This is a genomic window from Mesorhizobium sp. M2E.F.Ca.ET.209.01.1.1 (genome assembly GCF_004010375.2).
Classification (GTDB): domain Bacteria; phylum Pseudomonadota; class Alphaproteobacteria; order Rhizobiales; family Rhizobiaceae; genus Mesorhizobium.
Genome location: NZ_SADP02000019.1, coordinates 1 through 54,612 on the forward strand (window position 1 = coordinate 1; position 54,612 = coordinate 54,612).

Genomic DNA, 54,612 nt, shown 5'->3' on the forward strand with positions numbered 1-54,612 from the left:
TCTCGACGCAGCGGCGTTAGACGGGCATTCTTGTGGATGTTCATTCGGTCCTCCGGGAATCACTGAAGCTTCGACAACCTCAGCTTTCTCGGTCGGGGCCGAATGGACAACCTCCTGAAAGCTCACAGCTAGGTCAGGATGACCATTCGACCAAAAATATCCTGATCCAGGATCAGGGTTTTCTGGCGCCCAGATTGGGAAACATCTGCATGACGCCCCCAATGCAGGCGAGATAGAGGCCGGTGATCGTGATGCCGATCTTGGTGAAGTCGCTGACCTGTTCTCCCAGCACGCCGATCTTGTCGTAGAAGGCGGCAAGCGCTGCCTGCGCCAGCGCCAGCGCGCCGAAGGCGCACCACAAGAGCGTCATGCCGAGATTGACCGGCCGCAGCCGCACGACGCGCACCGGATGGATGAAGTTGATCGGCAGGAAGGTCAAAATGCCGGCAACCACCACCACGGCGAACGATACCCATTGCCCCGGCTCGATGACGAAGAGCGTGAACACCACCATGTTCCAGACGACCGGGAATCCTTTGAAGAAGTTCTCCTTCGTCTTCATGCCGGTGTCGGCATAGTAGATCGCGCTGGAAACGACGATGATGGCCGCCGACAGGAAAGAGAGATTCTCGCCCATGAAGCCGCGCTGATAGAGTGCGAAGGCCGGGATGAGCACGTAGGTGACATAGTCGATGATGTTGTCGAGGAGTTCTCCCGACCATGTCGGCAGGATTTCCTTGACCTCGAGCTTGCGGGCGATCGGCCCGTCGATGCCGTCGACGAACAGTGCCAACCCGAGCCACCAGAACATTGCCGTCCAGCGTTCCTCGCTGGCCGCCACCAGCGACAGAAAGGCCAGGAACGATCCCGACGCGGTGAGCAAGTGCACGGAGAACGCGCGCGCCTGCGGCCACGTCACCTTCTTCTTCGGCAACGGGATCCGCTGCGCGATCTTCTTCGCCGCTTTCCTGGCCGTTGTGTTTTTGCTCACGGTCCCCGCCAGTCCAGCTTGCAGATTTCGGCCGAGCGGCCGGCAAAATTCCAGTTGCGGCCGAAGGCGCGCATCTTGCTCTTGTCGGACTTCGCCACGATGATTTCCGGCGCGATCCAATATTCGGAATTGGTGATCACCGTGTCCTTCTCGCGGTCCTTGCCGGGGATCGGCGTCACCGCGCCATCGATAATCCGCGGTATCTGGAAGACGCGCGTCCTGTCGCGCGTCTCGTAGGTGATCGGCACCTGCTCGACGCCGAGGAATTTTCCGACAAGGATCGACAGCAGCGAGGTGGTGCCGCCCGCCTTGCCGGTGAATATCTTGGTCAGCGCCTTGACCGCATAGACCGACGCCCGATTGTCGATGAACAGGCCGGCGGTCCAGTTGCCGCGGCTCATATAGCCGGGGATTTCCATGATCAGGCCGAGATTGAGACCCGAAAGGTCGACTTCGCCGAAATGGCCCGCATCGATGCGGAAGCCGGCCCAGGTCTGGCAGTAACCCTCGGTTGGCGGATGGCTGCCGAGCGACAGCACGCAGGGACAGAAAACCGTGCAATTGCAGGAGAGTACCAGCTCCCCTTTCATCGCCCAGCTTTGGTCGGTCATCGAATTCTCCCCTTACGCCGAAACTAATAGCAGGGCTACCGCCCACACAAGCAGTATCGTACCGGCAACCCGGCTGGCCACCCTGCCGGCGGTCTGTTTTTCGATCAGGGTGAACAGGCCGATCAGCGCCATCCAGAAGACGTTCGTCGCGCCGACGGCGAACATCACCAGCATCAGCGCCCAGCAGCAGCCGAGGCACCAGACGCCCTGCTCCAGTCCAAGCCGGAAGATTCGGCTTGGTTTCGCGCTCCAATTGGCGAACAGGATCGAGAACGGGTTGCGGCATTTTTCGAGGCACGCCTGTTTGAGGCCGCTGAATTGATAAAGGCCTGCAACAAGCAGCGCCGCGGCGCCGGCAATACCGACTGCGGGATCGAGGATCCGGCCGGAACCGGCAAAAGCGTAGACTGCGAGCGTCAGCGCGGCGAAAGCCACGGACGCGCCAAGCCATGTGGTGAGGTATCCGGCAACGAGCGCCAGCGGATGAACAACCGGCTCGCCCTTGATCCTCGCCGTGTCGGCAATTTCGCAATAGGTGCGGATCAGCGGCGCGGCCGAAGGCAGCATCGTGGCCACCGCCATCAGGAACCACATCAGCACAAGCGCCGGCGCTTGCAGGCCGGCCGGGCCGGCAAGCTGCGCTGGCGCAAGGCAGAGAGCGAAGAACCGCTCGAGAAAGTCCGGCAAAGGCAGGCTCGGGAGATTCTTCAGCAGCATATCGCCGGGCCTGCCGGCAAGGCTGCCTTCAGCGCCGCGGATCGCCATCGCCCCGAGAAGCAACCATGCAAGGACAATGGCGACGCCCACCATGAGCGTGACCACAAAGCGCGGACTGCGCGCCACGCCCGCCGTCGCGCGGCCGGCGCGGTCGAGATGGCTGAAATCGTGCTGCTCGCCGCTCATGGCAGTCGAATGGGCTGAATCGCCGCGTTGATCAAGCCGGCTGGTCTGACCTATATCCTAGATTAAGGCCCGACGGGTCGCCTCTCATCGTGGAAGCCTAACGTGGAGCATAACGACAAGGCCCGCATTCTGGTTGCCGGCAGCGGTCCGGCCGGCTTGATCGCGGCGCTCGGCTTTGCCCAGGCTGGCTTTGAGGTGACGCTGGTCGGTCCCGAGGCCAACACCACCGATGGCCGCACCACGGCGCTCATGAATCCGGCCCTGAAAGTGCTCGATCGGCTGGGGGTACTTGCCGAACTCAAGCCTCAGGCGGCAGCGCTCAAGGTGATGCGCATCGTCGACGCCACAAGGCGACTGATCCGCAGCCCAACCGTGACCTTCCGCGCCAGCGAGATTGGCGAGGAACAGTTCGGCCTCAATCTGCCGAACAATGCCCTTGTTCCGGTCCTCGCCAAGGCGGCTTCGGCTCATGACGGCATTCATTGGCTGAAATCCACGGTCGAATCCTGGAGCCTCGACGCCGACCATGCCCATGCGAGGCTGGCCGACGGCACCGGGGTGTCGGCATCCCTGGCGGTCGCCGCCGACGGGCGCCTGTCTCCCGCGCGGGAAGCCGCCGGCATTCGCGCTTTCGCGCGGCCTTATCCGCAATCGGCGCTTGTCCTCAATTTCGGCCACCGCAGCGACCACGGCTTCGTTTCGACCGAATTCCATACCGAAACAGGCCCATTCACCCAGGTGCCGCTGCCCGGCAGGCGCTCGAGCCTTGTCTGGGTCGTGAAGCCGGAGAAGGCGCAAGAGCTTGCCGCGCTTGATGATGCAACCCTGTCGGAGCGTATCGAGCAGCAGATGCAATCGATGCTTGGCCGGGTCTCGGTCGAGCCGGGTCGCCAAATCTATCCTTTGTCGGCGGCTTCGCCCGCCCGGTTCGCGCAAAATCGCGTCGCGCTCGTCGGCGAGGCGGCGCATGTGTTTCCGCCAATCGGCGCCCAAGGGCTCAACCTCGGCATCAGGGACATCGACGATCTGATTGGAATCGCCAGTGAAAACCGCGACTATCCGGGGGCGAGCAGGAGTCTTGCCGCCTATGACACCAGGCGCCGGCCCGACATATGGGCGCGCAGCGGCGCGGTGAACCTGCTCAACATGTCGCTGCTGTCCGACATGCTGCCCGCACAGCTGGCGCGCAGTGCCGGCCTCAATGCGCTGGGCAGCTTCGCGCCGCTGCGGGCTTTCTTCATGCGCGAGGGATTGCGGCCGGGCAGCGGCTTTCGCGCCATTGCCGGCGGCCTGCGCAAACCGGCCGGGCGTTAGAGGCTACTTGCCGCGTTTTTCGACGCCGCCCGCGAAACCTTACGCGCAGCCCATCCGTGGCTTGCAGCACGGACCGCGGCTATTGAATTGCGGCAGCGCCTGCGCCAAATAGGCCCAAGCCGAAAGTCGGGGTCGATTTTTGGCTTCGTGACGTGTAAATTCAAGGTCTTAGGCGCCCTGTGCGCGGCCACGAAAGGCGCCTCGGAACCTGAGTGGTGAGTGCGATGAAAACGGCCAAATTCTCGATCGGGCAAGTGGTTCGCCACAGGATGTTTCCGTTCCGCGGCGTGATCTTCGACGTCGACCCCGAATTCGCCAACACCGATGAATGGTACGAGGCCATTCCGGCCGACGTGCGTCCGCGCAAGGACCAGCCTTTCTACCATCTTCTGGCGGAAAATTCGGAGACCGAGTACATCGCCTATGTGTCCGAGCAGAACCTGCTCGAGGACCGGTCGGGCGAGCCGGTGCGGCATCCGCAGATCGGCGAGATGTTCGACAAGCTGCCGGACGGCCGCTACGAGCCGAAGCGCCATTCGAAGCATTGAATGCAGTGGCCTTGAGTTAACAAAAAAGCGGGGCGAATGCCCCGCTTTTTTGTCCGAGAAACACGATTGCGCGATCAGTTCGCGGTCTTGGCCTTGTCCTGCTCGTCCTTGAGCTTCTTGGCGAAATCCTGGTTGTTCTTGGCAACGAAGTCCTGCAGCTTCTTCTGCCGGTCCTCGATATCCGACTGCTGCAGCGGCGGGCCGTCATAAGCGCCGCTGAAGCCGGTGAGCGCGATCTTGATCGGGTTCGGCTGGTTCTGGAAGTTGATCGAGGTCAGCGAGATCGCCTGACCCTTCTTGAAAGACGCCACGAGTTGGTCCGTCAGCGGCACTTCGGCGACGCAACGATCCGGGAAGCAGATCACATAGTCAAGCTTCTGCGCTTTGCCGCCATCGATCTGCAGGCCGATGCCGGGAGGCACGAGGCGGCCGGTCGGGACCGTGACCTGGAAGACCTTGCGGTTCACCTTGCCCTTGAGCTCGATCAGGCTGACGCCGGTGACGAGCTGGCCGTTGCCGGCGGTGACGATGTTCTGCACATTGCAGATGTCGACGTCTTCCTGCTTGGTGCAGGCCTTGAACCAGCCCTGCGGGATCTGCGGCTGTTGTTGAGCCGAGGCGGTGAAAAGCCCGGCGCCCAGAACGCCGACCACGCCTGCGGCCAGCACCGAAAGGCGGTACGCGTTGATCGTCATATGGTGCACTTTCCTCTCAAATGATCCCGGGGACCGGCTTCTTCGTGCCGTGTGGTCCAGCTACCTGTTGCCCAAATGAGGCAACAGGATGACTTCGGAGCGCGTGTTACACTGCCAGCGGCGTCGAATCCAGCCCGGTTTCCGCGATTTCTTCGTGGTTCCTTGTCCCCAGGAGCGGGCATCGATCGGCGGTGGAGCGGCTGAACCCGCCTCCAGTTGGCGCGCCGATTCAATCGGATGGCGAAATGCTCTACGGTGCATGGCGAATCACAAAGCCGCCCGGCAAGGAGACGGTCATGGACCGCGTTCTCGTCCAATTGATCGCCGCGACCTCGTTTCTGGCTCTTTTGCTCCTTCCGGCGCAGTCGGAGCCGAAGCACGGCATAGCCATGCAGGGCGAGCCGGCGCTGCCGCCCGACTACCAGCATTTCGACTACGTCAACCCGGACGCGCCGAAAGGCGGAAGCGTCACCTATTGCGTCGTCGGCTCCTTCGACAACCTCAACCCCTTCATCCTGAAAAGCCTGCGCACTACCGCGCGCGGCATGATCGATACGGTGTATGGCAATCTCGTCTTCGAGCCGCTGATGCAGCGCAACTATGACGAGCCTTTCAGCCTCTACGGCCTGCTTGCCGACAGCGCCGACATGGATCCGGACCGCAAGTCGATCGAGTTCCATCTCAACCCGAAAGCAAAATGGTCGGACGGTCAGCCGGTGACGCCGGAGGACGTGCTGTTCACCTATGACGTTTTCAAGGACAAGGGCCGCCCGCCCTACAGCGACCGCATGAGCATGATCGCCAAGCTGGAGAAGACCGGCGAGCACAGCGTGAAATTCACCTTCAACGACAAGGCCAATCGCGAATTCCCGCTGATCGTGGCGCTGACGCCCATCGTCCCCAAGCACGCCTTCGACAAGGAGACGTTCGACAAGACCACGCTGAAGCCGCTGATCGGCAGCGGACCCTACACCGTGGACAAGGTGCTGCCGGGGCAGCGCATCGTCTTCAAGCGCAATCCTGATTACTGGGGCAAGGACGTCCCGTCCAAGCGCGGCTTCGACAATTTCGACCAGGTCACCATCGAGTATTTTCTCAACGCCAATGCCAAGACGGAGGCGTTCAAGAAAGGCATCTGCGCCCTCGATGACGAGACGGATCCGGTCAAGCGCGAGCGCGACATCGACTTTCCGGCCTTCCGAAGGGGCGATGTGAAGGAGGAATATTTCAACACCGGCATTCCCCCGGTGGTGACGGGCTTCCTGTTCAACACCCGGCTGCCGAAATTCGCCAATCCGATCGTGCGGCGCGCGCTCGGCATGCTTTACGACTTCGAATGGGCGAACAAGAACCTGTTCGGCGGCAAGTTCAACCGCACCATGAGCTATTGGCAGAACTCCGAGCTGTCCGCGCTCGGCCACCCGGCCGACGATCGCGAAAAGGCGCTGCTTGCGCCCTACCCCGGCCGGGTGCCTGCCGATGTCATGGACGGCACCTGGCGCCCGCCCGTGACGGATGGTTCAGGCCAGGACCGCAAGGTGCTCAAGGCGGCCTTCGAATTGCTGAAAGGCGCCGGCTTCCGCGTGCAGGACGGCAGGATGGTCGACCCGCAGAGAAACCCTTTTGGCTTCGAGATCCTGACCTCATCGCAGGACGAAGAGCGGCTGGCGGCCATCTACCAGCGCACGCTGGAGAAGATCGGCATCGACGTCGGCATCCGCACGCTCGACGGCGACCAGATCCAGTCGCGCAAGCAGCGTTACGACTTCGAGGTGCTGATCGGCACAAGCGGCTTCAGCAACTCCCTGTCGCCCGGCAGCGAGCAGCTCGGCCGCTGGGGATCGGTCGCTGCGAAGACCGAAGGGTCCTTCAATCTCGCCGGCGTCGCCGATCCCGCAATCGACGCCGCGATCGATGCCATGCTGAATGCCCGTACCAAGGAAGACTACGTCGCTGCTGTCCGTGTCCTCGACCGGCTGCTGATCTCAGGCAACTATATCGTGCCGATGCAATACAACACCCAGCAATGGCTTGCTTACTGGAGCTATCTGGAACATCCGCAAAAGACCCCCATATTCGGCTATCAGCTGCCGACCTGGTGGCGAAAGCCCAACTGATGCAAGCCCAGCCCCAATCGAGACCAAACAGGAGACGAGCATGAGCGCCGAGAACTCCATCACCGTCGATGTTGTCTCCGACGTCGTCTGCCCCTGGTGCTTCATCGGCCAGAAGCGCCTGGATAAGGCCATTGCCACGGCGGACGTCGACGTGCATGTCCGCTGGCGGCCGTTCCAGCTCGATCCGACCATCCCGCCTGGAGGCATGGATCGCCGCCAATACATGCTCGACAAGTTCGGCAGCGAGGAACGCATTCAACAGATCCACGCGCGCATAGAACCGCTTGGCGAAGCCGAGGGGATCCATTTCGCATTTGGCGCCATCAAGGTCGCGGCCAGCACGCTGGACGCTCATCGCGTCATCCGCTGGGCGGGCGCCGCGGGCGAGGATGTGCAGAACCGGCTGGTGCGCCGCCTCTTCCAGCTGAATTTCGAGGAAGGCGTCAACATCGGCGACCATGCCGTGCTGGTGAAGGCTGCCGGCGACGCCGGCATGGATGCATCAGTGGTCGAGACGCTGCTGCCGACCGACGCCGACGTCGAGGCCGTCCGCAACGAGATCGCCACCGCTTCGCGCATGGGCATCACTGGCGTGCCCTGCTTCCTGCTCGAAGGCAAATATGCCGTCATGGGCGCGCAGGATGCCGACACGCTTGCCGACGCGATCCGCCAGGTCGCCCAGCTCAAGGCCCGGGCCGAGTTGGAAACTGCCGCGGGTTGAGCGTTCCTTGTGCGCGGTTCCGCTTGGAATTACGCCCCTACTTCGCGGATACCTTGGCCTTGCTCAGGAAGAATCCGTGGCCATTGCTGCCCGTGCAGCTCAGTCCCTTCGTCGACGACTGGCAGGAAAACGGCCCCTGGCTCCAGCTGTTGCCGTAGCCGAGCTTGGTCACATCGCTGCAACAACCCTGCTCGCCGGGATTCTTGATCAGTGTCGCCGGCCCTTTGGGTCCCAAAATCACCGTGACGTAGCTCGGCTCGACGCGTGAACAGGAAAGCTCCGGGCCGCCATCCTGCGGCTGGTAGGTGCCGGTTCCCCCCTTCGGCGTGTAGATGCAACCGATATTGCCGGATGGCGTGTTGAACTCGACCTGGCCTTCGGCGCTGGCCGGAATGCTCTGGCTGCCGGCATGCGCCACCGACAGACAGGTGAAAATGCCGAGCAGCGCGACAGCAACTCTCCGTGCAGGCATGTCATCCCCCTTCGACATAAACCGTCGCGGACAGGTTCGACCCGGGAGGGCGCCGTTGTCAAATCCTGTCCCGCCGCCGAACACGTTCTGGTGAATCGCCTTGCACGCCGCCCTGAGCTAGAACCGCCAAGGGTTCAGCTGATTTGAAGGGGCACCGAATGGCGGTCAGGCGTCGCGCATTGCTGCTGTTGTGCTTGCCTCTCGCCCTTGGGCTTCCGCTGACATTACAGCGCGTGTCCGCCGAGGAAGCCGTCATGTCGGCGACCTTCGAAGGCAAGCCCTGGACGGCGTCCTTCACCTTGGCCCAGACGATGCAGATGGGCGGCAAGCCGATGCTGAACTTGTCGGGTACAGAACAGGGGTCGCCGACCATGACCTTCAATTCGATGCTCGAGCTGAAGGATCCGAACGACCTTGCCGGCGGCTATCCGCTCAAGACGGGCTCCCCCGCCAACAGCGCCAACTTCAACATCCTCGATTCCGGCGCCATGGTCGGCCATGTCCGGTTTGTCACCGGTGAGATCGTGATCGAGAAGTACGACGCAGCCGCAAAGACTATCTCCGGTCATTTCAGCGCCTCGGGGAAAGACGAATCGGGCAAGCCCGAAGAGCTCACCGACGGTAAATTTTCGGGCATTCCGGTCATCGCACAGTAGCCATTGCGGCTGATCGGCACCTCTTTTTCGATCACAAACCCGTGTTTTTTGCTTCCCTAAGGGAAGCTTTCCGTCCGTTGGCTCAATTGCACTTAACGCACTGGGATAAAAGCCGAAATCAGCGCGATGAATGATCTTGCGGCATTGGCTTTCTGTTGCCTTCGCGCCACGGCGGGTAACCCTGTTCACATTCCCCGGCAGAAAATTAATGGAAAATGATCAATTGGTGTTACCCTGTGTAACAAAACTAGAAAGGTTTGGGCGGGATCGTGACTGGGGTCGGTAGACCGCGACGTACAGTACCGGAGCAAACATCCAGCGAGGCAAAGACCTCGTCCCTGACGCCGGTATCGTCGATGCGTACATTCTGGGGGCTGATGCGAGCCTACTGGTTCTCCGACCGGTGGAAGGAAGCCTGGACACTCACCCTCGTCATCGCGGCCCTGACAACACTGCTCAGCAAGACCGGCGTTTGGCTGGCCCTGATGCTGGGTGAGTTGACCAATTCGGTCAATTTCTACCATGACGCCGCCAACACCGCGCCGCTCAAGACGCTGCTGACCAATGCAGGTCTGGTGATGGTGCTCTTCGTGCTCAAGGATGCCGGCATCGCAGGTGCGAGAAGTCTGGTGTCGGCGACCTTGCATCGCAAATGGCGCGGTTGGTTGAACAGCCAGTTCAACGAAGCGCTGCTCGATGGCAACCACACGCACTTCCACGCGCAGCACGGGTCGCCGAGCACCGGTACCGCAGCGCCAGACAATATCGACCAGCGTATCCAGGAATCGATGAAGGCCATGACCGGCGGCGCGATCGGCCTTGCAATGGGCGTGCTCGGCGTCGCCACGTCGCTTTATTTTATCGGCGAGAACCTTATCCAAAGTTCGGTAGAGGTCACCGGATTGGAGTTCCTGGGTGGCTACGGCACAGCCGTTCTTTCGCTCTTGGCTATCGCCACCTACGTGCCAATCAACACCTGGATCGCCGTAAAGCTCGGAAAGGCGCTGGAGAGATTGAATGTGCGGCTGCAACAGGCCGAGGGCAGCTATCGCGGTGAATTGACCACCTTTCTGCGCCGCAGTTTCCATGTCGCGGCTTCGCGCGGAGAAGATGTGCAGAAGACCATGCACAACCGGCTCTACAGCGACATCGATCGGACCTGGGCGCGGTTCAATATCGTCACGGTCTGTTACGCTTCCTTCGAGGCGATCCACAATTTCATGGGTTTTCGCATCATCGCCTATGCGCCGGGTCTGGTCTCCTTCATTCACAACAAGCTTGACCTGAAGGGCTATGTGACGGGTGCCGAGATGCTCAATCAATTGATTGGCCAGTGTTCGTGGCTCATTCGTGTGATGCCGGACATCGCCACCTTGCGGGCCAATGCTCAGCGCGTGACCGAGCTGGCCAATGCCATCGAGAGCGTGCAGCAGCCGCAGGAATTCTACCAGCAGACCGGCCGCTCCGACTTCAGCTACGCAACCCAGAATCCGGTGTTCGGTCTCACCATCCAGAAGCTGGAGCTGGCCCATCAGGGCGAGGACGCCACACCTTTCCTCAGCGCTGCGAACCTCCGTTTCCGCCGCGGCGAATGGACCTTCCTCAAGGGCGAGTCCGGCTGCGGCAAGACTTCTCTCATCAAGGCGATCAATGGCCTGTGGCCTTATGGCCGCGGCACCATCGTCTTCCCGGAAGGCGTGACGAATTTCTATGCTGCCCAGGAGGTCAAGCTGCAGCAGGTTTCGCTGAAGCAACTCGTCTGCCTGCCGGGATCAGAGAACGACCATGGCGACACGCAGGTAGCATCCGCCCTGCACAAGGCCGGTCTCGGCGACTTCATCGAGCATCTCGCCGACGAGAGCCGCGAAGGCAAGATCTGGGATCAGGTGCTGTCCGGCGGCCAGAAGCAGAAGCTGGTGGTCGCGCGCATCATCCTGCAGCAGCCCGGACTTCTCTTCCTCGACGAGGCGACCGGCGCGCTCGACCCCGACGGTAAGATCGCCTTCCACCAGGCGATCAAGGACAATTGTCCGAACGTCACCGTCATCAGCGTCATGCACGAAGCGGTGCCACCGCGCTCGCTTGCCGGCGAGGAATTCTATCATAGCGTGGTTGCGATCGCCGACGGCGTCGCCACCAAGAAGCCGCTCGTTCCCAGCCTGCCGCGCGAGCTCACCACCATCCTCGCCCAGCCGCCGCGACCGACTGAGGACAAATGGCTGCGCTTCCGCCGGCTGAAGCAGAAATAGCAGTCATACCAAGCCTTTGGCCGGCGGCCGTGGCCCGGCTTGAGTTGTCCTCGATCACAGTCTCGCGATCCGGCCTCTCGCATCCATTTTCAGCGCCCTTCGCGATTGACTCGGCAAAAACCGCTCCTATGTTGCGCCCGCTCGCCAAACTCAAACTCGAACCCCGCGAGCAGAAAGGTCAACCCGCCATGCCTGGCGACAGTCACAGTCGAACGCAACCGCCGTCCGCCTTGACGTGACCTGATTGGCTCGCGTCCTGCCGGACGGCAAGGAGTGAGCCAATGAACGAATTCGCACCCGTACTGGACGACGAAGCAGTCGCCGTCGCCCGTGTTCTTGCCAACGATCACGTCGCCGACGTCGTCGAAGCCCTCAATCGCGAACCCCGCGAGACGGCCATCGAGCTGCTCTGCGCGGTTCCATTCGAGCGGCTGGTCGAGATTTTCGATCAGCCGGAACTCGAAAGCGCTCCGGAACTCGCGGAAGCCCTGCCACGCGCCAAGGCGAGCAAGCTTTTGACCGCCATGTCCGTCGACCGCGCGGCCGACATTCTGCGCGAGCTGGATGAACCGGCCCGCTCGGAGCTGCTCGGCGCGCTTGCCCCGCCGCTGCGCGCGACGCTGCTGTCCATCCTCGGTTATCCGGAAGGCAGCGCCGCATCGATCATGACGACGGAATTCGTCAGCGTGCCTTCGGATTGGACCGTCGGCCGCACGCTCGACTACATCCGCAAGGTAGAGCGCACGCGCGAAACCATCTACGCTATCTACATCGTCGATCCGCAGACGCAGCTCCTTTTGCGTTCGACCGGGTTGCGCCGGTTGATCACGGGCAACCCGGAGGATTCGATCCTGTCGGTGGCGCCTGATCGTATGCCGGTGACGGTGACGCCGCTCACCGATCGCGAGAACCTGGCGCAGACCATCTCCAAATACGACCTGCTCGCCTTGCCGGTGGTGGACCACGGCAGGATCCTCGGCATCGTCACCGTCGACGACATCATCGACACGATGATCGAGGAGACGACCGAGGACGTGCATCGTTTCGGCGGCATGGAGGCGTTGGACGAGCCCTATATGAAGATGGGCTTCCTCGCCATGATCCAGAAGCGCGCCGGCTGGCTCTGCGCGCTGTTCCTCAGCGAGATGCTGACGGCCAACGCCATGCAGGGCTACGAGGGCGAGCTGGAGAAGGCGATCGTGCTGACGCTGTTCATCCCTCTGATCATGAGCTCCGGCGGCAATTCCGGCTCGCAGGCGACCTCGCTCGTCATCCGCGCGCTGGCGCTGCGCGAGATCGGCCTGCGCGACTGGTGGCGGGTGGCGCTACGCGAGCTGCCGACCGGCGTCGTCCTCGGCTCGATCCTCGGCCTCGTCGGCATCTGCCGCATCGCGCTGTGGCAGTATTTCGGCTTCTACGACTACGGTCCGCACTGGATGCTGATCGCCGCGACGGTGGGCGCGGCGCTGATCGGCATCGTCACCTTCGGCTCGCTGTCGGGATCGATGCTGCCCTTCGCGCTGAAGCGTATCGGCTTCGACCCGGCGAGCGCCTCTGCACCCTTCGTCGCCACGCTGGTCGACGTCACCGGGCTGGTGATCTACTTCTCGGTGGCGCTGGTGATCCTGCGCGGCACGCTGCTTTAGAGCAATTTCAGGAAAGGTGTGAGCGGTTTTCCGCCTGGAAATTGCGACAAAACAAAGAGGTAGATCGTTTCACCGTTTCCGGGAAACGGTGAAACGATCTAGCGCCATGCTGGCAGGGGCTGGCATCGCCGGCGGCTGCCCACGCGGCGATCAGACCCGTTCGCCGTTCCTCACACGATAGCTCGGCTTGTACATCGTCACCAGCTCCTCGGCCGCGGTCGGATGTACGGCCATGGTGCGGTCGAAATCGTCCTTGGTAAGCCCCGCCTTCAGCGGGATGCCGAGAAGCTGCGCCATCTCGCCGGCATCCGGCCCGAGGATATGGGCGCCGAGCACCTTCCTTGTCGATCCGTCAACCACCAGCTTCATCAGCATCTTCTCGTCGCGCCCCGACAACGTGTGCCGCATCGGACGGAAGGACGCGCGATAGATCTCGACGTCGGGGAAGCGCTTGATCGCGTCGTCTTCCGAAAGGCCGACCGTGCCGATCTCCGGCTGGGAGAACACAGCAGTCGGAATGGTGTCGTGGTCCGGCGAGGTCGGATTGCCCTTGAAGGCGGTCTCGATGAAGCACATCGCCTCGTGGATCGCGACCGGCGTCAGTTGCACGCGATGGGTGACGTCGCCGATCGCCCAGATGTTGTCGAGGTTGGTGCGCGAATATTTGTCGACGACGATCGCGCCCGTCTTGCTGAGTTCGACGCCAACGCCTTCCAGGCCCATATTCTCGGTGTTGGGAATACGCCCGATCGCCAGCATAACCTGGTCGACCGTCAGGGTCTGGCCGGAAGACAGCAGCACATCCAGCCTGCCCTCAGGCGTTTTGCGCACCCATTCCGACACCGCGGGGCAGACGATCTTGATCCCCTTCTTCTCCATGGTCTCATGCAGCGAGCGGCGCAGATCCATGTCGAAGCGGCTGAGGATTTCCTGACCGCGATACACAAGCGTGGTTTCCACGCCCAAGCCATGGAAAATGTTGGCGAACTCGACGGCGATGTAGCCGCCGCCCTCGATCATGATCGCCTTTGGCAGTTCCTTGAGATCGAAGGCCTCGTTGGAGAAGATGCAGTATTCGTGGCCCGACAGCGCCGGATGCGGCGCCGGCCTGCCGCCGGTGGCGATCAGGATCTGGTCAGCGCTGACGGTGCGGTCCTCGGCTTGCAGATAGACGCTGTGCGGATCGACCAGCACGGCGCGCGAGTGAAAGGTCTCGCCGCCCGCGCCCTCGACGTTCTGCTTGTAGATCGCCTCGAGCCGTGAGATCTCCTTGTCCTTGTTGGCGACCAGCGTCGGCCAGTCGAAGCTTGCCTCGGGCACCGTCCAGCCATAGCCGGCGGCATCGGCAAAATGTTCGGGAAATTGCGAGGCGTAGACGTAGAGCTTCTTCGGCACGCAGCCGCGGATGACGCAGGTGCCGCCATATCGGTATTCCTCGGCGATGGCGACGCGCTTGCCGAGAGCCGCCGCCACCCGGGCCGCCCTGACCCCACCGGAGCCGCCGCCGATGACGAACAGATCATAGTCATAACCGGCCATCGCGATGGGCTCCTGGGGATGAGAAAGACGGGTCACAGGTAGGCTGCAAAACGGCAAAAGAAAAGCCCGGGCAAACCCGGGCTTTGTGGTCCAGCGGCGATCGGCCGATCCGAGGCCGATCAGTTCGCGGAATTGTCGGCCGGCGCCGATCCGTCGGCCGGAGCCGAATTGTCGGCGGGCGCGGTGGCGTCCGGAGCAGGCGCTGCCGGCGCCGCGGCCTTGGCGGCGGCGGCAAGCGTCTCGCCGACCTGCTGGGCGAGATCGCGGGCAACGCCGTTCTGCCAGATGTCGGCGGCCTTCACGAGGTCGCGCGTCACGGCGGGGCCGCTGTCCAGCAGCTTCTTGCCGGCATCGGAACTGTAGAAGGTGGCGATATCGTTGAGGTCCTTCTCGGAGAACACCTTGGCGTAGGCAAGCGCTGCCTCCTTTTCGAGGTCGGCGCGCCTTGAGGCCAAGCCGAGCGCCTTCTCGGTCACGGTCTTGCCGATCAGCTCCTGCATGTCGGGGTTCTTCTGGATGAGCTGCGACTCCAGCGCGGCAGCCGCCTGCGGCAGGATGTTGTCGAACGAGTCCGTGGCATGGATCGCGGCGACGGCCGCGCGCGCGGCCTTCAGGTGCGATTCGCTGACATCCTGCGCGAACACCGGCGCGGACAGAGCAAGGACGGCCGAGGCCGCCAGAAGCATCGAAAGGCGGCGAACTCGTTTATGCAACATCATGGTCGATAGAACTCCCTGGTTTTCGGGCGGCATGGACGGTTTGGATACCGTCGCCGCCGGCGATGATGGCCGTTGACGCCAGCCCGATGAAAAGACCGTGCTCGACGACGCCTGGAATGGCGAAGAGAGCATTCGAAAGCGCTCTTGTATCCGGAATGCGGCCAAAAGATGCATCGAGGATAAAGTGGCCGCCGTCTGTAACAAATGGCTGGTCCCCCGTCATCCTCAATGTCACCGGGCCGGAAAGGCCGAGGCCGGCAGCGGCCGCGCCAATCGCGATCTCGGTGGCGCGCAGGCCGAATTTGTTGACCTCGATCGGCAGCGGGAAGCGGCCGAGAGTTTCGACCATCTTGGACTTGTCGGCGATGACGATCATGCGCTGGGAAGCCGCGGCGACGATCTTTTCGCGCAGCAGCGCGCCGCCGCCGCCCTTGATCAGCGTCAGGTCGGGATCGACCTCGTCGGCGCCGTCGATGGTGAGGTCGAGTTCGGGCGTCTCGTCGAGCGTCGACAGCGGCACGCCGAGCTCGCGGCAAAGCGCGGCGGTGCGTTCCGAGGTCGGCACGCCGATGACCTTCAGGCCGGTGGCGACCTTCTCGGCCAGCAGCCGCACGAACTCTTCCGCGGTGGTGCCGGTGCCGATGCCAAGCCGCATGCCGCTGTCGACATGGGCGAGCGCTGCCCGCGCGGCCTCGACCTTCAACTGCCTTGCATCCATGCGGAGCCTCGATTTCGCCGGTTTCGCGCGCCTCCTAGCACTTTTGCCTGTCCCGTCAAAGGCTCCCTCATCAAAGGCTCTGTGGACCGATCGAGGCTCCTTGCTTGAACTCAGGCCAGCCTGTATCGGCTGCAGCAACGAGAATTTCGCAGGACCGCCCATGACCCGCCCGATCATTGTCTTCGACCTCGACGGTACGTTGGTCGACACGGCGCCGGACCTGCTCGACAGCCTCAATCACAGCCTGGCGGCAAGCGATCTGGCCGCTGTCGATGAAGCCGGTTTCAGGCGCTTCGTCGGCCATGGCGGCCGCGTCATGATCGAACGCGCGCATGCCGCGCAGAACAAGGCGCTGGTGGCCGAAGAGCACGACCGGCTGCTGAAGCTCTTCCTCGACCACTACACGCTCAACATTCCCGGCAAGTCACGCCCCTACCCCGGCGTGATCGCGGCGCTCGACCATTTTCAGGCCGCCGGCTACCTGATGGCGGTCTGCACCAACAAATATGAAGCCAATTCCGTGGCGCTGATCGGCGCGCTTGGCATGTCGGACTATTTCGGCGCGATCTGCGGCCAGGACACGTTTGCCTTTCGCAAGCCCGACCCGCGCCACCTCACCGAGACGATCCGGCTGGCAGGCGGCGATCCGAACAACGCCCTGATGGTCGGCGATTCGCAGACCGACATCGACACCGCCAAGGCGGCCGGCATTCCGGTAGTGGCGGTCGATTTCGGCTACACCGACCGCCATGTGCGCGAATTCGAGCCGACGCTGGTGATCTCGCATTTCGACACGCTGACGCCGGAGCTGGCCGAGCGCCTGATCGCCGCGGCTCGCTGAGCCGGCCCCAAATCGCGCCGACAGAAAATCAGGGAAATCAAACCGCGGAATAACCTCGGCACATCGCCTTGACTTCGCGCACCCGCCTCCCTTATATCGCGGCTCGCTTCGGCCTTCGGGCCACAGGCGGGCGATTAGCTCAGCGGGAGAGCACACCCTTCACACGGGTGGGGTCGCAGGTTCAATCCCTGCATCGCCCACCATCTAACCTCCCGAAATGGTTAGATGATTTAGCTTCCAGGTAATCCTTGAGAACTGCCGTCGTAATGGCGCGCCGGCCGTCAAACTTGCGGCCGAACACGAATGCCGCAGGCGCCTAAATCAACCCTCTCCTCACATTCATGCGCGTCACGGCCGTCACCAAGACGGCGCCGGTCATGAAATACAGCGTGGCGACGATATGGCCTTGGTGGAAGTGCAGCCCGGCAAACAGCAGGGCCATGACCACGGCAAGGAAGGCGATGACGCGAGAGAAGGCATCGGGCATGGGGCGACCTTGTGCAATGTGTTGACTGGCCGCCCTCATTCAGCCGCTCGCTCCATAGAGCGGTTTTCGATTTTTCGCAATCGGCTCGGTGCGCGCATCTGTGACCACCTTCACATACGTCAGCCAGGGTTTGCGCGCAGATATGGCAACGGAGGCACCAAGGACCTGACTGACTTACGAGGTCCAAAGGCTGTTTCCGGAATCTATGCGGTTTCGCAGGAAGGAATTTTGATCACCTAGCCATTTTCAGATTTGCTGTCTGCGCGCTGGGTACCTCCCACCCAAGCGCGCGGACGGCGTTCTCGAAGGATCGGTCCGTAACCGCCAGTGCGCCCGGTCTCCTTGCAGTTTGCCGGCTTATCCGGTTCGACGTGTCGGGCATGACATTCGAATGTCTGTCAGCCACCCGCCGAATGCGGAGAGCCACCGTAGAAGGAGACGACGCTTTGATCGAGCACGCACTTATCCTACAATTTCCGTCTAACGAGAGACGGAATCGTATCATGGCCACAAACGGCGCGGACGACAGCAACCTGCCGCGCCTGGCGCGCATTGATCCGCGCCAGTTCGATCTGTTGTTCAGCGGCTGTAAGCTCGAGCGCTACGCCGCCGGCCAGCACCTGTTCGTCCAGGAGGATGCGTCCGACCGCATCTATGGTGTTATGAGCGGCACGGTCGAGATTTCGATCTATTCGCCGGGTGGGCAGAAGCTGGTGGCCAATATCGAGCTGTCGCGCAGTCTTGTCGGCGAGATCGGGGCACTGGACGGACGCCCGCGCACGGCCACCGCCAGCTGTCTCACGGCATGCGAGCTGGTTTCGCTGAGCCGGACACAACTCTTTGACCGCATTGAGAAAAACCCGTCTCTCGCACGAGCGATGATCGAATTGCTGTGCACGCGGCTGCGCTGGGTCAGCGGCGAGTTGGGCGACCAGGCCTTTTTCGGCATCGAGGCACGGCTGGCGAAGCGGCTGGTGTTCCTGAGCAGCGTCATGGCCGACTCCACGGGTTGGATTCCGATTTCACAATCCGAGCTCGGCGAATTCCTCGGCGCGACCCGCGAGTCCGTCAACAAGACCCTCAACGACTGGCGCAACCGGCAGATGATCGCCATCAAGCGCGGCGGCTTGCGCATCACCAACGCCGCCGCGCTGCACCAGATCGCCGAGTCGCAGGACGACGACTGAGCGAGACGGCCTGCGGCCTCGCCGCAGTTCTCCGTCAGCTGCATCCGGGAGACGACGACCCGGCTAAGCGCCCCGATCACAACCGCGAGATCAGGTAGCGCAGCGCCGAGCGGCTCGGCATGAAGAAATAGCCGCCGCCTTTCGTGGTGACGAACTGAGGCACATCCTTGAGCACGGTGACCTTTTCCCAGGATGGAATCGAGAACCGGCCGCCGCCGCCCCGTGCCCCGATCGTCGGATCCGTCTCCCCGACAAGCCCCTGGAACGAATTCGACGAGACCCAGGTCTGCTGGATGAACTCGTACTGGCGCTCGATATCGGCGTTGAGGCACATGAAGAGCAGTCCCTTCTCGGTCTTCCCGCCTTTGCCCTTCTTCTCATAGGTGCGACCGACGCGCAGGATGCGATGGCGCTTGCCGATCCTGATCTGCGTCTCGCGGTCCTCGCCGAGCGAATCGCGCGGGTTGGAACGGCGTATGTGGGAGCCGAGCGGGCAAGCGTGCCCCTGCGGATCCTCGGCGCCGAGCGCGAAATCATTGTCGACGCCGCGGCCCGGCCGTCCGTTCGGATTGCGCACCAGCGAGCTGCCGTCCTGCCAACGGCCGAGCATCTTTGCCGCCACCCAGAGCGGCGTGATGGCCGCATCGCCCGTCTCGCCGGCGGCCTGCAGGGCAGCCCGCCTGCAATAATCGTCGAACAATTCGACATGCTGCTCGAACTGGCGCATGACGAGGAACGTGCCGTTGCGGCCAAAATCACGCGGCGGAGGCGGCTGCCCGGGTATCTGGCGGTTGCGTCGCACCTGCGACAGGATGCCGGCGCGATCCAGCGCTGCTTCGACTGAGGGCGAAGACGGGTAGAAGCCATGCTCGTCGCGGTAACCGAACAGGAATTCGCCCGGCGCGATGAGATGCATGGGCGCGGCTCCCTTGGCGGCGCGCGCCGTACCCCGAACGATCGGTTGCGAGATGCCATCGGCGAAGCCGAAATGCTCGACAGCCCGCTTGCCTTCGCGCCGCACCTTCAGCGGCAGTTCGGCGGTCACCGACATCCCGGCGCCTGCCGTCTGTCGCTTCATGGCCGTGATCTCTGCCTTCAGCAAGGCCGGCGTCTCGGCATAGCAGATGATGGCGGCATCGACGGGCTTGGCGGACGACCCCCACTGCCATTTGTCGGGCGCGTCTGGGCCAGTGTCGTTAAGGATGCGGCTGCGCTCGGGCGTACCCATGCCTTCCCGGAAGGCGACCGGGAACGTGTCCAGCGGTTCGTCGTCGACGCCGCCTTCGAGCCCCAGCCGGCGCAGTCCGTTGGGGCCGAACGCCACGGTCATGGCGCGGCCCGTGGGCACCCCGTCGCCGAAGCTGGTTTTGCCTATGACGAAGTCGAGCCACGCCTTGCGCTTCGCCGCCGGCAGGCCGTCCGGCACCTGGATCGCAAGCATATGCGCGTCGCCGAGCGCGCCGAACGGCCCGAAGAAGATCGACTGGATCTCCCCGGATTCCAGCTCTTCGAGGGGCGAGAACGGAGGCTCCGGCAGGCTCCTGGCATCAGCCGGCTGCGCTTGCGGACGCGGCAGGGAACCGAAAAGGCTCAGCCAGTCGCGCGCCTCGTTGCCGGTAGCCGAGGCGATGCCGCGCCTGATCCTGGAGTTGATGCGGATACGCGTGGTGTTGAGGTGCGGATAGGCGGTGTACCAGAACAGCGTCGGCACCTGCTGGCGCCGCGCCCAGCGCTTGAAGCGATCACCGTCGCGCGCGCCGTCCAGGAACAGCCAGCGCGTGCGCGGATAGCCGTCGGTGTTGCTCCACACACCGGTCAGCCCGGCCGAGGCCTTGGCGATGAAGTCCTCGAGATAGCTTTCCCAACTGCCTCCATAATTGGAGAAGAACACCAGCCTGTTGGTGCCGGGCAACAGCACCCAGCGGGCGAAATGAATGGTGTTGATGGTGGCGAGGAAGCCTGGCCTGAACACCTTCTGCGCCGATATCGAAATCAGGTAGAAGGAGAGCCGCAGCGCCAGCCGCCGCAAGATGCCCGCCTTCATCGTCGAGATCGCCGTCAGATTGTTCTGCGCGGTGTGGTCCTCATGGGCGAGGATCTTTTCAAGCGCGCCGATCTCGACAGGGGTACTCGCCGGCTGGTCCTTGTCCTCAAGCCGCCGCAACGCCAGGAAGCAAAGCCCGACGAACAGGGCGAAAATGGCCAGCAGGCCGAGGACCGAAAGCAGAAGCGAGGTGCCCGCAATCGCGATGTTGGTGAAGGTAACCCCATGCGGGTTTCCGAATACGAGCACATAAGTCATGCGCCAGAAGGCCAGAACGACGATCGCGACGGTGGCGAACATGGCCGGCGTCAGCAGCGTCGTCGTCAGGGCGCGCGACCAGTGGCCGGGCGGCCTTTCCAGCAGGCTTTCAGCGGGCTCGAACGCCCAGCCGAATTGCCCGAGGCAGCGGACATGGCGGCGCGCCTCGCCAAGCACATCCATCGCATTGCCGCTGCCTGCGCGCGGCTTTTCGACGATCTCGCGCACGCTGTCGGCGAGCCGTGCCTCGGCCAGGATACGGCGCACGGAATGCCCCGGCGTGCCGGAGAAAACCAGCCCGGCGGCGCTGCCGAAGGATGGCGATATCTCGATGTGCTTCCTCTTCAGGAAGTCTTCCAGCGAACCACCATCCGGAAGGCCGCAGACATCCCTGAAGATTGGCCGCAGCCGGTGACCGATCGCGTGTGCCATGGCGGCAACGACATCGTCGGTGCTGCCGTCGCCGGAGATTTCCAACACCAGCGCGCCGGTCTCGGCCCCCGTTTTCTCGTCCTTCCCCGTCGGAGCGACGGCCAGGCTGGTGAAATGGATGGTGCCGACCTTGTCGAGCGCGGCGCTGAGCTCGCCGATCGCCGGATTGCCGAGATCCGCGACCTTGTCGCGCACCGCATCGAGCGGCATTGGTCGGGTGATCGGGCAGACCACCGTCACCATCGACTGCTCGGCGGTGCGGCAAAGCGGCGAGCGCTCGAAATCGACCTTGAGGCTTGCCGGGTAGGCGCCGACATTGACCATCTTGCCGGCTCTGCCCCGGGCGCGGGTCAGCTTCGGCTTGCTGAACAGGGCGCGGATGCATTCACCGATCTGAATGCGGGCGATTTCGGCGCCGATGCACAAATGGATGCCGTAACCGAACACCATGTAGTCGCGATGCGGACGCGAGGTATCGAACTCGTTCGGCCGTTGCACGATCTCCGGATCGAACATCGCCGAAAGCGTCGCCGGCATGACGACCGTTCCGGCTTTGACCACGCGCTCGCGGCGGGTGCCCTTGCCGATGACCGCGTCACGCCTAGTGTAGCGCCAGGGTCCGATCCAGATCGGCTTGAAGCGCATGGCTTCCATGATCGCCCGGTCGAGCTTGCCGGTATCGCCGGCGCCGAGAGCTTCATCCACGGCGTGCCGCGCGTCGGCTCGCGACAGGATCACATCCAGGCAATTGCTGCCGGCGAGCACATTGGTCGGCACGAAGCCGGCGACCATGCCGAGCATGATGGAATGAATATCGGCCAGCGACAGGCGCCCCTGGTCCATCAGCGCGACGAGGCGAGCCAGCGGCCTGTCATCCTTGCCCGTCCTTTCCCTGACCGCGGCGATCGAGCGGTCGATAACCTTGATCAGGCGATCGCCGCCGACCACGGCAAGCTGGCGCGTGGCGGGATTTGCCGTCGGATCGGAAAAGAACAGCGCGCTGAGCGCGATCGACCAGTCGGCGAATTCGGTCTCATCGTCGATCTGAAGGCCGAAATAGTCTCGGCAGATGCGCACCGGCACGATCTTCATCAACCCTGCGACGGCGTCGAAGCCGGGGCTGGCGCGGGTCATGATGTCGCGCGAATGGCGCTCGGCAATCGGCCTGACGGTGGCTTCGACCTCGGCCGGCGGGAACGCGCTCAGCACGGCCGATTTCATCTGCCGGTACGCGGCGCCGTCCTGCATGCCGAGGATGAAATTCGAGCCCCTCGCCAGCTCGGCCATTTCCGGCCCGTAAGGCGTCTCGAACTCGTCGCCGCGCTCCAATATGTCGCGCACATCCGCGCCCTTGGTGACGAGTAGGAAATTGCCGAAGCCGAGATTCGGCCAGAAGCGGCGCAGCAGCGCCAGCAGCCAGCGCGGATCGCCGAGCAGAAAGGCGGCGATGCGCGAGGCAATGCCGCCCTTGGAACGCAGTCGATAGATGTCGAAGGGCGGCATCTCGGCGACGGGACGCTGGCTCTTCTGGGCGGCCCGGACAGCGGCGAAGTACTTCAATGTGATCATGCGCGTTCAAGCCCCCCGGCCGTCCACGTCAATGCGATGCCGTCACCGTCTGGCCTAGGTTTGCATCGGTCCGGCGTATGTGAATTCGTTCACAGTGGTCTGTTGTCGGCCCGGCAATCATGCGGCTGCCTTGGCCCGATCGAAATTGGCAATCAGGAAATTGTTCCGGGACGGGTCCACGAACGGTATCCAGCGTATCCTCTGCTCGGAAAAATCAGGATGCCTGGTCATGAAAATCGCAAGCTCGCGCTCTGCCTCGTCATGCCTGCCGCTTCTCGTCAGGGCGCCTATCTTCAGGAACCGGGCGTAGAAGTAACCTGGCGACAGGTTGAGCGAACGCTCGGCTGTGGCGATCGCGGCCGGCCAGTCCTCGACGAAGCAATAAGCGGCGGCAAGTTCGCCCAGATTGTGGAAGCGATAGAGGTCGAACGGGCTCAACCGCTCGGTATCGAGGAAGAACGGGATCGCGCCGGCCGCGTCGCCAAGCAAAAGATGCGCGCTGCCCATGGCCGAGCGGGCGAAGGCGAAGCTCGGATTGATGTGGATCGCCTCGGCAAGGTGCTCGGCCGCCAATGCCGGCAGGCCGCGCATGATGTCGGCCGCGCCGAGATAGGCATGCGGACGCGCGTCGAGGCTGTCCATCAGCAGCGCCTTGCGCGCAAGCGTCTCGACTTTCTCGAGATCGTCGCTGTCGCCGAAACGCAGCCATGCCCGCCAGAAATACCACCATGCGAGCTCGTTCAGCACGGCACTCGAGTTCGGATCGTCCCGGTAGGCTCTGTCGAAGAAATCCAGCGCTATGTCGGTATCACGGCGCGTGCGCCTGTTCATGTGCCAACGGCCGCGCCTGACCAGCTGCCAGGTTTCGAGGCTTTCCCAAGGAACCTGGAACGTACGCGCCTGCTCGGCGCGATCGACCTCCTTGTCGAGGATGGAAACGATCTCGCTGCCGATCTGATCGCGCAGGCTGAAGATGTCCACCAGGTCGCGGTCGAAGCGTTGCGACCAGACCAGGCGCCCGTTCGACGTGTCGCTGAGCGATGCGTTGAGGCGGATATGCCTGTCGTAGCGCGCCAACGTGCCGCTGACGATGTAGCGGGCCCCAAGCGCATTGCCGATGAGCCTTGTGCCCAGGCTGTCGTCACGAAACTGGAAGCTGGATCCCTTGGCGATGACCGAAAGCCAGCGCGTGTTGGAAAGGCCGTATATGATGTCCTCGGCGATACCGTCGGCCATATAGCCGACATCGGGTTCGCTTCCGTTGCCCTGGAACGGCAGCACGGCGATTGCAGGGGGGCCCTTGGCGGTCGGCCTGTAATGGCCGGACGCGGTGGGGATGGAAGTGAAGGAGGCCGGCGTGGCAGGCCCGTTGCCGCCGCGGCCCGCGATCAGCACCCGCACCGGCAGGGCGATGTTCTTCAGGCTGAACTCGCCGAGATCGGTGAAGACCGCCGCTGTCTTGTCCTTCACATGGTGCCAGGTCGTGGCCGAGATGGCGACACCGTCATGCGGCGCGAATTCCTGGAGCCGGGCGGCGATGTTCACGTCGTCGCCGTAAAGACGGCCTTCGCGGACAATCACGTCGCCGGTGTTGATTCCGGCGCGAAACGGCATGCGCATGTTCTCGGCAACTGCCGCGTTCAGCGCCGCGATCCGCGCTTGGAAATCGAAGGCCGCCCGCAAGGCTTCGATCGGGTTGCCGAATTCGGCCATGATGCTGTCGCCGGCATCGCCGAACGTGCGCCCGCCAAATGCGCCGCAGCTGCCGGCGATGATGTCGCGCCTCTCCTCGAACGCGGCGACGGCGAGCTCATCGTCGATGCCCATCAGCCTCGAGAATCCAACGGCGTCGATTGAAATGATTGTCGCAAGCTGACGGGTGTAATTCCGTTCAGCCATGATCGAGCCCCCAGTCCCCGCTTGCAGTCCAGAACGGGCGACCTCCGCTCAAAAGAAACGCGTCAACGTCTGCCGATGGATATCCCCCGGCAGGTCCGGCGCGCCATTGCCACCCTGTTATGACCAGAATTCTATCAGGGTCTTGCCGAAAGCTCTACCACGAACAGCTAATGTGGCGAGCCGGCGCATGGTTAGTCATTCACTATGTCGGAAGACACATCCGCATCGTGCCGTTACCCGTTGAAATCACACCTTCTTTTTTCGTCACACAATGCCGAATTTGGCTGCTGCCAGCCGAACATCGCCACGTCGAGCCAGACGCTTCACAAGGCGTTATTTTCACGCTACGGAACCAAGGTGCCTGCGTGCTGGTTTCTGACGGCACCCAGGCGCATATGAAACCTGGCCAAATACGCGATTTGAGGGCTCTCATGCGCACTGTTGTTTTAGCAACCGGTATCGCGGCCTTCCTTGCCGGCGGATCGGCCCTTGCGGCGGACGACCAGCCACTGCCCCCGCAAAATGCCAAGAAACTCTCGGAGATCGTCGCCAAGGTCGAGCAGCGCACCGACTTCCGCTATGTGAAGGAGGTCGACTGGGATAGCGACGGCTACACCATCACCTACTACACCACCGACAAGGCCAAGGTCCAAATCACCTACGACCCGGTGACCGGCGAGCCCAAATAGGCCGCGGTCGCTTGCCCCTCTGCCATTCCGCGGGGCCTGCATTCGGCATAGAGTCGATCGTCGAAACAAGCGGCCTGAGGAGAACATGCGGCTTCACACCTGCGCGAGCGCCCTACTTGTGACCGCTTCGATCGTAGGGACGTCCGGCTTGGCGCGGGCGGACGGCCCGTCCTTCGATTGCCGAAAGGCGCGGTTGCCCGCCGAAAGGGCGATCTGCGCCGACCCGCAAATGTCAGCCATCGACGCCTTGGTCACCAAGGCCTACGCCGGTTTTGAGCCGGCCTTCGGCGGCGACAAGCGCAAGATCGCCAGGGGGTTGGTCGCCGACCGGAATGCCTGCAAGACGGATGCCGCCTGCATCGTCAGCGCCCAGAACAATGCGTTGCAGACATATGGCAGCGCGCCGTCATGGGTACAGGGACTACAACATCGCGCTGATCGGCAAGAAGGCGCTCGACTTTGCTGCAAGGACGCCGAAGCCGACCGACCAGCCCCTGCCCGCGTCGATCGGAAATTGCGGCTTCACCCAAATCAAGACGCTGACGACAAGGCTGGGCGACGACCCGCTGGAAACCGCCAGTCCGGATGCCGGCAGCGCCGCGACGTTCACCAATGGCGGCACGGCGGTCTCCTATGACCGCGAACCGGGACTGGCGAGTTCCAAGGTCGGCGATCCGGTCGTCATGTGCCTGATCGCCATCCCGCGCGACTGTCCGAAAGACGATCTGCGCGGCAGGGTTTACTACGCCGTCGACCTCGCCGCCAAAGGCGCATGGGCTCTGCCGGACTCGCAGCACCTGTGCGGTGGCGCCTGAGGACCCCGGCACCGCGCCGTGGAGTCCGGCGCGGCGGGCCGGCCTTGCATCGTCACAACTTTGGTGGCTGACTGCCCTCCTGATTGCGGGCACGGGGGTGCATGGCAGTGATCGGCTACGTCCTGAAGCGCATCCTGATGGTGCTCGCCGGCTATCTGGTCGCGGTGCTTGCTGGCTTGATCGCGGTGGTGGTGATCTACGCGATATTGAGTTCGCTGCCCAACGCGCCGGGCTATTTCGGACTTATGGAATTCACCCCCGTCGCCGTCCTGGTCGTGCCGCCGCTCGGCATGTTCGTCTATTTCCTGACGATTATCCTGACGGGGATGCAGACGCTGGTCTTCGCATTGATCGCCGAGTTCTTTTCGCTGCGCAGCTTCTGGCTGCACATGCTGTTCGGCGCCGCCGCTGCGGCGGCCGGCTTCATGCTGATATGGCCTGACGCCGCCGATGACCCGGAACGCTGGGCCGACATCGGCATCATCGCGGGCGGCGGCCTCGTGGCCGGCCTGATCTACTGGCTGATCGCCGGGCGCGACGCCGGCTTCCGCCCGCCGCTCATCAAAGCAATTCCAGGAAAAGTGTGAAGCGGTCAGGCTCGGCGGCATCGCCGTAGCCTTCCGTCCGGAATTGCTTGACGTTAACAGCGCTCAGCTTGAAGGCGTACGCACCGCTTCGGTCGCGTCCAGCGCCTGCATCAGCTTGGAATCGCGGCCATAGACGTCGTCGAAATACTCGACCTTGCCGGACATGTCGGGCCAGGCGGTGAAATAGGCGACATAGACCGGGATGACGCGTGTGACATTCTCGGTCGAATGCCCGTGCTTCAGCTTCTCGGCGATATCGTCGACAGAGGTGCCAAGCACCGCCGCCGCCATGCCCCGCGGATCCTGCAGGCGGATGCAGCCATGGCTGAGCGCCCGCATGTCACGCGCGAAGAACGACTTCTGCGGTGTGTCGTGCATGTAGATGGCGTGCTTGTTGGGGAAGAGTATCTTCAACTCGCCGAGCGCGTTGGCCTCGCTTGGCTGCTGACGCACACTAAATGGGATCTTGGAGCCGTAGGCGCCCCAGTCCACCTCCGACGACGGGATTTGCCTGCCGCGCGAATCCGTCACCTCATAGCCGGCCCGGTCGAGATAGCCCGGATCGCTGCGCAGTCTGGGCAGCATCTCATTGACGATGATCGACTGCGGCACGCCCCAATAGGGGTGGAAGTCAACCTGCTTGATCTGGTTGTAGAAGAAGGCGGTCTGGTTGGTGACCCGGCCGATCACCGCGCGGGTCTTCAGCTTCTCCTCGCCATTGTCGATATAGCTGGCGGTGAAGGCCGGCTGGTTGATGAAGACGCGCGGACTGCCGAGATCCGACGGCAGCCAACGCAGTTCCTCGAGCGCCACCTTGACCTTCTCGATCCTGTCGGCTTTCGAAGCCCCGGCCAGCAAGGCCACTGTGCGCGGGCCGATGACGCCGTCGCCCTTCATGCCTTCCCGCTGCTGCACCGCCTTGATCACCGGTACCAGTTCGGGTTCGTAGACTTCGCTCTTGCCCAACCTAGCAAGAACCTCGCCGTAGCTGCCGCCCATGTCGTCATCGAGATTGCGGGCAATCAGCGTCAGCAACTTCGGCAGTTCCGGGCTGCTCTCACCGGGCTTGAGCAACAGCTTGGGATCGACGACGATCTCGTTTTCCTCGCTGGCTTCAAGCGCCTCCAGCTCGACGCGCAGCGCCTGGTACTCGGCGTTCTGCGGATGCCGCGATTCGAGATAGGTACGCACTTCCTGGGTATGGGCCAGCGTCTTCAACGCGCCTTCCAGATCGAACGGCTTGGCCGGGAAATCGTAATAGCCGGTCATCCGGTTGGGATCGACGCGGCCGCTCTGGGCATCATGGGCATAACGCAGCACGCGCGCCGACAGCGCCATCTCGAAGCGGACCAGTTCCCTGGTTCGCTCTTCCGGCGTGGCGGAAGTCGCGGCCGCGGGGATATCGACGGAATAGTCAGCCGGCGTCAGACCATAACTCGCCGCCTCGCCCAGCACGCGCACGGCATCCTGCGCCCTGCTGTTGGGCGCGTTGTCGCTCACCCAGATGAAATCCGGATTGGCCGAGTAATAGGCAATCAGCGCCTTGGCGATGTCAGGCTCGGCGAACAGCTCATAGTCGCTCAGGCCGGCAACTGCATCGCGGAATGCGGAGCTCGTCACCGACGGGACAAAGGCGGCATCCTGCGCCGTTGCGGGCGGTGTTGCAGGTACCAGCGACTTGAAGTCGACGCGCACGACCTTGTCGGCCCGGTAGGTGTTGTAGGTCGGGCTGCTGATTCGGACGCTGCCGCCATCCTCTCCTGGCGGCCGTATCTTGCGTGGCTTCGGCGGCGGCGGAAATTCGCCCTGCGGATCGTGCCGGATGCCGCCGCCGAACAGCATGTCGAACAGCCCTTGCGCGCTTGCCGGCTGGTGCCCGAGGGTAAGCGCCGCCGCGATCGCGATCGGCAGCACCGCCTTTTTGTTCCCGAGGAATTTCATGAATCACTCGCTCCGGTTGTCACCGGTTCCCGTTCCGCGCCGCTAAACGATCTCGCCCACCGCATGGCGGATGTAAGGCGCAACTATACTGATTCATACCGATTTCGTTAAGCTTCCATAAATTTCCATGGCCATGTTGCAGAACGGTTTCACATCCGTGTGAGACCCGTGCGGCCAGCCTCGGTTCCCGCGATGCTTGCGCCATTGCGCCAGACATTGGCGGAACCGGCTTGGACGTGACAAACCCCGGCCGTTATGCTCGAAATCCTGGTCGCTTGAGCCGTGGCCTGGAGGATGCGCAGTGAAGAAGGGATATCGCCAGCTTCTCGACGAGGCGAATGCCGAGATCGAGGTCGTGTCGCCGGAGGAGGCAGCGGGGCTGCTGGAGGATGACGCCACGATCTTCGTCGACCTGCGCGACCCGCGCGAGGTCGAGCGCGACGGCAAGATCCCCGGCGCCAAGCATGTGACGCGCGGCATGCTGGAATTCTGGATCGATCCCGAAAGCCCCTACCACAAGCCGTTCTTCGCCTCAGGCAAGACCTTCGTCTTCTTCTGCGCCGGCGGCTGGCGCTCGGCTTTAGCCGCCAAGACGGCGCAGGACATGGGCCTGACCCCGGTCAAGCATATCCTCGGTGGCTACACCGCCTGGAAGGCGGCCGGCCTGCCGGTCGAGCCGGGGCAGAAAAAGAAGGCGGACTAACAGGCTGATTGGTGCAGGATCGATTCGCCCTGCCCGGTCACGAAACCCACCGCTCGCGCAACGACATCCCTGTCGGCGAGGATCCGGCGGTGGCCGAGCCCATCGGCCCAATGCAGATGGACATGCTCGCCGGCGCCCGCGTAACGCCTGGCATGGTTGGCATGGACCTCGCGATCGTCCGGCGCGTGGATGATCAGCGTCGGCACCGGTGCCGTGGCAAGCTGGCGGTCGCCAGTGAACTCGCTCAGCGGCCGGCCCGACAGATGTTTCACCCGATCCGCCATGGCGACGCGGGAACGCGGCCCAACATTCATCATGTCGCTGAAGTCGTCGAAGATTGCCGGCAGCGAGCTCGGCGCCGCGATCAGCACCAGCTTTTGCGCCTTGAGCGGCGGTATGCCCTTGACCGAGGCCGCAACCGCATTGGCGGCAATCGCGCCGCCGAAGGAGTGGCCGACGACGGCGGCAAAGGGGCCGAACCATTCGCCCGCGACCCGCGCCGCATCCACCGCATTCACCATGTTGAGACGGTGGCCGAGCGAATGGCCATGCCCAGGCAAATCGAGCGAGACGACCTTGTAGCCGGCGCCGCGGAACCCTTCGATCAAGGCGCGCATATATTCGGTGCGCGAGCGCCAGCCATGAATGATGAGCACCGTGCCGCGCGATTCGGTGCCCGGCTCCGGCCGGAATTCATGCACGGCGATGCAATCCGTCCTTGTCTTCAGCCGGTGATGGCGGGCCTCGGCCATGAAGGCGGAGGCACGCTCGACTGCACGGCGCTCGCCGTCGCTCAGCGATTTGGCACTGGGTGTGCGGCAAAACAATTCGAACGCGGCGCGGCCGCCAAGACGCGGTGCAACATGCTCGGCTGCGCCGAAAACGCCCCGGATGACCTTCATTCCAAATGATGCCATATTGGCAGTCCATCCATTCGTTCAAGCATGAACATAATAGTTCAAACATGAACATTAAGCAAGAGCTGCCCTGGGATAACCCGCGCTTCCGCAACTGGGTGGCGGTGGCGCGCGCCTGCCATGTGCTGGAGCGCACGCTGGCCGTGAAGCTGGCGCCGCTCGACCTCAAGCCGGCGCAGCTCGACGTGCTGATGAACCTCTACCGTCATCCAGGCATGTCGCAGCACGACCTTGCCCGCAAGCTGCTGGTCGGCCGCTCCAACATCACGATGCTGTTGCCGCAGTTGGAAGCCCGCGGCCTGCTGCGCCGCGAAAGCGACGAGAAGGACAAGCGCGTGCTGCGGCTGAACCTCACCGAGGCCGGCGAAGCCCTGCTGATGAAGGCGCTGAAGGTTCACATGGCGCTGATCGAGAAGGCGATGAGCCAGTCGACTCCGGAACAATGCGACATGATCGGCGAGCAGATGCGCAAGATCGCCGACGTTCTGAAGGAAGCCTGAGCCGGCTTCCAATCACCACATGGTTTTCTTCGCCCGCTCCGGCCATTCCTGGTCGTACTTCTGGCCGTCGATGTTCTTGCGGCTAGTGACCTCGAGGATCTGGCCGGGCGTCGGCAGCGACTTCGGGTCGACATGCCTGGCCGGATTCCAGAGTTCCGAGCGCACGATGGCGCGGGCGCATTGGAAATAGACCGTGTCGACATCGATGACGGTGACCGAGCGAGCCGGCTTGCCGTCGACCATGAAGGACGCGCAAAGCCCGGCATCGGTCGTGATATGCGCGCGGCCGTTGATGCGCAGCGTGGTGCCCGAGCCCGGCACAAGAAACAGCAGCCCGACGCGCGGATCGCGAATGATGTTCTTCAGCGAATCGGCGCGGTTGTTGCCGCGCCTGTCCGGCATCATCAGCGTCTTCTGGTCGACGAGACGCACGGAGCCCGCGAGATCGCCGCGCGGTGAGCAATCCAGCCCTTCCGGCCCGCTGGTCGCCAGCGCTACGAAGGGCGAGGCCTCGATGAAGGCGGCGTATTCGGGAATCACATGGTCGAGCTCCTTGACGATCGAAGCTTCGCCCGGCAGCCCGTAAAGCGCCTCGAGCTGTTCGACGGATGTGATGCGCGACATCTTCTTTGCCTCCTGACCTTTTGCCGGCGCTACCCCATGACCATGACGCCTTGACGACAGCCGGCTGTCGACATTGGATTGCCACCCGCCAGGCTAACGGTCCCGGCTCAGCCCCTTCTCGGCCAGCTCCGCCAGATAAGCGTTCCAGCGCTGGTCCTTCTCATGGCCGAGCGTATGCAGATAGTTCCAGGTGAAGATGCCGGTGTCGTGGAAATCGTCGAAGGTGATGCGCACCGCGTAGTTCCCCACCGGCTCGATCTTGAGGATCGCGACATCGCGCTTGCCGGGGACCGTCACCCGCTGCTCCGGCGAATGGCCCTGCACTTCCGCCGACGGCGAAGCCACGCGCAGGAACTCCGCCGGCAATTCGAACGGCTGATGCCCCGGAAAGGTCACGGTCAAGAGCTTGCGGTCCTTCGAGACCCTGAGTTCCTTTGGCGCGGTCATGATTGGTCCTGTCTAGAGCCGGATGATTTCAGGTCGAATCGACCTGAAATCTGAATCCGTCTCTAAGTCAAAGAGATAGAGCATGATGTCGTCCGAAAAACCGCTTCACACTTTTCGGCATCATGCTCTGAGTTGCGCCCTTCCCTACGCCGCTTCGAGCGATGCGGAAAGCCACTTGAGGTCAGCCGACACGCGATGTCGGTCGGGGAATGTTACCAAAGATCAAGACCTTCTATCTTGAATGCGGCATCGGATCGTATCACATAGCCATATATAACGACGCCGCTAAAGGCCACGGGAAACGCTTGCCAATGGACATGATCGACCCCTTCGGTCGCACGATCAGCTACCTGCGCGTGTCGGTCACCGACCGCTGCGATTTCCGTTGCACCTATTGCATGGCCGAGGACATGACCTTCCTGCCGAAGAAGGATCTGCTGTCGCTCGAAGAACTCGACCGGCTCTGCACCGTCTTCATCGAGAAGGGCGTGAAGAAGCTGAGGCTCACCGGCGGTGAGCCGCTGGTGCGCAAGAACATCATGCACCTGGTGCGCCAGCTGTCGCGTCATCTGGACAGCGGCGCGCTGGAAGAGCTGACGCTGACCACCAACGGCTCGCAGCTGTCGCGCTTCGCCGCAGAGCTCGCCGATTGCGGCGTCAAGCGCATCAATGTCTCGCTGGATACGCTCGATGCCGAAAAATTCCACCAGATCACGCGCTGGGGCAATCTCGGCAAGGTGATGGAAGGCATCGATGCCGCGCAGAAGGCAGGCTTGAAGATCAAGCTCAACGCGGTCGCGCTGCGCGACTTCAACGATGCCGAGATCCCCGAACTGATGCGCTGGGCGCATGGCCGCGGCATGGACCTCACCCTCATCGAGACGATGCCGATGGGCGAGATCGAGGCCGACCGCACCGACCAGTATCTGCCGCTGTCGCTGCTGCGCGCATCGCTGGAGCGCCAGTTCACGCTCGCCGATATCCCCTACAAGACCGGCGGCCCTGCCCGCTATGTCCATGTCACGGAGACCGGCGGCCGGCTCGGCTTCATCACACCGATGACGCATAATTTCTGCGAGAGCTGCAACCGCGTGCGACTGACCTGCACCGGCACACTCTACATGTGCCTCGGCCAGGAGGACGCTGCCGACCTCAGGGCGCCGTTGCGTGCCTCCGAGGGCAACGAACTGCTCGACGCGGCGATCGACGAGGCCATCGGCCGCAAACCCAAGGGCCATGATTTCATCATCGACCGCCGCACCAGCCGTCCTTCGGTCTCGCGGCATATGAGCGTCACCGGCGGCTGATTTTTTTCGCGGCTTGATGCATGATCGTCTTTGGTTGTTGGCCAAAGGGGGGAACATGCAGAATCGTCGGCGCATCGGCTGCCCGTCACCGGCGGCTATCCTTTTCCTGTCGGCAATCATCACGACAACGGCAACCGCGAAGCCGTTCACCTACGTGAATGCGCGGTTCGGCCAGTCATGCACATTTCCCGACGATATCTTCGACAAGCCGATGCCCGAACCGGAAAATGGCGATGGGCAGCAATGGCTTAGCGCCGACGGCGCCAGCCTGACCTGTTCCGGCATCTACAATGTCGATAACGACACCCCGAAGGGTTTCGTTGCCCAAGAGAAAGCCAGCACCGAACCGGGCTACAAGGTCACCTACAGCAAGACCGGCAAGAACTGGGCGGTGCTCTCTGGAAGCAAGGACGGCAAGGTCTTCTACGAACGGCGCCTGTTCGGAAAGGACGACGTCATCCGCACCGTCTGGATCGAATATCCCGCCGCGCTCAAGGCGAAATACGACCCTCTGGCCGGCGCGATCGCCAAGAGCCTCAGCGGCCCTTGAGGCGGACCGGCTCCCCTGAAAATAATGCGCTCGCACCCACCTTCCGCCCGATTTACCGCCGGCCTTTTCCGGCCTAGCCTTCGGGCGCGATTTTCGCTCTCAGGGGGAGTGCCATGCGCACATTCATACTTTCACTTGCAATGCTTGGGATTGCTTCCATACCGGCCGCCGCTCAGTCGATCGGCGGCACCTATACCGTCGCCGGCACCAACTTCGACGGCTCGAAATATGATGGCGAAGCCACCATCACGCTGACCAGCGACACCACCTGCACGATCCACTGGGAAACCGGCGGCTCGACCTCGGACGGTATCTGCATGCGTAACGACAATGCGTTTTCTGCCGGCTATGCGATGGGCAAGGAAGTCGGTCTCGTCGTCTACAAGATCGAGAAGGACGGCTCCCTGCATGGGCTGTGGACCATCGCCGGCCAGAACGGCAACGGCACCGAAGTGCTGACGCCGAAATAAGTCTTCCGAACCTTGGCAAATCGATCTCGTGGGCCACGCAGAACTTCGTGGCCCATTTCTTTGCCGTTGCTGTTTTCCGGTCGCCTGCTACGGCTTGATCTAGAAAAAGAATCCGGAAACGCCTTTGCCTCTTTCACCAAACCTGCGCGGCGCGCTGTTCATGATCGTGGCCATGGTCGGCTTCACCTTGAACGATGCGATCACCAAATTTTCTTCCGAATCGATGAACATGGCGCAGGTCATGCTGGTGCGCGGCGCCTTCGCGTCTCTCTTCGTCGGCCTGCTTGCCTGGCGGCGCGGCGCGCTCGTCAATCCGGCCGCCATGCTGCAGCCGATGGTGGCCATGCGCGTGGCCGGCGAAGCCGGCGCCACGGTGTCGTTCCTGATCGCGCTTGCGCATCTGCCGATCGGCAATGTCTCCGCCGTCATGCAGGCATTGCCGCTGGCGGTCACCATGGGCGCGGCGCTGGTGTTCGGCGAAAGCGTCGGCTGGCGACGCTGGACCGCCATTGCCGCCGGCTTCGTCGGCGTGCTGATCATCGTGCGGCCGGGATTCGACGGTTTCAGCGTCTATTCGCTGGTGGCGTTGGCCAGCGTCGCCTGCTGCGCGGTGCGTGACCTTTCCACCAAGCGCATCCCGCAAGCGATCCCGACGATGCTGGTGTCGACAGCGACCGCGCTCGCCATGACCGTGCTGGGCGCGCTGCTTTTGTCGCCGATGGGCGGCTGGACGCCGATGAGCGGCCGGTCGACCATGCTTCTGGCGCTCGCGGCGGTGCTGGTGCTCATCGGCTATCAGTTCATCATCATGGCGATGCGCTCGGGCGACATCTCCTTCATCGCGCCGTTCCGCTACACCGCCCTGCTCTGGTCGATCCTGCTCGGCCTCGTCATTTTCGGCGATGTTCCCGACCTGCCCATGATCGTCGGCGCCGCCATTATCATCGGCTCCGGCCTCTATGCGCTCTACCGCGAGCGCGTCGTCGGCAGGCAGCAGCCTGCCGCTGAAAGCGCTGGACCCGACATGGCGCCGGACGGCATATAGGCCGATGGACCGAAATGTTGCGGGGATCATTCTGGCGGGAGGCCAGTCGCGCCGAATGGGCGGCGGCGACAAGCCGCTGCTTTCATTGGGCAAAGCCAGGCTGATCGACCATGTCGCCGCGCGATTGAAGCCGCAGGTCGCGACGCTCGGGCTCAACGCGAACGGCGATCCGGCGCGATTTGCCGGCACGGGCCTGCCGGTGATCGAGGACACGGTGCCGGGCCATGCCGGACCGCTGGCAGGCATCCTCGCCGGCCTTGAATGGGCGGCGAAGCAAACAACCTGCCGGTGGCTGATGAGCGCCGCCGGCGACACGCCATTCTTCCCCGACACCCTCGTCGAGCGCCTCGCCGCCGCAATCCGCGAGCGGCCAGGCGCGATTGCCGTCGCCAGTTCGGGCGGCAGGTGGCATCCAACCTTCGCGCTCTGGCCGCTCGGCCTGCGCGACACCCTGCGCCATTTCCTCGTAGACGAAGACAACCGGCGGGTTTCGGCCTTCATGGAGCGCCAGGGCTATGTCGAGGTCGAATTCCCGATGATCGAGGCCGGCAGCCAGAAGATCGATCCGTTCTTCAACGTCAACACGCCGGACGATCTTGCGGCAGCGGAGCGTCTGTTGCAAAGCCTTCGGCCATGAGACGTATATTCGGCATCACCGGCTGGAAAAATTCCGGCAAGACAACCCTGACGGAAAAGCTGGTCGCCGAGCTGGTGGCGCGCGGCTGGACGGTTTCGACGGTGAAGCATGCCCACCATGACTTCGACATCGACAAGCCGGGTACCGACTCCTTTCGCCATCGGCAGGCGGGCGCCACCGAGGTCGCGATCGTTTCCGGCCGGCGCTGGGCGCTGATGCACGAATTGCGGGGCGAGGACGAGCCGACGCTCGACAATATTCTGGCGCGCCTAGCGCCCTCGGACATCGTGCTGGTCGAAGGCTACAAGCGCGAAGCGCACAAGAAGATCGAGGCAAGGCGGCTCGAGGCCAAGGACCGGACGCCGCTTTCAGCCAACGATCCCAACATAGTCGCGGTCGCCGCCGACTTTCCGGTCGAAGGCGAAGGCCTGCCGGTTTTCGACCTCAACGACACCAAATCGATAGCCGACTTCGTCGAGCGCAGCACAGGTCTCGTCGCTGAAACCGAGTAACGCAGCGGCAGATTGGGATTGTCGTTTGCCGTTGATTTGCAGTTGCTTTTTTCTCGCAAAGAGTGGGAGTATCCGCCTCAGCGGGCGGTAACGAAGCTCCGCCCACAAGAGCCGCACGGGACAGCGGCCATGACAATATGAGAGGATTATCATGCGTATTGCACTGCGTATCGCGCTTGCCGCTTCGGCCGCGCTGCTGACACTTGGCGTCGCCCAGGCTCAGGAAAAGACCCTGAGGATCGGCACCGAAGGCGCGTACCCGCCCTTCAACAACCTGACCTCGGACGGCCAGCTGGTCGGCTTCGACATCGATATCGCCAAGGCGCTTTGCGACGAGATGAAGGTGAAGTGCACCTTCGTCGCGCAGGATTGGGACGGCATCATCCCGGCGCTCCAGGCCGGCAAGTTCGACGCCATCGTCGCCTCGATGTCGATCACGCCAGAGCGCCAGGAGAAGGTCGACTTCACCCACAAATACTACAACACCCCCTCGGCCATCGCCGTGCCGAAGGATTCGCCGCTCAAGGGCGTGACCAAGGAAGACCTCGCCGGCAAGAGCATTGGGGTCGCCACCACGACCACGCATTACAACTACGCTTCCAAGACCTACACCGACAGCACCATCAAGGGCTATCCGAGCAGCCCCGAGGAGCAGGCCGACCTCGCCAATGGCCGTCTCGACGCGATCGAGGACGACATCGTCGTGTTGCAGCAATGGCTGGATACGCCAGACGGCGCCTGCTGCAAGATCCTCGGCCAACCCTCCCCGCAGCCGGTCGAGATCTTCGGGCCGGGTGCCGGCATTGCCGTGCGCAAGGGCGAGACCGATCTGGTCAACAAGCTGAACGAAGCGATCGATACCATCCGCAAGAACGGAAAGTACAAGGAAATCAACGACAAGTACTTCAAGTTCGACGTCTACGGCGCCGAATCCTGATCGTAACGCCAAGGGCGGTGAGGCACTCCTCGCCGCCCTTCTCTTCTCCCGGGATCGCCACGGAGACACGACCCGTCAATGCCGGCCCAAAGCATTTGGACACTTCTCAGCTGGGGACCGGATGGCTGGAGTGACGACATTGCGTCTGGCGTTCTGGTTACCATCGTGCTGGCGCTCGCCACACTGCCGATCGGCCTGACGATCGGATTTTTTGTCGCCTTCGCCAAGCAGCATGAAGAGCCCTCGCTGCGGCTCGCCGCCAACATCTACACCACTGTCTTCCGCGGCCTGCCGGAGCTGGTCACGCTGTTCCTGTTCTTCTTCGGCATGCCGCTTCTGCTGCAATACATAGTGCGGCTGTTCAATCCGAATGCCACGATCGACGTCAACAGCTTCATCGCCGGCATGATCGTGCTGTCGCTGATCTTTTCATCCTATGCCAGCGAGGTCTTCCTCTCCGCGTTTCGCGCCATTCCGAAAGGCCAGTATGAGGGCGGCTACGCCATCGGCCTGGCGAAATGGCAGACGATGCGGCTGATCATCCTGCCGCAGCTGATACGCATTGCCTTTCCCGGCCTTGAGAATTGCTGGCTGAGCCTGCTCAAGGACACCTCGCTGGTCTCGGTGGTCAATCTCGCTGAGACCTTGCGCCAGTCCGGCGTCGCGGCGCGCGTCACCAAACATGCCTTCCTCTTCTATAGCGTGGCGGCGCTGATCTTCCTGGCTCTCGCCATCCTGTCGTCGATCGCGACCGGCCAGATTCTGCGTCATCTCGGGCGGAGAGCGGTGCGATGAGCGTCAGCCAGGCCATCGCCGTCGACAAGCCGCCCCCTCTGGCCCGCGGCTGGCCGCGCGCCCGCATCGTCGGCTACGCGCTGGTCGGCGTGTGGATCCTCTTCGGTCTCGGCATCGTCGCCTATCTCGTCTACGCTTGGAATCCAGAGTTTTTCGCCCGTTACGCGCCGGCCTATCTGCAGGGCCTGGGAACGACCCTGTCGCTGGTGTCCATTTCGATGGTGCTGGGAGCGATCTTCTCGCTGCCGGTTGCCTACGGCCGCATGTCCAAGAACTGGCTCCTTTCGGGGCTAGCCTATTGCTACGTCTATTTCTTCCGCGGCACGCCGCTGCTCGTGCAGACCTATCTCGTCTATTACGGCGTCGGCTCCTTTCGGCCGGAGCTGGAAACGGTCGGATTGTGGTGGTTCTTCCGTGAGGCCTTCTATTGCGGTGTCTTTGCCTTCTCGCTCAACACCGCCGCCTACCAGGCCGAAATCCTGCGCGGCGCCATCGAAAGCGTGCCGCGCGGACAATGGGAAGGTGCTGCCTCGCTTGGCCTGCACAAATTGCAGACGCTGCGCAAAGTCATCCTGCCGCAGGCAATCATTGTCGCGCTCAGGCCCTATGGCAACGAGCTCATCCTGATGATCAAGGCTTCCGCAATCGTTGCCATCATCACCGTGTACGACCTGATGGGTAACGCCAAGCTCGCCTACGCCAAATCCTTCGACATCCAGGCTTATATCTGGGTGGCGATCGTCTATCTGGTGATGGTCGAGATCCTGCGCCACGGCATCGAATGGATCGAGCGCCGCATCACCGTCCACCTGCATCGATAGATTGAACCCTGCAGGTCTGTGCCAGTCGATGCGGCTTGCCGCGCCTTGACGAATTCGCTGCATGGCCTAGACGTTCCGGCACTGAAATCTCTGTTTTGTTGGAAGGCAGGTCTATGGCATCGGTTGCATTTCTCGGTCTTGGCGTCATGGGCTATCCGATGGCCGGGCACCTCAGGAACAAGGGCGGCCATGACGTCACCGTCTACAACCGCACCAAGGCGAAGGCCGAGCAGTGGGTAGCCCAGCATGGCGGCAAGCTGGCGCTGACGCCGGCCGAAGCAGCCGAAGGCAAAGACTTCGTCTTCTCCTGCGTCGGCAATGATGATGATCTGCGCTCGGTCACCACCGGCGCGAACGGCGCCTTCGCCGCGATGAAGAAGGGTTCCGTGTTCATCGACAACACCACCGCTTCGGCCGAGGTGGCGCGCGAACTGGACGAAGCCGCGCGCAAAGCCGGCTTCTCCTTCCTCGACGCGCCCGTATCCGGCGGCCAGGCTGGCGCCGAGAACGGCGTGCTGACCGTCATGGTCGGCGGCGATGAGGCCGCCTTCGACAAGGCGAGGCCCGTCATCGACGCCTACGCCCGCATGGTCGGGCTGATGGGCCCGGCCGGTGCCGGCCAACTGACGAAAATGATCAACCAGATCGCCATTGCCGGCCTCGTCCAGGGGCTGGCCGAGGGCATCCATTTCGGCAAGAAGGCCGGCCTCGACATCGAAAAGGTGGTCGAGGTGATCTCGAAGGGCGCCGCCGGCTCCTGGCAGATGGAAAACCGCCACAAGACGATGAATGCCGGCAAATATGATTTCGGCTTCGCCGTCGACTGGATGCGCAAGGATCTCGGCATCTGCCTGGCCGAGGCCAACCGCAACGGCGCCAAGCTGCCGGTCACGGCGCTTATCGACCAGTTCTACAAGGATGTGCAGGACATGGGCGGCAAGCGCTGGGACACGTCCTCGCTGCTCGCGCGCCTGGAAAAATAGGCGACGATGGGCCTGCCCGATCCGAGCTGGAGCGCCGACGACATCGTCGCGCACCTGCGTGCGATCGGCACGGAGGCGAACTTGGCAGGCATGGCGCGCTTCGGCATCAATACGGCGAGCGCGCTTGGCATCGGCAACTCCGATTTGCGACCGCTGGCGCGCAAGCTCAAGAAGAACCACGAACGATCGCTTCTGCTGTGGGACAGCGGCATTCGAGAGGCGCGGCTGATGGCGGCCTTCACCGGCGAGCCGAAGAAGGTCGACATCGATCAATGCCGGCGCTGGGCCGCGGATTTCGACAGCTGGGAGATCGTCGACACTGTCGCCGACCTGTTTGCCGAGACGCCATTCTGGCGCGACCTGATCGACGAATTCGCCGAGGACGAACGCGAATTCGTCCGTCGCACCGCCTTTGCCATGCTGGCCTGGAGCGCGGTGCATTTGAAGAAAGAGCCGGACGCGACCTTCCTTGCCTATCTGCCGCTGATCAAGAAACATGCCCGTGATCCGCGCAATTTCGTCCGCAAGGCGGTCAATTGGGCGCTGCGGCAGGTCGGCAAACGCTCGATGAGCTTGCACGCCCCTGCCCTTGCGCTGGCGGAAAGACTGGCGGCATCGTCGGACAGGACGGCGCGCTGGATCGGCAAGGATGCGGTGAAGGAACTGACGGATGCCAAGCAGCTCGCAAGGCTCGCAGCCGCAAAAGCCTGACCTTGCCGGCATCCGCTTTGTCGAGGTGACGCAAGAAACGCGGGACCGTTTCGAAGACCTGTTCGAGCAGCCGGGCGCGCCGAAATATTGCTGGTGCATGGCCTGGCGCCATTCCAGCCGCGAGCACATTGGGAACGACGAGAAGAAGCGCATGATGATGGCGCTGATCGATGCCGGCACTCCCGTGGGCATCCTCGCCGAGTTGAACGGCAGACCGATCGGCTGGTGCTCGGTCGCGCCGCGCGAGACCTACCGGAAGCTGTCAAAGCAGCAGGACGATAGCGAGACCGGCATATGGTCGATCGTCTGTTTCTATGTGCCGAGGGCTTTGCGCGGCGACGGGCTGGCCTCCGCCCTGCTCGACGCCGCGATCGACCACGCCTTCGGCAAAGGCGCGTGTGTGATCGAAGCCTATCCCGTCGACGAGGCCGCGCCCAGCTATCGCTTCATGGGCTTTCGCGACATGTTCGTCGCGCGGGGCTTCCACGATATCGGCACCGCCGGCACGCGCCGGCATGTGATGCGGCTTGGCCGTTGAGCCCGGATCGGTCACGACGCTTTTACTCGATTCCGCAAATCGGCTGGCGGAGGATGGAGCGATGATGAACATGCGTTTCAAATCATGCGCGGCGTTGGCGACAGCGCTCTTGTTCGCGGCCACTGGAGCCGATGCCGCGGCCGAGGTCGCGCATATCTTCTGGAAGGATCTGCGCCCTGCAACGCAGGCGATCGCCGAGGACGCGAACCTGCCGATGATTGCGGCAAAGCTGCCCGATCACGGTGAGACCTTGTCGCTCAATCTCCAGGACAAGATGATACAGTTGGCCGGCTATGCATTGCCGGTCGATCGCGACGGCGACCTCGTTTATCAGTTCCTGCTCGTGCCGTGGACCGGCGCCTGCAGCCACATGCCGACGCCGCCGCCGAACCAGATCGTTTTGGTGACGCCGGCGCTTCCCTACACGATGAAAGAGGCCTACGAACCGGTCGCTGTCACCGGCGTGCTCAAGCCCGGCATGGAAAAGAGCCAGCTCTTCATCCTCGACGGCGTGTCGATCGTCCAGTCGGGCTATACGGTGCGTAAGGCGGAGGTAGCGAGGGTCGACACGGTGCCGGATACGGTCACCCTGCCGATCAACTCGCCGTGGAATTTCCTCAACAAGAAGAAGAACTAAAGCTGACCGGCGTGACCGTTGTCACGCCGCGTTCGCGCCCGATTCCTTATCAAGCACCATGTAGTCGAGCGGAATCTCCGTCGTGTATTTGATCTGCTCCATGGCGAATGACGAGGACACGTCGCGAATCTCGATCTTGGCGATCAGCCGCTTGTAGAAGGCGTCGTAGGCGGCGATGTCCGGAACCACCACGCGCAACAGGTAATCGACGTCGCCGCTCATGCGGTAGAACTCGACCACCTCGGGGAATTCCTGGATGACCTCGGAGAACCGCCGCAGCCATTCATGGCTGTGCGAATTGGTTCGGATCGACACGAAGACGGTGACGCGCACATTGACCTTCTCATGGTCGAGGATGGCGACGCGCCGCTTGATGACGCCCTCTTCCTCGAGCTTCTGGATACGTCGCCAGCACGGCGTGGTCGACAGGCCGACTTTCTTGGCAACATCGGCCACCGCAAGCGTGGCGTCCTCCTGCAGGAGGCGTAGAATTTTTCTGTCGAGGCGATCCATGGGGAGGCTCCAGGGGAATAGTTTGGCTATAATCCCTTTTATCGGAGCCTTTCACAAGAAAGAAATTCTGCCGAAGGCGGCAAAACCGAGTGATATCTTGCGGAATGCCTAACCAATGCGATAGCGGATTTCCGATCTCAGGAACGGCAGCAAATCAATTTCAAACCAGGGATTCTTCTTCAGCCAGCCGGTGTTTCGCCACGACGGATGCGGCAGAGGCAACACTTTTGGACTGGCCGGCGCATCCCAGATGGCGCGCCAATTCCTCACCGTATCCGTCAAGGACGCCGCGCGGGTCGTGCCCATATGCCAGGCCTGCGCATAGCTGCCGATGGTCAGCACCAGGTCGATCTGCGGCATCAGCGCCATCAGCTGAGCGCGCCAGGCCGGCGCGCATTCGCGGCGCGGCGGCAGGTCGCCGCCCTTTGCATCCTGGCCGGGAAAGCAGAAGCCCATCGGCACGATGGCGAATTTTTCCGTGTCGTAGAACTCTTCGCTGCTGACGCCGAGCCAGCTTCTGAGACGATCTCCGGAAGCGTCTGTGAAGGGCATGCCCGAGATGTGAACCTTGGTGCCCGGCGCCTGGCTGGCGAGCAGGATGCGCGCGCTCGCGGACGGTCTCAGCACCGGCCGCGGCTCGTGCGGCAAGGGCCGGCCAAGCGGCTGGTCGACGCAGATGCGGCAGGCCCGCACCCTCGCGGTGAGGCGCTCCAATGCTTCGATCATATCGGGCGGACTATCCAATAGCGTCGCTCAGGCCTTCGCGCTCGGCCGGCTCGTCAGCGCCGCGTACCAGCGCAGCACGTTCGTGCATTCCTCAGGCACCTTGATGCGGGCCGGCTTCATGAAATCGATGGCGATCATTCCGGTAATGTCAGCTACCGAATAGGCATCGCCGGCGGCGAACTCGCGCTGCGCCAGTTCCTTGTCGAAGAGGCGCAGGAATTCGATCACCTTCGGTTTGTTGGCCTCGCCCCATTCCGGGATCTGCGGCACCTCCCACTCCTTCATCGCCGGATGGATGTGCCGGAACGCGGCCGCGACACTGGCCATGAGGTTCAGTTCAAGTCGCCTTTGCCACATCTCGACTTTTGCCTTGCCGAGCGCTCCCTTGCCGAAAAGCGACGGCTCGGGGTGCAACTCCTCGAAATAGCGGCAGATCGCGATCGATTCGGTGATGATGGTGCCGTCGTCGAGCTCGAGCACCGGCAGGCGCCGCAGCGGATTGCGCTGCGCCACCTGCTCGCCGCGATGCTCCAGCGCGCCCATGTCGACGGGCACAAGCGGCACCGTCAGCCCCTTCTCGGCAAGGAAGACACGCACACGCCGGGGATTGGGCGCGCGGCCGCCATCGAACAGCTTCATTCCATCCTCCAGCTTCTCTACCGGATCATAGGGCTCGGATACGCCCATCACCAGAAGCGAAAGAACTCGCGCAACGCGTCGCTGAACGAGGCCAGCGTGCCGTGCTTTCGCTCGACCGGCGCATTGTGATGGCTGTCGCGCCAATCCTGTGGCGCCTCGAAGCTGCCTGCCCAGATGCCGACCTTGGCCGCTCTCGCCACCGCCTCCTCGGTCTCGAAGCCGCCGAAAGCAACCGCCCATCCGGCCTGCACCTGGGCCTGGTTCAGGTCGGTGTCGCCTGCCCTGCAATCGCCGAGCAGCCGGCCGTAGCGGTCGCGCTGCCAGCCGCTGCAGGAAACAGGCCTGCCGGCGATCAGGCGCACCAGCGACTGCCGCGCCAGCTTGCCGCAGGGATAGTCGGCGCCGTTCTGCCGGCAGGTCTGCAGATATTCAGGCGCATCGATACCGCGCATGCGGATGCGCTCGGCCCCGAGCGTGATCGAATCCCCGTCATTGACGATCACCGTGCCCTGCTCCGTACGCCTCTCGAAGCGATCGAGCCGCGCGGCCACCAGGATCAGCAACCCGAGCAAGAGGAAGGCCAGCCCATAGTCCAGCAGCTTGCGCCAGGGGCTGCGCGGCGGGCTTGCCGCGTAGCGCCGGCGCGGTCCTCGCGGCCCGAAGCGGCTCATATGGCAAACAGTCTCTTAATCATTCGAACGTAGCTTAACGAACTGAAAATCGCTGCGCGCAGAAATTGAAGTCCGTATGCCTTTGCTACGCTCGAACACAGCGGATAAATTCATTGTGGACCGCCGTAAACCGCACCGCAACAGCGATGTGGCGCGCGCGGTGCGCAAGACGCGCGACCGCCTTTCGCAACAGGCGGGCAGCCTCGACTTCGACCGCGAACTCCTGAAACTGCATGCGCGCGCCATGGTGGTCAGCGCGGTCGCAATCCCGCTGCTGGTGCTTGCGGTGGCGGCTCTCGGCCGGCTGGCAGGCCTGGGTAACCAGATCGCCATCTGGGCCCTGGCGATGCTGCTTTGCTACGCGATCGTCGCTTTCATGTCGCGGCGCGTCGAACGAACCGAAGCCGCCGAACTCGACCCTTCACAGACGCGCCGCGATTTTCTGGTCGGCCATTTCCTGTGTGGCCTGGGCTGGGCATGGTTCGCATGGATCGGCTGCGACACCTGCCAGATCGACCAGTTCCATGTGGCCAAGGCCATGGTGCTGCTGATCGCGATGGCGACGACCGCCGTGATGGCCTCCTCGCTTGGGGGCGCGCTGTTGGCGACCTTTGCCATCCCCGTTTCCGTCTATGTCTACACCATCATCCCCCTGTGGACGCCGATCGAAGCCACGATGGCGGCGCTCCTCATCGCGGCTCTCCCCTTCTTCGGTTACGTCGCGCGTCATCTCAATCAAGCCTCGTTGATGGTGCTGTCCTTCCGTTCGGAAAAGGACGCGCTGATCGCCGAGGTCGAGACGGCAAAATCGATGTCGGACGAGGCAAGGCGGCGCGCCGAGGACGCCAATCTGGCGAAGTCGCGCTTTCTCGCCTCGATGAGCCACGAGCTCCGGACGCCGCTGAACGCCATCCTCGGCTTCTCCGAGGTGATGGCCAATGAGGTTCTAGGTCCGATGAACAATCCGACCTATCGCGACTATGCCCATGACGTGCACGAGTCCGGCCAGCATTTGCTCGACCTGATCAACGAGATCCTCGACCTGTCGCGCATCGAGGCCGGCCGCTACCAGCTCAACGAGGAGCCGGTCGTGCTTGTGACCATCGTCGAGGATTGCTGCCACATGATGGAATTGCGCGCCCGCAACAAGGATATCCGCATCATCCAGGAGTTCGAGGAGACCTTGCCGCGCCTCTTCGCCGACGAGCGCGCGGTGCGGCAGATCACGCTCAACCTCCTGTCCAATTCGATCAAGTTCACGCCGTCCGGCGGGGAAGTGCGCGTGCGCGTCGGCTGGACCGCCGGCGGCGGCCAGTACATTTCGGTCAAGGACAACGGCCCAGGCATACCGGATGAGGAAATCCCGGTGGTGCTATCCGCTTTCGGCCAGGGCTCGATCGCCATCAAGAGCGCCGAACAGGGAACCGGTCTCGGCCTGCCGATCGTGCAGGGCCTGCTTGCCATGCATGGCGGCGAGTTCGAGCTTCATTCCAAGCTGCGCGAAGGCACGGAGGCGATTGCCATCTTCCCGCTGAGCCGGGTGATGGAGGAACTGCCGGCCCTGCCGACCAAGACGGTCGCCACGCGCGGGCGCCGCTGACGCGATCCCCGCGGCTCTAGAGCCGAACAGCCATCGCCATGCCTGAGCTGGTCAGCGCCGCGGCCTTGACGATACCGGCAGCGAGAGCGGCCCCAACTCCTTCGCCATGGCTGATGCCGAAATCGAGCAGAGGCCGCAGTCCGAGCCTTTCGGCAGCCTTGGCATGGCCAGGCTCGGGCGACAGGCCGGCAAGCAGACAATGGTCGAGCGTACCGGGGCTGGCCGCATGCAGAACAGCGGCCGCGGCAGTCGCCACGAATCCGTCGAGCAAGACGGGAATCTTCTCCATGCGGGCCGCAAGAATGGCGCCGCAGATCGCCGCGAACTCGCGTCCGCCGACCCGTCGCAGGGCCTCCAGCGGATCGCCGAGGCCGGGACCATGAAACGCCAGCGCCCGATCGACAACCTCGGCTTTTCGCGCCATCGTCGCCGCATCGGCGCCAGACCCCGGCCCAACCCAATCCGTCCCCTTGCCGCCGAACAGCGCGGCGCAAAGGGCAGCCGCGATGGTCGAATTGCCAACCCCGAGATCACCTAGGCACAGCAGATCCGCGCCGCCGGCGACCGCCTCCATGCCGAAGGCCATGGTCGCGGCGCAGCCGCGCTCATCGAGCGCCGCCTCCTCCGTGATGTCGCCTGTGGGGATATCCAATGCCAGGTCGAAGACTTTCAAGCCGAGATCGTTGGTGATGCAGACCTGGTTGATCGCGGCCCCGCCGGCGGCGCAGAGCTCGACTTCATTGGCGGTCGCCGCCACACGCCGCGGCGAAATGCCGTGCCGCACCGCGCCGTGATTGCCGGCGAAGATCGCCACCAGCGGCCGGTTGATCGCCGGCGGCGCGCGGCCGCTCCAGGCGGCAATCCAGGCCGCGATGTCCTCGACGCGCCCGAGCGATTCGTTCGGCTTGTCCGCTTTGGCAAACAGCGCGCGGACACGCGCGCCCGCCGCGTCATCGGCAGGCGGCAACGCCGCCAGGAGGCTTCGGAAATCGTCGAAAGGCTTAGCAGGCATTTGCGTCGGTCGCGGCTCGTTGCGGAAATCGCAAGCGGCATAGCCGCCTTCTCCCGCCGGCACAACCGCCTGGCGATGCCGCGAACAGGTGGCCTTGCGACGCATCGCGGAGGGCTTGCATTGCTCCAACGGTTGCACCATGTGGAATGAACGCAAGAGAACAGCATGACCGCCATCGAATCCCCCTGCATCCTGGTCTGTTCGATCGATATGAAAACCGGATTCTGCTTCGGTTGCGGCCGCACGCGCGACGAGATTTCCGGCTGGCTCACGATGACCCCTGAATCGCGCCGGGCGGTGATGTCGGAACTGCCGGCCCGGCTCGAAACGGTCGAGCGCCGGCCGCGCCGCGAAACAAGGCGTGCCCGCATGGCACGCGAACGCGGCGTTTTGTGAGAAGAAACCGATGAACCGGCTGTTCTGGATCGTCATGGTGGTGATCGGCGTCGGGCTGGTGCTCTTGATGCTCAACAATTCGGCCGGCCGCACTTTCGGCATGAACAACAATGATTTCGGCCGGCTGATCTGGGTCGGCGTGCTGGTCATGGTGATCGGCGCGAGCCTGCTCCGCTCGGGCCGGCCGCTTGGCGACATGGCACGCAATATCGGTGTGTGGGCCGCGTTCGTGCTCGTGCTGATCGCCGGCTATCAGTACCGCTATGAGCTGCAGGATGTCGCGAGCCGCGTGACCGCCGGCCTGTTGCCGGGCAGCCCGCTGGCGCTCGGCGTGGAGAATGGTCGCCCGACCGTCACGCTCGACAAGGCCGACAATGGCCATTTCGAGGCCCGTATCCTGGTCAACGGCACGCCGGTGCGCGCCGTCGTCGATACCGGCGCGACCAGCACGGTGCTGACCTCGGAAGATGCTCAGGCCGCGGGTTTCAACCCGGCGGCGCTCAGCTACAGCGTCGACGTCTCGACCGCCAACGGCATGGCACGTGCCGCGACGGTCAGGACCGACGAATTGGCGATCGGCGGCATCGTGCGCAAGGACATGTCGGTGATGGTCGCCGCGCCTGGCATGCTCGACCAAAGCCTGCTCGGCATGAACTTCATCGGCTCATTGTCGGGCTTTGACGTGCGCGGCGACCGCATGATCCTGCGGGACTAATGCATGTCGCCCAGAAGTGTGTAGCGGTTCTGGGACCACGACATGCATTAGAAAAAAGGTTAAAGCGCAACGCGCTTAACCGAAAGTCAGGCCGCGTCGGCTTCCACGGCAGTGAAATCAATCGCTGCGAACGCGCTCTTCAGCACCTCCGGACCGGCGCCGAGCTTGTTCGCATCCGTGGAAAGAATCTGCCGGAAGCGGCGCGCGCCGGGCAGGCCGTGGAACAGTCCGACCATATGGCGGGTGATGTGGCCGAGTCGCCCTCCCCGCTCGATATGGCGCGCGGCATAGCCGGCCATGGCGTCGATCAGCCCCGGATAGTCGAAGGCGGCTGCCACTTCGCCGTAGAACGCGGCATCAACGCCGGTCAGGATGCCGGGTGTATGATAGGCGGCGCGGCCGAGCATCACGCCGTCGACATGGGAAAGATGCGCCGACGCCTCGGCAAGCGATTGAATGCCGCCGTTGATGCCGATGAATTCGTTCGGCTTTCTGGCCTTCAGCCGATAGACGCGCGGATAGTCGAGCGGCGGGATGTCGCGGTTCTCCTTGGGACTCAGCCCCTCCAGCCAAGCCTTTCGGGCATGCACCCAGAGCGCGTCGGCGCCGGCCGCGAGCACGCCGTCGGCGAGCGTATCGAGCGCAGGTTGCGGGTCCTGATCGTCGACGCCGATGCGGCATTTGACCGTGACGGGGATTTTCACCGAAGTTTTCATGGCCGCGACGCATTCGGCGACCAGGTCTGGCGTCTTCATCAGGCAGGCGCCGAACGTCCCCGACTGGACGCGGTCGGACGGGCAGCCGACATTGAGGTTGATCTCGTCATAGCCGAAGGCCTCGCCGATCCGCGCCGCCTCGGCGAGCTTTGCCGGATCCGATCCGCCAAGCTGCAACGCCACCGGATGCTCGACATCGTCGAAGCCGAGCAGCCGTTCGCGCGCGCCGTGGATGACGGCGTCCGCCACAACCATTTCGGTGTAGAGCAACGCGCGACCCGTCAACTGGCGGTGGAAGAACCGGCAGTGCCGGTCCGTCCAATCCATCATGGGCGCAATGGCCACCCTATGCTCTTGATTTTTCAGCATTTTTCGTTTAACATCAAATTCTTAGAACCTGCCGAGTGCACACGAATTTACGCCAAAATACGACCCTTTTCGCCACGTTTCGATCTCTCAGTGCACACGGAGCGCACACGAAAAATGGCCACCTACACAAAATTACCATCCGGTTCTTGGCGCGTGCAGGTTCGTCGCAAAGGTCGCTACGTCAGCGAGACGTTCTTGCGTCGGGACGACGCACGGAGATGGGCGACCGAAACCGAACGCCAAGTCGACCGCGGCGAGACACCGACCAAGTCCCGTGTAGCGCGCCTCAAAACTTTTGGCGAACTCATCGACCTCCATATCGACGACATGTGCGATGTAGGCAAGCCCCCTCGCCGCTCCAAGGCCGCCGCCCTCGAGATGCTTAAACGACACCTGGGGAAATGCAACATCGCGGCTCTCGATCGCGAACGGCTCATCCTTTTTGGTCGTGAGCGAGCCGACCAAGGTGCCGGACCGATGACGCTCGGCATCGATATTGGCTTCATAAAGCTCATCCTGTCTCATGCTGCGGCCGTCCACGGTCTGCCGGTCAAGGTGGAGCCGGTTGATCTGGCCCGTATCGCCCTAAAGAGGCTCGGTCTCGTTGGCAAAGGCCAGCAGCGCGACAGACGGCCGACACAGGATGAACTCGACAAGCTGATTTGTCATTTCGACGCAAACCCTCGCCAAATTGCGCCGATTGGCCAGATCATTCGCTTCGCGGTCGCAACCGCCATGCGCCAGGAGGAGATCTGCAAGGTGCGTTGGTCTGATTTGGAATCTCGCACGCGGATGCTCCTGATCCGCGACAGGAAGGATCCTCGAAACAAGAACGGCAACAATCAGCGCATACCGCTGTTCGCGGCCACTGGATATGATGCGTGGGCCATCGTCGAGGAACAGCAGGCAAAGCGCAGCAATGACGATGATCGAATTTTCCCGTTCAATCATAAGTCGGTCGGCACCGCCTTCCGTCGAGGGTGCGGTGACCTCGACATCCACGATCTTCATTTTCACGACTTGCGACACGAAGGAACGAGCCGCCTGTTTGAAGCTGGGTTCACAATTGAACAGGTAGCGTTGGTTACTGGGCACAAAGATTGGAAGATGCTGCGCCGCTACACACATCTGAAGCCCGAGACGCTTCACGCTATCTACGCGGGGAAGGCTGCATAGTTCAGGACAGCAGGGGGCGGGCTGCGGACCGAAAGTCCCAGGCGAAGGGCGCCGTTCGCATTACGTAAAGTCCGGGCGATTAAACGACTGATATTGCGATCTGGCCGATCAGCCGACGCTAGGCGCAGGCGGCAATGCGAATTTAAAACCGATTGCGCAGCAGACGGAGCGGTATCCTGCTCATGCGGCTAACTATGGGCGCGACGTGGAAGCGGTTGAAGCGCTCGCAGCCCATACGCGCGAGCAGGGACAGGGCTGCTGTGAACGACCGGGCAATCCCGTCGGGCGAAGCCGCTCGGACTGTTAGCTGCCGTAATTCGAATGCTGTTGCGTGCGGGCGTAAAATTCCTTCTCGCCGTCCTGTATCTCGACCCGCCCTTCCCACGGCAGGTGAACAGCGGTGTACCGGCCGGCCACTCTCACGCCATCATAGGTTTTGGAGTGCCGATAATATTTCTGATCGACCATGCAAAAGGTGGTATCGATGCGAGCGTCGAATACCCTGTCGCCTCCGTCGGTGAAATGTAGCGGCTTTGACCAAAACTGCTCCTCCCATTCCGAAATTGTTCCGTCGCGCCGGTCCAAAGTTTCCCTGGGGAACAGGTGACTTCTTGAAATATCGAGCGCAAAGCCGGCTTTTCCGACAGCGTGCCGCACGGTGAGACCACGCAGCTCGCTGACAAAGTTGGATGGCAAGCGCCGGTTAAATAGGATGTCTGGATCGGTGATGCAGAAATGCCTAGGAAGATCCCACCTTAGCCGATTAATTGATTGATTCGGACCAATATTTTCGTCTAGCCGAATGATCCGGCGACGCGCGTCCTCTCTCCGAAGCCAGTCCCGCATTTGAGGGCTTGTCGAGGCATTGTCGATAAATCGGATGTCGTCGAAGCCCACGCGCCACAACTGATCCAACATCAAGGCGCAATAGGTCGGGTTGTTGAAGCACGGCACTAGCACCGGCACTTCTCCCTGTCGACCGTACTCGGGTGTCGGCCAAAGGCTTCGCGCCACGTCTGAATGGGCGAAAAGGACACTGAATCGAGTGCCGCCGAACTCTCGGTCCCGAAGAATCGGAGTGAGACCAGCGGAAATCAGGGCTTTGAACAAAGCAGCAGTCGTCTGGGGAGGATCAGGTGCCTCGATCTTGACAAGGGCAGCACCCACTCGCTCAGGCACTTCTATCGCACCCCCAGAGGAAATGTCCCCGGCCTCGATCCGCCAAGCGATGTTCTGGCTCGAAGACCTTATGATCTCAGTCACGGAACTAAATTCGTCATCCAGCGCGACGTTGCCGGATCGCTCCTCCGGCATCGTAGACGCAACATCTAAATAGCTGAGTGTTCGCGCGCTCAGGATGGGTGGGCGGCGCTTCCGCAGAAGATTGCGACGCCACTTTTCAAGCTTCCTGCGCATTACTTTGGCCAAATATAAGCAGCTTCTAAATTATTATGCAAAGCATAAGTATCTACTGCTAATATAGTTATGGGGCCGGCTGCACAACTGGCGAAACTCGAGGGGCGTGATTTTTTGTCAACAGGGCGTTGCGGTCATGGTGGCCTCTTGTGATGAAGGGGGGCGGCTCAGCGAGCGTCGTCTATGCCGCTTGATTTGACGGGAGTTTTTACTTAGCTGCGCATGCAACACGGGGTGTTCGAATGTCTAGACTGACGTCATGGATGCGGGACAAAGGTTTTTTGGACCGCAATACAAACCGCAAAGAGGCGTTTCCGCTGGGTCCCGTGGCGTTTGGAGCGCCGGGGGCTTGGTCGCCATGATCTCTTTGCGAGAGTACAAATTGCAGGATTGGAGCCGCTTGCGGCCGATCGTGCATGCGTTCAAAACTGTTCGCTATCGAGTTACTGACGATCTGTTCTTCCGTCAACGGGCAAGAGACGGCGACGTTGAGGATATCCAGGCCCTTGCCAGAGCGCGCCGCGTCCTACTTACCGTAGCCTTCAACGACGCTCAGTGCCTTGAAATCCAGCTAAGGCTGGCAAGCAAGCTAGTGCAGAGCGACATTCACATCGTAGCCGACAACAGCACTAGCAATGCTTCCGCTGGCGAAAATAAACGGGCCTGCCTAAACCATGGCGCTGCGTATGTGAGGCTTCCCGCCAATCCGTGGACTGTCAGGAACCCAAGTCGATCACACGGCGCTGCCATGAATTGGATGTGGCACAACGTTGTCAAGCCTGCCGCTCCGACCGCGTTCGGTTTCTTGGATCAAGACCTTTTCCCCACACAGCCATGCGCCCCGTTTGAACCTCTTGAACGTGCCCCTTTTTACGGTGATTTGCGCTGGTCGGACGGGAGATGGTTTCTTTGGGCGGGCTATTGCTTCTTCCGCTTTGAGGCCGTCGGGCGCAAGCCCCTCGACTTCTCGCCCGACTGGTTTATCCGCCGTCTCGACACGGGCGGCGCCAATTGGGAAGTGCTCTACAAAGATGTGGAACCAGGCGCGGTACCGCAAAGGCCGATAACGCAAATCGCCGCCCTGCCCGGCGTCGATCTCAGGCAGGCTTATTGCGAATGGCGCGGAAGCTGGCTTCATGAAGTCGGCCTTGACGGCGACTTGTCCTTGAAAATGAGAAAGCGGGAAGCAGTTCTTAAGCTGCTGGAGCCGGCACTGTCAGCGGCTCCGCGCGATGTCGAAGGTGCCGGCGTCAAATGTGCCGCCACCGGCACCTGATAGGCTGAGCTGGGTCAAAATCCCGGAAGGGCTACGTTCCCGAACCGGTCGTGGCGCTATTGCCGCCGAAGAAGCCAGGGCATCCGGCCGCCCAGAGGTTGGTGACGGCATCTATCAAGACAAGCGTGGCCAGGCAACTACAGAGGTCGCCCCCGCTCCGGGTCTGCCCGATCAGAATGCTTGAGGACGACAACCGCCAGAATGCTGCCCAACGCGCTTCAGACAAATGCGCACGACGTTGCGTTGGCGCAGTGCCAGTCAGCGGGCCGATCATGCTTGGTCGAGCAAGGCGGTTCGGGACTTTGATTCCTCCGGCTATCAAGAATGGCGCCGGCACTGGATCAATCGGGCATGTGAGCTGTGTTGCCTGCCGATCATAGGCGCCACGGCCAGTCGTTTCGGTTCCGTTAGCACTCGCTAATGGGAACAATCCGGTGTTGCCGTTGTTCAAAAGGACAGGTCAGGAGATTGCAACGATGGCTGACGACAAGACCAAGCGGGATTTTCGCGACCGCGACCGGGTGTCGGCAGATGAAGATTACGAGGTCCGGTATTTCGCGAAGCAGCACCGGATCAGCCCCGAGCAGGTTCGCGATCTGATCAAAGAACACGGCAACGACCGGAAGACTTTGGAGCGTGAGGCAAGGAAGCTTCGAGGATGACGAGGCTTAACTCGGCCCTGCGAAAGGAGTGACGGTGCACCGCCCGCCGGACTTCAAGGAGGGTTCGGACTATCATCGGTGTGAGACGTGCGGTCAGGTTGTCGACTGGGAAGACATTAGACAGGTTATGTGGCACCAGTTCCAGGAGGACCATGAGCCGCTGGAACTCGACAGCTAGTCGGGAATACGTCGGTACCGGAAGTGATTGCGGATATGGTCTTGAAAAAGCGGCCTTTGACAAAAGCCGACCGGAATGCGGTGTAGGTTTCCGGAGGCACTCCCTCAAAGTCGTAACGCTTGCCGCTGGCCACGAACCAGACGGAGAGAATCCTGCTGGTCGGATCGTATTCTGTTTTCCTGATCGAGGTGGATGGCATGGAATACCCATCGTTGCAGTTCGCCAACGATCGGCCCCGCCTTTTGTTTCAGAAACACGAACCTATAACGCCTGCATGAAGACCATAGCGACTTACGATTCGGCGGCGGGGACCTTCACGCTCGAGAAAAACATTTGGCGCGGGACATTCCCTATCGCCGACTTGCCAAAGTGGCTGGCCTTCTACCGGCATCAGATGCAGCGTTATCCGGCGCAAGCAGGCAATTACGCACTCGATGTCGAGGCGCTTGAAATGCTCGCCAAGCAGCTAGAGGATCGTGAACGTGGCGCCCGCTGACTTTTTGCGGAACGCCATCCGTTCGAGTAAAAGAGCCGAATGTGCAACGACTACGAACAGCATATCGCCTGGGCTGAATACTGCCGGATGATGGAATCGCTGGCGCTCAAGGTCCCTACCCATCAGACCGAGCTCGACCTCCCGCAGGCGGACGATATCCGCATCAATGATCCGGCGCCCATCATGCGCGCCACAGGCGACACCATCGAGCTCGCCTCGATGACCTTCGGATTTCCGCCCTCGGGCCCCAAAGGCGGCCCTGTGTTCAA

59 protein-coding genes and 1 tRNA gene (1 of these 60 only partly in view) are annotated in these 54,612 nt (G+C 62.6%); 36 read left to right on the forward strand and 24 right to left on the reverse strand.

Annotation, left to right across the window (positions count from 1 at the left end; all coding sequences use genetic code 11):
* Window positions 1-172: 172 nt before the first annotated feature.
* The 3 genes from pcsA to EN852_RS27225 are packed head-to-tail and all read right to left on the reverse strand — an operon-like array spanning window position 173 to window position 2,505.
* Window positions 173-991, reverse strand: a complete 819-nt coding sequence (gene pcsA / locus EN852_RS27215) for a phosphatidylcholine synthase (protein ID WP_127868060.1) — start codon at window positions 989-991, stop codon at window positions 173-175.
* Complete coding sequence (locus tag EN852_RS27220; RefSeq protein WP_127878625.1) at window positions 988-1,602, reverse strand: DUF1326 domain-containing protein; 615 nt, start codon at window positions 1,600-1,602, stop codon at window positions 988-990. Before EN852_RS27220 ends, pcsA begins: the two co-directional genes overlap by 4 nt.
* 12 nt (window positions 1,603-1,614) lie before the next feature.
* On the reverse strand, window positions 1,615-2,505 hold the full coding sequence (locus EN852_RS27225; protein WP_127878627.1) for a DUF2182 domain-containing protein: 891 nt from the start codon (window positions 2,503-2,505) through the stop codon (window positions 1,615-1,617).
* A 102-nt stretch (window positions 2,506-2,607) separates the two neighbouring features.
* On the opposite strand from EN852_RS27225, the gene EN852_RS27230 reads away from it, so the two are divergent.
* Entirely contained in the window at window positions 2,608-3,819 is a 1,212-nt protein-coding gene (locus tag EN852_RS27230; RefSeq protein WP_127878629.1) for a UbiH/UbiF family hydroxylase, read from the forward strand.
* Window positions 3,820-4,043: 224 nt separating this feature from the next.
* Window positions 4,044-4,367: a heat shock protein HspQ gene (gene hspQ, locus EN852_RS27235; RefSeq protein ID WP_189401302.1), complete on the forward strand. Its 324-nt coding sequence runs from the start codon at window positions 4,044-4,046 to the stop codon at window positions 4,365-4,367.
* A gap of 74 nt (window positions 4,368-4,441) precedes the next feature.
* Here hspQ and EN852_RS27240 read toward each other — a convergent pair whose 3' ends face one another.
* Window positions 4,442-5,062 carry an invasion associated locus B family protein gene (locus EN852_RS27240; protein WP_127868064.1) on the reverse strand — a complete coding sequence of 207 codons (621 nt, stop codon included), beginning with the start codon at window positions 5,060-5,062 and terminating at the stop codon, window positions 4,442-4,444.
* Between the two features lie 296 nt (window positions 5,063-5,358).
* Here EN852_RS27240 and EN852_RS27245 point away from each other — a divergent pair, with 296 nt between their 5' ends.
* Entirely contained in the window at window positions 5,359-7,179 is a 1,821-nt protein-coding gene (locus EN852_RS27245) for an extracellular solute-binding protein (RefSeq protein ID WP_127878631.1), read from the forward strand.
* Window positions 7,180-7,219: 40 nt separating this feature from the next.
* Entirely contained in the window at window positions 7,220-7,900 is a 681-nt protein-coding gene (locus tag EN852_RS27250) for a DsbA family protein (RefSeq protein ID WP_127878633.1), read from the forward strand.
* Window positions 7,901-7,937: 37 nt separating this feature from the next.
* On the opposite strand, the gene EN852_RS27255 is transcribed toward EN852_RS27250, so the two are convergent.
* A complete protein-coding gene (locus tag EN852_RS27255; RefSeq protein WP_127878635.1) occupies window positions 7,938-8,372 on the reverse strand; it encodes a hypothetical protein in 435 nt (144 codons plus the stop codon).
* Window positions 8,373-8,626: 254 nt separating this feature from the next.
* Here EN852_RS27255 and EN852_RS27260 point away from each other — a divergent pair, with 254 nt between their 5' ends.
* The 3 genes from EN852_RS27260 (at window position 8,627) to mgtE (ending at window position 12,923) form a co-directional block, all read left to right on the forward strand.
* Entirely contained in the window at window positions 8,627-9,028 is a 402-nt protein-coding gene (locus EN852_RS27260) for a DUF6252 family protein (RefSeq protein ID WP_127878637.1), read from the forward strand.
* Window positions 9,029-9,384: 356 nt separating this feature from the next.
* On the forward strand, window positions 9,385-11,277 hold the full coding sequence (locus tag EN852_RS27265) for an ABC transporter ATP-binding protein/permease (protein WP_189546212.1): 1,893 nt from the start codon (window positions 9,385-9,387) through the stop codon (window positions 11,275-11,277).
* A 281-nt stretch (window positions 11,278-11,558) separates the two neighbouring features.
* Window positions 11,559-12,923, forward strand: coding sequence for a magnesium transporter (gene mgtE, locus EN852_RS27270; protein ID WP_127878641.1), 1,365 nt, complete (start codon window positions 11,559-11,561; stop codon window positions 12,921-12,923).
* A gap of 150 nt (window positions 12,924-13,073) precedes the next feature.
* Here mgtE and gor read toward each other — a convergent pair whose 3' ends face one another.
* From gor to rpiA, 3 genes are all read right to left on the reverse strand, one after another.
* Window positions 13,074-14,462, reverse strand: a complete 1,389-nt coding sequence (gene gor / locus EN852_RS27275; protein ID WP_127878643.1) for a glutathione-disulfide reductase — start codon at window positions 14,460-14,462, stop codon at window positions 13,074-13,076.
* Between the two features lie 119 nt (window positions 14,463-14,581).
* Window positions 14,582-15,181: a DUF2059 domain-containing protein gene (locus EN852_RS27280; protein ID WP_127868072.1), complete on the reverse strand. Its 600-nt coding sequence runs from the start codon at window positions 15,179-15,181 to the stop codon at window positions 14,582-14,584.
* The gene (rpiA, locus tag EN852_RS27285; protein WP_127868073.1) at window positions 15,168-15,899 is read right to left on the reverse strand and encodes a ribose-5-phosphate isomerase RpiA; all 732 of its coding nucleotides are present in this window, start codon (window positions 15,897-15,899) and stop codon (window positions 15,168-15,170) included. The genes EN852_RS27280 and rpiA overlap by 14 nt, the downstream gene beginning before the upstream one ends.
* Before the next feature lie 160 nt (window positions 15,900-16,059).
* On the opposite strand from rpiA, the gene EN852_RS27290 reads away from it, so the two are divergent.
* Window positions 16,060-16,740 carry a phosphoglycolate phosphatase gene (locus tag EN852_RS27290; protein WP_127868074.1) on the forward strand — a complete coding sequence of 227 codons (681 nt, stop codon included), beginning with the start codon at window positions 16,060-16,062 and terminating at the stop codon, window positions 16,738-16,740.
* 128 nt (window positions 16,741-16,868) lie between these two features.
* Window positions 16,869-16,943, forward strand: a tRNA-Val gene (locus tag EN852_RS27295).
* 113 nt (window positions 16,944-17,056) lie between these two features.
* Here EN852_RS27295 and EN852_RS41035 read toward each other — a convergent pair.
* Window positions 17,057-17,227: a hypothetical protein gene (locus tag EN852_RS41035; protein ID WP_189401309.1), complete on the reverse strand. Its 171-nt coding sequence runs from the start codon at window positions 17,225-17,227 to the stop codon at window positions 17,057-17,059.
* A gap of 503 nt (window positions 17,228-17,730) precedes the next feature.
* Here EN852_RS41035 and EN852_RS27300 point away from each other — a divergent pair.
* Window positions 17,731-18,414, forward strand: a complete 684-nt coding sequence (locus tag EN852_RS27300) for a Crp/Fnr family transcriptional regulator (protein WP_127868075.1) — start codon at window positions 17,731-17,733, stop codon at window positions 18,412-18,414.
* Window positions 18,415-18,490: 76 nt separating this feature from the next.
* Here the strand turns inward: EN852_RS27300 and EN852_RS27305 are convergent, their stop codons facing one another.
* Window positions 18,491-22,717: a cytochrome P450 gene (locus EN852_RS27305; RefSeq protein WP_127878645.1), complete on the reverse strand. Its 4,227-nt coding sequence runs from the start codon at window positions 22,715-22,717 to the stop codon at window positions 18,491-18,493.
* Between the two features lie 117 nt (window positions 22,718-22,834).
* Entirely contained in the window at window positions 22,835-24,616 is a 1,782-nt protein-coding gene (locus EN852_RS27310; protein ID WP_127878647.1) for an adenylate/guanylate cyclase domain-containing protein, read from the reverse strand.
* Window positions 24,617-25,047: 431 nt separating this feature from the next.
* On the opposite strand from EN852_RS27310, the gene EN852_RS27315 reads away from it, so the two are divergent.
* Entirely contained in the window at window positions 25,048-25,305 is a 258-nt protein-coding gene (locus EN852_RS27315) for a PepSY domain-containing protein (protein WP_095818037.1), read from the forward strand.
* A gap of 93 nt (window positions 25,306-25,398) precedes the next feature.
* On the opposite strand, the gene EN852_RS42555 is transcribed toward EN852_RS27315, so the two are convergent.
* Entirely contained in the window at window positions 25,399-25,563 is a 165-nt protein-coding gene (locus tag EN852_RS42555; protein WP_246694423.1) for a hypothetical protein, read from the reverse strand.
* A gap of 134 nt (window positions 25,564-25,697) precedes the next feature.
* Here EN852_RS42555 and EN852_RS42560 point away from each other — a divergent pair, with 134 nt between their 5' ends.
* Both EN852_RS42560 and EN852_RS27325 read left to right on the forward strand, forming a co-directional pair.
* Window positions 25,698-26,120 carry a hypothetical protein gene (locus EN852_RS42560; protein ID WP_246694424.1) on the forward strand — a complete coding sequence of 141 codons (423 nt, stop codon included), beginning with the start codon at window positions 25,698-25,700 and terminating at the stop codon, window positions 26,118-26,120.
* A gap of 101 nt (window positions 26,121-26,221) precedes the next feature.
* Window positions 26,222-26,707 (forward strand): hypothetical protein, encoded by a 486-nt coding sequence (locus EN852_RS27325; protein WP_127878649.1) that lies wholly within the window; start codon window positions 26,222-26,224, stop codon window positions 26,705-26,707.
* 63 nt (window positions 26,708-26,770) lie between these two features.
* Here the strand turns inward: EN852_RS27325 and EN852_RS27330 are convergent, their stop codons facing one another.
* Window positions 26,771-28,648: a murein L,D-transpeptidase gene (locus EN852_RS27330; RefSeq protein ID WP_127878651.1), complete on the reverse strand. Its 1,878-nt coding sequence runs from the start codon at window positions 28,646-28,648 to the stop codon at window positions 26,771-26,773.
* 301 nt (window positions 28,649-28,949) lie between these two features.
* On the opposite strand from EN852_RS27330, the gene EN852_RS27335 reads away from it, so the two are divergent.
* Window positions 28,950-29,351 (forward strand): rhodanese-like domain-containing protein, encoded by a 402-nt coding sequence (locus EN852_RS27335; protein WP_127878653.1) that lies wholly within the window; start codon window positions 28,950-28,952, stop codon window positions 29,349-29,351.
* Here the strand turns inward: EN852_RS27335 and EN852_RS27340 are convergent.
* Window positions 29,348-30,268 carry an alpha/beta hydrolase gene (locus EN852_RS27340; protein ID WP_127878655.1) on the reverse strand — a complete coding sequence of 307 codons (921 nt, stop codon included), beginning with the start codon at window positions 30,266-30,268 and terminating at the stop codon, window positions 29,348-29,350. The genes EN852_RS27335 and EN852_RS27340 overlap by 4 nt on opposite strands.
* A gap of 47 nt (window positions 30,269-30,315) precedes the next feature.
* Here EN852_RS27340 and EN852_RS27345 point away from each other — a divergent pair, with 47 nt between their 5' ends.
* A complete protein-coding gene (locus EN852_RS27345) occupies window positions 30,316-30,768 on the forward strand; it encodes a MarR family transcriptional regulator (RefSeq protein ID WP_127878657.1) in 453 nt (150 codons plus the stop codon).
* 12 nt (window positions 30,769-30,780) lie between these two features.
* Here the strand turns inward: EN852_RS27345 and EN852_RS27350 are convergent, their stop codons facing one another.
* Together EN852_RS27350 and EN852_RS27355 are read right to left on the reverse strand one after the other, a co-directional pair.
* Window positions 30,781-31,392: a pyridoxamine 5'-phosphate oxidase family protein gene (locus EN852_RS27350; RefSeq protein WP_127878659.1), complete on the reverse strand. Its 612-nt coding sequence runs from the start codon at window positions 31,390-31,392 to the stop codon at window positions 30,781-30,783.
* 93 nt (window positions 31,393-31,485) lie between these two features.
* On the reverse strand, window positions 31,486-31,839 hold the full coding sequence (locus EN852_RS27355; RefSeq protein ID WP_127878661.1) for a DUF971 domain-containing protein: 354 nt from the start codon (window positions 31,837-31,839) through the stop codon (window positions 31,486-31,488).
* Window positions 31,840-32,150: 311 nt separating this feature from the next.
* On the opposite strand from EN852_RS27355, the gene moaA reads away from it, so the two are divergent.
* The 13 genes from moaA (at window position 32,151) to EN852_RS27420 (ending at window position 41,782) form a co-directional block, all read left to right on the forward strand.
* On the forward strand, window positions 32,151-33,146 hold the full coding sequence (gene moaA, locus EN852_RS27360; RefSeq protein WP_127878663.1) for a GTP 3',8-cyclase MoaA: 996 nt from the start codon (window positions 32,151-32,153) through the stop codon (window positions 33,144-33,146).
* A gap of 55 nt (window positions 33,147-33,201) precedes the next feature.
* Window positions 33,202-33,696, forward strand: a complete 495-nt coding sequence (locus EN852_RS27365) for a hypothetical protein (protein WP_127868083.1) — start codon at window positions 33,202-33,204, stop codon at window positions 33,694-33,696.
* Window positions 33,697-33,809: 113 nt separating this feature from the next.
* Window positions 33,810-34,166, forward strand: a complete 357-nt coding sequence (locus EN852_RS27370) for a hypothetical protein (protein WP_127878665.1) — start codon at window positions 33,810-33,812, stop codon at window positions 34,164-34,166.
* 124 nt (window positions 34,167-34,290) lie between these two features.
* On the forward strand, window positions 34,291-35,211 hold the full coding sequence (locus EN852_RS27375; protein WP_127868085.1) for a DMT family transporter: 921 nt from the start codon (window positions 34,291-34,293) through the stop codon (window positions 35,209-35,211).
* 4 nt (window positions 35,212-35,215) lie between these two features.
* Window positions 35,216-35,848, forward strand: coding sequence for a molybdenum cofactor guanylyltransferase MobA (mobA, locus tag EN852_RS27380; protein WP_127878667.1), 633 nt, complete (start codon window positions 35,216-35,218; stop codon window positions 35,846-35,848).
* A complete protein-coding gene (gene mobB / locus EN852_RS27385) occupies window positions 35,845-36,360 on the forward strand; it encodes a molybdopterin-guanine dinucleotide biosynthesis protein B (protein WP_127878669.1) in 516 nt (171 codons plus the stop codon). The genes mobA and mobB overlap by 4 nt, the downstream gene beginning before the upstream one ends.
* Window positions 36,361-36,511: 151 nt before the next feature.
* Window positions 36,512-37,297, forward strand: coding sequence for an ABC transporter substrate-binding protein (locus EN852_RS27390; protein ID WP_042642409.1), 786 nt, complete (start codon window positions 36,512-36,514; stop codon window positions 37,295-37,297).
* A gap of 78 nt (window positions 37,298-37,375) precedes the next feature.
* Window positions 37,376-38,092, forward strand: a complete 717-nt coding sequence (locus EN852_RS27395) for an ABC transporter permease (protein ID WP_127878671.1) — start codon at window positions 37,376-37,378, stop codon at window positions 38,090-38,092.
* On the forward strand, window positions 38,089-38,913 hold the full coding sequence (locus EN852_RS27400) for an ABC transporter permease (RefSeq protein WP_127878673.1): 825 nt from the start codon (window positions 38,089-38,091) through the stop codon (window positions 38,911-38,913). Before EN852_RS27395 ends, EN852_RS27400 begins: the two co-directional genes overlap by 4 nt.
* A 113-nt stretch (window positions 38,914-39,026) precedes the next feature.
* On the forward strand, window positions 39,027-39,896 hold the full coding sequence (locus EN852_RS27405) for an NAD(P)-dependent oxidoreductase (protein ID WP_127878675.1): 870 nt from the start codon (window positions 39,027-39,029) through the stop codon (window positions 39,894-39,896).
* Between the two features lie 6 nt (window positions 39,897-39,902).
* The gene (locus EN852_RS27410) at window positions 39,903-40,607 is read left to right on the forward strand and encodes a DNA alkylation repair protein (RefSeq protein WP_127878677.1); all 705 of its coding nucleotides are present in this window, start codon (window positions 39,903-39,905) and stop codon (window positions 40,605-40,607) included.
* Window positions 40,567-41,145 carry a GNAT family N-acetyltransferase gene (locus EN852_RS27415; RefSeq protein WP_127878679.1) on the forward strand — a complete coding sequence of 193 codons (579 nt, stop codon included), beginning with the start codon at window positions 40,567-40,569 and terminating at the stop codon, window positions 41,143-41,145. Before EN852_RS27410 ends, EN852_RS27415 begins: the two co-directional genes overlap by 41 nt.
* Before the next feature lie 64 nt (window positions 41,146-41,209).
* Window positions 41,210-41,782, forward strand: coding sequence for a DUF3299 domain-containing protein (locus EN852_RS27420; protein ID WP_127878798.1), 573 nt, complete (start codon window positions 41,210-41,212; stop codon window positions 41,780-41,782).
* Between the two features lie 21 nt (window positions 41,783-41,803).
* Here the strand turns inward: EN852_RS27420 and EN852_RS27425 are convergent, their stop codons facing one another.
* From EN852_RS27425 to EN852_RS27440, 4 genes are all read right to left on the reverse strand, one after another.
* Window positions 41,804-42,295, reverse strand: a complete 492-nt coding sequence (locus tag EN852_RS27425; protein WP_006205209.1) for an Lrp/AsnC family transcriptional regulator — start codon at window positions 42,293-42,295, stop codon at window positions 41,804-41,806.
* Window positions 42,296-42,403: 108 nt separating this feature from the next.
* Window positions 42,404-43,021, reverse strand: coding sequence for a uracil-DNA glycosylase family protein (locus EN852_RS27430; protein ID WP_127878681.1), 618 nt, complete (start codon window positions 43,019-43,021; stop codon window positions 42,404-42,406).
* A gap of 27 nt (window positions 43,022-43,048) precedes the next feature.
* Window positions 43,049-43,660 (reverse strand): glutathione S-transferase, encoded by a 612-nt coding sequence (locus EN852_RS27435; RefSeq protein WP_127878683.1) that lies wholly within the window; start codon window positions 43,658-43,660, stop codon window positions 43,049-43,051.
* Between the two features lie 47 nt (window positions 43,661-43,707).
* Window positions 43,708-44,331 carry a thermonuclease family protein gene (locus EN852_RS27440; protein ID WP_127878685.1) on the reverse strand — a complete coding sequence of 208 codons (624 nt, stop codon included), beginning with the start codon at window positions 44,329-44,331 and terminating at the stop codon, window positions 43,708-43,710.
* A 76-nt stretch (window positions 44,332-44,407) separates the two neighbouring features.
* Here EN852_RS27440 and EN852_RS27445 point away from each other — a divergent pair, with 76 nt between their 5' ends.
* On the forward strand, window positions 44,408-45,931 hold the full coding sequence (locus tag EN852_RS27445; RefSeq protein ID WP_127878687.1) for a HAMP domain-containing sensor histidine kinase: 1,524 nt from the start codon (window positions 44,408-44,410) through the stop codon (window positions 45,929-45,931).
* 16 nt (window positions 45,932-45,947) lie between these two features.
* On the opposite strand, the gene EN852_RS27450 is transcribed toward EN852_RS27445, so the two are convergent.
* Window positions 45,948-46,943 (reverse strand): nicotinate-nucleotide--dimethylbenzimidazole phosphoribosyltransferase, encoded by a 996-nt coding sequence (locus EN852_RS27450; protein WP_127878689.1) that lies wholly within the window; start codon window positions 46,941-46,943, stop codon window positions 45,948-45,950.
* A 165-nt stretch (window positions 46,944-47,108) separates the two neighbouring features.
* Between EN852_RS27450 and EN852_RS27455 the strand changes: the two genes are divergently transcribed.
* The gene (locus EN852_RS27455; protein WP_127878691.1) at window positions 47,109-47,339 is read left to right on the forward strand and encodes a DUF1289 domain-containing protein; all 231 of its coding nucleotides are present in this window, start codon (window positions 47,109-47,111) and stop codon (window positions 47,337-47,339) included.
* Window positions 47,340-47,349: 10 nt separating this feature from the next.
* Entirely contained in the window at window positions 47,350-48,054 is a 705-nt protein-coding gene (locus tag EN852_RS27460) for a TIGR02281 family clan AA aspartic protease (RefSeq protein WP_127878693.1), read from the forward strand.
* An 86-nt stretch (window positions 48,055-48,140) separates the two neighbouring features.
* On the opposite strand, the gene dusA is transcribed toward EN852_RS27460, so the two are convergent.
* Window positions 48,141-49,139 carry a tRNA dihydrouridine(20/20a) synthase DusA gene (gene dusA / locus EN852_RS27465; protein WP_127878695.1) on the reverse strand — a complete coding sequence of 333 codons (999 nt, stop codon included), beginning with the start codon at window positions 49,137-49,139 and terminating at the stop codon, window positions 48,141-48,143.
* A 477-nt stretch (window positions 49,140-49,616) separates the two neighbouring features.
* On the opposite strand from dusA, the gene EN852_RS27470 reads away from it, so the two are divergent.
* A complete protein-coding gene (locus EN852_RS27470; RefSeq protein ID WP_246694432.1) occupies window positions 49,617-50,315 on the forward strand; it encodes a site-specific integrase in 699 nt (232 codons plus the stop codon).
* A 303-nt stretch (window positions 50,316-50,618) separates the two neighbouring features.
* Here EN852_RS27470 and EN852_RS27475 read toward each other — a convergent pair whose 3' ends face one another.
* Window positions 50,619-51,731 carry a glycosyltransferase family A protein gene (locus EN852_RS27475; protein ID WP_127878699.1) on the reverse strand — a complete coding sequence of 371 codons (1,113 nt, stop codon included), beginning with the start codon at window positions 51,729-51,731 and terminating at the stop codon, window positions 50,619-50,621.
* 349 nt (window positions 51,732-52,080) lie between these two features.
* Here EN852_RS27475 and EN852_RS27480 point away from each other — a divergent pair, with 349 nt between their 5' ends.
* Window positions 52,081-53,007: a hypothetical protein gene (locus EN852_RS27480; protein ID WP_127878701.1), complete on the forward strand. Its 927-nt coding sequence runs from the start codon at window positions 52,081-52,083 to the stop codon at window positions 53,005-53,007.
* A gap of 476 nt (window positions 53,008-53,483) precedes the next feature.
* The gene (locus EN852_RS27485) at window positions 53,484-53,669 is read left to right on the forward strand and encodes a DUF3606 domain-containing protein (protein WP_127878703.1); all 186 of its coding nucleotides are present in this window, start codon (window positions 53,484-53,486) and stop codon (window positions 53,667-53,669) included.
* A 125-nt stretch (window positions 53,670-53,794) separates the two neighbouring features.
* On the opposite strand, the gene EN852_RS27490 is transcribed toward EN852_RS27485, so the two are convergent.
* The gene (locus EN852_RS27490; RefSeq protein WP_246694426.1) at window positions 53,795-54,046 is read right to left on the reverse strand and encodes a KTSC domain-containing protein; all 252 of its coding nucleotides are present in this window, start codon (window positions 54,044-54,046) and stop codon (window positions 53,795-53,797) included.
* Between the two features lie 75 nt (window positions 54,047-54,121).
* On the opposite strand from EN852_RS27490, the gene EN852_RS27495 reads away from it, so the two are divergent.
* Window positions 54,122-54,343 carry a hypothetical protein gene (locus EN852_RS27495; RefSeq protein ID WP_127878705.1) on the forward strand — a complete coding sequence of 74 codons (222 nt, stop codon included), beginning with the start codon at window positions 54,122-54,124 and terminating at the stop codon, window positions 54,341-54,343.
* A 39-nt stretch (window positions 54,344-54,382) separates the two neighbouring features.
* Window positions 54,383-54,612 carry the start of an SOS response-associated peptidase gene (locus EN852_RS27500; protein ID WP_127878707.1) on the forward strand. The gene runs 364 nt beyond the window's last position, so the window shows 230 of its 594 coding nt (coding positions 1-230); the start codon lies at window positions 54,383-54,385; its stop codon lies beyond the right edge, outside the window.

What these genes read in the sequence shown, in the direction of transcription:
- EN852_RS27450 (WP_127878689.1), bottom strand. Translation starts at nt 46,943, where the DNA reads ATGCCTGCTAAGCCTTTCGACGATTTCCGAAGCCTCCTGGCGGCGTTG.
- EN852_RS27350 (WP_127878659.1), bottom strand. Translation starts at nt 31,392, where the DNA reads ATGTCGCGCATCACATCCGTCGAACAGCTCGAGGCGCTTTACGGGCTG.
- EN852_RS27430 (WP_127878681.1), bottom strand. Translation starts at nt 43,021, where the DNA reads ATGATCGAAGCATTGGAGCGCCTCACCGCGAGGGTGCGGGCCTGCCGC.
- EN852_RS27310 (WP_127878647.1), bottom strand. Translation starts at nt 24,616, where the DNA reads ATGGCTGAACGGAATTACACCCGTCAGCTTGCGACAATCATTTCAATC.
- EN852_RS27340 (WP_127878655.1), bottom strand. Translation starts at nt 30,268, where the DNA reads ATGGCATCATTTGGAATGAAGGTCATCCGGGGCGTTTTCGGCGCAGCC.
- EN852_RS27240 (WP_127868064.1), bottom strand. Translation starts at nt 5,062, where the DNA reads ATGACGATCAACGCGTACCGCCTTTCGGTGCTGGCCGCAGGCGTGGTC.
- EN852_RS27475 (WP_127878699.1), bottom strand. Translation starts at nt 51,731, where the DNA reads ATGCGCAGGAAGCTTGAAAAGTGGCGTCGCAATCTTCTGCGGAAGCGC.
- EN852_RS27255 (WP_127878635.1), bottom strand. Translation starts at nt 8,372, where the DNA reads ATGCCTGCACGGAGAGTTGCTGTCGCGCTGCTCGGCATTTTCACCTGT.
- EN852_RS41035 (WP_189401309.1), bottom strand. Translation starts at nt 17,227, where the DNA reads ATGCCCGATGCCTTCTCTCGCGTCATCGCCTTCCTTGCCGTGGTCATG.
- EN852_RS27410 (WP_127878677.1), top strand. Translation starts at nt 39,903, where the DNA reads ATGGGCCTGCCCGATCCGAGCTGGAGCGCCGACGACATCGTCGCGCAC.
- EN852_RS27400 (WP_127878673.1), top strand. Translation starts at nt 38,089, where the DNA reads ATGAGCGTCAGCCAGGCCATCGCCGTCGACAAGCCGCCCCCTCTGGCC.
- EN852_RS27440 (WP_127878685.1), bottom strand. Translation starts at nt 44,331, where the DNA reads ATGAGCCGCTTCGGGCCGCGAGGACCGCGCCGGCGCTACGCGGCAAGC.
- EN852_RS27355 (WP_127878661.1), bottom strand. Translation starts at nt 31,839, where the DNA reads ATGACCGCGCCAAAGGAACTCAGGGTCTCGAAGGACCGCAAGCTCTTG.
- EN852_RS27280 (WP_127868072.1), bottom strand. Translation starts at nt 15,181, where the DNA reads ATGATGTTGCATAAACGAGTTCGCCGCCTTTCGATGCTTCTGGCGGCC.
- EN852_RS27245 (WP_127878631.1), top strand. Translation starts at nt 5,359, where the DNA reads ATGGACCGCGTTCTCGTCCAATTGATCGCCGCGACCTCGTTTCTGGCT.
- EN852_RS27220 (WP_127878625.1), bottom strand. Translation starts at nt 1,602, where the DNA reads ATGACCGACCAAAGCTGGGCGATGAAAGGGGAGCTGGTACTCTCCTGC.
- EN852_RS27435 (WP_127878683.1), bottom strand. Translation starts at nt 43,660, where the DNA reads ATGAAGCTGTTCGATGGCGGCCGCGCGCCCAATCCCCGGCGTGTGCGT.
- EN852_RS27490 (WP_246694426.1), bottom strand. Translation starts at nt 54,046, where the DNA reads ATGCCATCCACCTCGATCAGGAAAACAGAATACGATCCGACCAGCAGG.
- EN852_RS27330 (WP_127878651.1), bottom strand. Translation starts at nt 28,648, where the DNA reads ATGAAATTCCTCGGGAACAAAAAGGCGGTGCTGCCGATCGCGATCGCG.
- EN852_RS27365 (WP_127868083.1), top strand. Translation starts at nt 33,202, where the DNA reads ATGCAGAATCGTCGGCGCATCGGCTGCCCGTCACCGGCGGCTATCCTT.
- EN852_RS27390 (WP_042642409.1), top strand. Translation starts at nt 36,512, where the DNA reads ATGCGTATTGCACTGCGTATCGCGCTTGCCGCTTCGGCCGCGCTGCTG.
- rpiA (WP_127868073.1), bottom strand. Translation starts at nt 15,899, where the DNA reads ATGGATGCAAGGCAGTTGAAGGTCGAGGCCGCGCGGGCAGCGCTCGCC.
- EN852_RS27300 (WP_127868075.1), top strand. Translation starts at nt 17,731, where the DNA reads ATGGCCACAAACGGCGCGGACGACAGCAACCTGCCGCGCCTGGCGCGC.
- EN852_RS27470 (WP_246694432.1), top strand. Translation starts at nt 49,617, where the DNA reads ATGACGCTCGGCATCGATATTGGCTTCATAAAGCTCATCCTGTCTCAT.
- mobB (WP_127878669.1), top strand. Translation starts at nt 35,845, where the DNA reads ATGAGACGTATATTCGGCATCACCGGCTGGAAAAATTCCGGCAAGACA.
- EN852_RS42560 (WP_246694424.1), top strand. Translation starts at nt 25,698, where the DNA reads ATGGCAGCGCGCCGTCATGGGTACAGGGACTACAACATCGCGCTGATC.
- moaA (WP_127878663.1), top strand. Translation starts at nt 32,151, where the DNA reads ATGGACATGATCGACCCCTTCGGTCGCACGATCAGCTACCTGCGCGTG.
- hspQ (WP_189401302.1), top strand. Translation starts at nt 4,044, where the DNA reads ATGAAAACGGCCAAATTCTCGATCGGGCAAGTGGTTCGCCACAGGATG.
- EN852_RS27370 (WP_127878665.1), top strand. Translation starts at nt 33,810, where the DNA reads ATGCGCACATTCATACTTTCACTTGCAATGCTTGGGATTGCTTCCATA.
- EN852_RS27455 (WP_127878691.1), top strand. Translation starts at nt 47,109, where the DNA reads ATGACCGCCATCGAATCCCCCTGCATCCTGGTCTGTTCGATCGATATG.
- mgtE (WP_127878641.1), top strand. Translation starts at nt 11,559, where the DNA reads ATGAACGAATTCGCACCCGTACTGGACGACGAAGCAGTCGCCGTCGCC.
- EN852_RS27290 (WP_127868074.1), top strand. Translation starts at nt 16,060, where the DNA reads ATGACCCGCCCGATCATTGTCTTCGACCTCGACGGTACGTTGGTCGAC.
- EN852_RS27305 (WP_127878645.1), bottom strand. Translation starts at nt 22,717, where the DNA reads ATGATCACATTGAAGTACTTCGCCGCTGTCCGGGCCGCCCAGAAGAGC.
- EN852_RS27425 (WP_006205209.1), bottom strand. Translation starts at nt 42,295, where the DNA reads ATGGATCGCCTCGACAGAAAAATTCTACGCCTCCTGCAGGAGGACGCC.
- EN852_RS27265 (WP_189546212.1), top strand. Translation starts at nt 9,385, where the DNA reads ATGCGTACATTCTGGGGGCTGATGCGAGCCTACTGGTTCTCCGACCGG.
- EN852_RS27395 (WP_127878671.1), top strand. Translation starts at nt 37,376, where the DNA reads ATGCCGGCCCAAAGCATTTGGACACTTCTCAGCTGGGGACCGGATGGC.
- EN852_RS27325 (WP_127878649.1), top strand. Translation starts at nt 26,222, where the DNA reads ATGGCAGTGATCGGCTACGTCCTGAAGCGCATCCTGATGGTGCTCGCC.
- EN852_RS27345 (WP_127878657.1), top strand. Translation starts at nt 30,316, where the DNA reads ATGAACATTAAGCAAGAGCTGCCCTGGGATAACCCGCGCTTCCGCAAC.
- EN852_RS27495 (WP_127878705.1), top strand. Translation starts at nt 54,122, where the DNA reads ATGAAGACCATAGCGACTTACGATTCGGCGGCGGGGACCTTCACGCTC.
- EN852_RS27260 (WP_127878637.1), top strand. Translation starts at nt 8,627, where the DNA reads ATGTCGGCGACCTTCGAAGGCAAGCCCTGGACGGCGTCCTTCACCTTG.
- mobA (WP_127878667.1), top strand. Translation starts at nt 35,216, where the DNA reads ATGGACCGAAATGTTGCGGGGATCATTCTGGCGGGAGGCCAGTCGCGC.
- EN852_RS27445 (WP_127878687.1), top strand. Translation starts at nt 44,408, where the DNA reads ATGCCTTTGCTACGCTCGAACACAGCGGATAAATTCATTGTGGACCGC.
- EN852_RS27405 (WP_127878675.1), top strand. Translation starts at nt 39,027, where the DNA reads ATGGCATCGGTTGCATTTCTCGGTCTTGGCGTCATGGGCTATCCGATG.
- EN852_RS27225 (WP_127878627.1), bottom strand. Translation starts at nt 2,505, where the DNA reads ATGAGCGGCGAGCAGCACGATTTCAGCCATCTCGACCGCGCCGGCCGC.
- EN852_RS27420 (WP_127878798.1), top strand. Translation starts at nt 41,210, where the DNA reads ATGAACATGCGTTTCAAATCATGCGCGGCGTTGGCGACAGCGCTCTTG.
- EN852_RS27315 (WP_095818037.1), top strand. Translation starts at nt 25,048, where the DNA reads ATGCGCACTGTTGTTTTAGCAACCGGTATCGCGGCCTTCCTTGCCGGC.
- EN852_RS27485 (WP_127878703.1), top strand. Translation starts at nt 53,484, where the DNA reads ATGGCTGACGACAAGACCAAGCGGGATTTTCGCGACCGCGACCGGGTG.
- EN852_RS27415 (WP_127878679.1), top strand. Translation starts at nt 40,567, where the DNA reads ATGCCAAGCAGCTCGCAAGGCTCGCAGCCGCAAAAGCCTGACCTTGCC.
- dusA (WP_127878695.1), bottom strand. Translation starts at nt 49,139, where the DNA reads ATGCTGAAAAATCAAGAGCATAGGGTGGCCATTGCGCCCATGATGGAT.
- EN852_RS27250 (WP_127878633.1), top strand. Translation starts at nt 7,220, where the DNA reads ATGAGCGCCGAGAACTCCATCACCGTCGATGTTGTCTCCGACGTCGTC.
- EN852_RS27460 (WP_127878693.1), top strand. Translation starts at nt 47,350, where the DNA reads ATGAACCGGCTGTTCTGGATCGTCATGGTGGTGATCGGCGTCGGGCTG.
- gor (WP_127878643.1), bottom strand. Translation starts at nt 14,462, where the DNA reads ATGGCCGGTTATGACTATGATCTGTTCGTCATCGGCGGCGGCTCCGGT.